41 protein-coding genes and 1 riboswitch are annotated in these 49,288 nt (G+C 54.0%); of the genes, 19 read left to right on the plus strand and 22 right to left on the minus strand.

What is annotated here, in order from left to right:
• The first annotated feature begins 353 nt into the window (after positions 1–353).
• From ON072_RS18085 to ON072_RS18095, 3 genes are all read left to right on the plus strand, one after another.
• The gene (locus ON072_RS18085; protein ID WP_025009696.1) at positions 354–788 is read left to right on the plus strand and encodes a GNAT family N-acetyltransferase; all 435 of its coding nucleotides are present in this window, start codon (positions 354–356) and stop codon (positions 786–788) included.
• Between the two features lie 54 nt (positions 789–842).
• Positions 843–1,331 (plus strand): LabA-like NYN domain-containing protein, encoded by a 489-nt coding sequence (locus ON072_RS18090; RefSeq protein ID WP_025009695.1) that lies wholly within the window; start codon positions 843–845, stop codon positions 1,329–1,331.
• A gap of 95 nt (positions 1,332–1,426) precedes the next feature.
• Positions 1,427–2,212, plus strand: a complete 786-nt coding sequence (locus ON072_RS18095; protein ID WP_107004781.1) for an alpha/beta fold hydrolase — start codon at positions 1,427–1,429, stop codon at positions 2,210–2,212.
• A gap of 97 nt (positions 2,213–2,309) precedes the next feature.
• Here ON072_RS18095 and ruvB read toward each other — a convergent pair whose 3' ends face one another.
• The 6 genes from ruvB to ON072_RS18125 form a co-directional block, all read right to left on the minus strand.
• Positions 2,310–3,314 carry a Holliday junction branch migration DNA helicase RuvB gene (gene ruvB, locus ON072_RS18100; protein WP_123116296.1) on the minus strand — a complete coding sequence of 335 codons (1,005 nt, stop codon included), beginning with the start codon at positions 3,312–3,314 and terminating at the stop codon, positions 2,310–2,312.
• A 35-nt stretch (positions 3,315–3,349) separates the two neighbouring features.
• Positions 3,350–3,967, minus strand: coding sequence for a Holliday junction branch migration protein RuvA (ruvA, locus tag ON072_RS18105; RefSeq protein WP_025009693.1), 618 nt, complete (start codon positions 3,965–3,967; stop codon positions 3,350–3,352).
• Complete coding sequence (gene ruvC, locus ON072_RS18110) at positions 3,964–4,485, minus strand: crossover junction endodeoxyribonuclease RuvC (protein WP_025009692.1); 522 nt, start codon at positions 4,483–4,485, stop codon at positions 3,964–3,966. Before ruvC ends, ruvA begins: the two co-directional genes overlap by 4 nt.
• 11 nt (positions 4,486–4,496) lie before the next feature.
• Positions 4,497–5,243: a YebC/PmpR family DNA-binding transcriptional regulator gene (locus tag ON072_RS18115; RefSeq protein ID WP_039032909.1), complete on the minus strand. Its 747-nt coding sequence runs from the start codon at positions 5,241–5,243 to the stop codon at positions 4,497–4,499.
• Between the two features lie 106 nt (positions 5,244–5,349).
• Complete coding sequence (gene aspS / locus ON072_RS18120; RefSeq protein WP_025889779.1) at positions 5,350–7,131, minus strand: aspartate--tRNA ligase; 1,782 nt, start codon at positions 7,129–7,131, stop codon at positions 5,350–5,352.
• A 188-nt stretch (positions 7,132–7,319) separates the two neighbouring features.
• Positions 7,320–10,136, minus strand: a complete 2,817-nt coding sequence (locus tag ON072_RS18125; RefSeq protein WP_223828952.1) for a diguanylate cyclase domain-containing protein — start codon at positions 10,134–10,136, stop codon at positions 7,320–7,322.
• 147 nt (positions 10,137–10,283) lie between these two features.
• Here ON072_RS18125 and cmoA point away from each other — a divergent pair, with 147 nt between their 5' ends.
• The 11 genes from cmoA (at position 10,284) to ON072_RS18180 (ending at position 21,001) form a co-directional block, all read left to right on the plus strand.
• Positions 10,284–11,015 (plus strand): carboxy-S-adenosyl-L-methionine synthase CmoA, encoded by a 732-nt coding sequence (gene cmoA, locus ON072_RS18130; protein ID WP_044734441.1) that lies wholly within the window; start codon positions 10,284–10,286, stop codon positions 11,013–11,015.
• Positions 11,012–11,980, plus strand: coding sequence for a tRNA 5-methoxyuridine(34)/uridine 5-oxyacetic acid(34) synthase CmoB (cmoB, locus tag ON072_RS18135; RefSeq protein WP_107004780.1), 969 nt, complete (start codon positions 11,012–11,014; stop codon positions 11,978–11,980). The genes cmoA and cmoB overlap by 4 nt, the downstream gene beginning before the upstream one ends.
• A 63-nt stretch (positions 11,981–12,043) precedes the next feature.
• On the plus strand, positions 12,044–12,808 hold the full coding sequence (locus tag ON072_RS18140; RefSeq protein ID WP_037436565.1) for an ATP-dependent zinc protease family protein: 765 nt from the start codon (positions 12,044–12,046) through the stop codon (positions 12,806–12,808).
• A gap of 8 nt (positions 12,809–12,816) precedes the next feature.
• Entirely contained in the window at positions 12,817–14,322 is a 1,506-nt protein-coding gene (locus ON072_RS18145; RefSeq protein WP_028779244.1) for an inactive transglutaminase family protein, read from the plus strand.
• 1 nt (position 14,323) lies between these two features.
• Positions 14,324–15,271: an alpha-L-glutamate ligase-like protein gene (locus ON072_RS18150; RefSeq protein WP_025009688.1), complete on the plus strand. Its 948-nt coding sequence runs from the start codon at positions 14,324–14,326 to the stop codon at positions 15,269–15,271.
• Complete coding sequence (locus tag ON072_RS18155) at positions 15,243–17,081, plus strand: M3 family metallopeptidase (RefSeq protein WP_107004778.1); 1,839 nt, start codon at positions 15,243–15,245, stop codon at positions 17,079–17,081. The genes ON072_RS18150 and ON072_RS18155 overlap by 29 nt, the downstream gene beginning before the upstream one ends.
• The gene (locus ON072_RS18160; protein ID WP_234519970.1) at positions 17,041–18,111 is read left to right on the plus strand and encodes a DUF3541 domain-containing protein; all 1,071 of its coding nucleotides are present in this window, start codon (positions 17,041–17,043) and stop codon (positions 18,109–18,111) included. Before ON072_RS18155 ends, ON072_RS18160 begins: the two co-directional genes overlap by 41 nt.
• A 58-nt stretch (positions 18,112–18,169) precedes the next feature.
• Positions 18,170–19,066 carry a LysR family transcriptional regulator gene (locus ON072_RS18165; RefSeq protein ID WP_107004776.1) on the plus strand — a complete coding sequence of 299 codons (897 nt, stop codon included), beginning with the start codon at positions 18,170–18,172 and terminating at the stop codon, positions 19,064–19,066.
• A gap of 415 nt (positions 19,067–19,481) precedes the next feature.
• Positions 19,482–20,090: a hypothetical protein gene (locus ON072_RS18170; protein ID WP_144128422.1), complete on the plus strand. Its 609-nt coding sequence runs from the start codon at positions 19,482–19,484 to the stop codon at positions 20,088–20,090.
• A 73-nt stretch (positions 20,091–20,163) separates the two neighbouring features.
• Entirely contained in the window at positions 20,164–20,616 is a 453-nt protein-coding gene (locus ON072_RS18175; protein WP_144128421.1) for a hypothetical protein, read from the plus strand.
• Between the two features lie 100 nt (positions 20,617–20,716).
• On the plus strand, positions 20,717–21,001 hold the full coding sequence (locus ON072_RS18180; RefSeq protein WP_144128420.1) for a hypothetical protein: 285 nt from the start codon (positions 20,717–20,719) through the stop codon (positions 20,999–21,001).
• Positions 21,002–21,130: 129 nt separating this feature from the next.
• Here the strand turns inward: ON072_RS18180 and ON072_RS18185 are convergent, their stop codons facing one another.
• The 8 genes from ON072_RS18185 to ON072_RS18220 all read right to left on the minus strand — a co-directional run bounded on the left by ON072_RS18185 (position 21,131) and on the right by ON072_RS18220 (position 31,017).
• On the minus strand, positions 21,131–22,498 hold the full coding sequence (locus ON072_RS18185; protein ID WP_144128419.1) for a putative metalloprotease CJM1_0395 family protein: 1,368 nt from the start codon (positions 22,496–22,498) through the stop codon (positions 21,131–21,133).
• Between the two features lie 3 nt (positions 22,499–22,501).
• On the minus strand, positions 22,502–22,756 hold the full coding sequence (locus ON072_RS18190) for a hypothetical protein (protein ID WP_025009680.1): 255 nt from the start codon (positions 22,754–22,756) through the stop codon (positions 22,502–22,504).
• Positions 22,757–22,880: 124 nt separating this feature from the next.
• Positions 22,881–24,038 (minus strand): 2-iminoacetate synthase ThiH, encoded by a 1,158-nt coding sequence (gene thiH, locus ON072_RS18195; protein ID WP_274626131.1) that lies wholly within the window; start codon positions 24,036–24,038, stop codon positions 22,881–22,883.
• A complete protein-coding gene (locus tag ON072_RS18200; RefSeq protein ID WP_144224464.1) occupies positions 24,031–24,810 on the minus strand; it encodes a thiazole synthase in 780 nt (259 codons plus the stop codon). The genes thiH and ON072_RS18200 overlap by 8 nt, the downstream gene beginning before the upstream one ends.
• A gap of 1 nt (position 24,811) precedes the next feature.
• On the minus strand, positions 24,812–25,012 hold the full coding sequence (gene thiS, locus ON072_RS18205; protein WP_071237576.1) for a sulfur carrier protein ThiS: 201 nt from the start codon (positions 25,010–25,012) through the stop codon (positions 24,812–24,814).
• The gene (locus ON072_RS18210) at positions 25,002–27,539 is read right to left on the minus strand and encodes a bifunctional hydroxymethylpyrimidine kinase/phosphomethylpyrimidine kinase (protein WP_261752494.1); all 2,538 of its coding nucleotides are present in this window, start codon (positions 27,537–27,539) and stop codon (positions 25,002–25,004) included. The genes thiS and ON072_RS18210 overlap by 11 nt, the downstream gene beginning before the upstream one ends.
• Position 27,540: 1 nt before the next feature.
• On the minus strand, positions 27,541–29,631 hold the full coding sequence (thiC, locus tag ON072_RS18215) for a phosphomethylpyrimidine synthase ThiC (protein ID WP_274626132.1): 2,091 nt from the start codon (positions 29,629–29,631) through the stop codon (positions 27,541–27,543).
• 228 nt (positions 29,632–29,859) lie between these two features.
• Positions 29,860–29,959, minus strand: a riboswitch (TPP riboswitch).
• A gap of 164 nt (positions 29,960–30,123) precedes the next feature.
• Entirely contained in the window at positions 30,124–31,017 is an 894-nt protein-coding gene (locus ON072_RS18220; RefSeq protein WP_208163731.1) for a hypothetical protein, read from the minus strand.
• Positions 31,018–31,621: 604 nt separating this feature from the next.
• On the opposite strand from ON072_RS18220, the gene trhA reads away from it, so the two are divergent.
• Positions 31,622–32,302 (plus strand): PAQR family membrane homeostasis protein TrhA, encoded by a 681-nt coding sequence (gene trhA, locus ON072_RS18225; protein WP_144216273.1) that lies wholly within the window; start codon positions 31,622–31,624, stop codon positions 32,300–32,302.
• Between the two features lie 74 nt (positions 32,303–32,376).
• On the opposite strand, the gene ON072_RS18230 is transcribed toward trhA, so the two are convergent.
• Genes ON072_RS18230 through ON072_RS18245 form a run of 4 tightly spaced genes read right to left on the minus strand, consistent with a single transcriptional unit; the run spans position 32,377 to position 38,709 of the window.
• On the minus strand, positions 32,377–32,976 hold the full coding sequence (locus ON072_RS18230) for a tRNA-uridine aminocarboxypropyltransferase (RefSeq protein WP_044734429.1): 600 nt from the start codon (positions 32,974–32,976) through the stop codon (positions 32,377–32,379).
• 30 nt (positions 32,977–33,006) lie between these two features.
• The gene (locus tag ON072_RS18235; protein ID WP_208163730.1) at positions 33,007–36,225 is read right to left on the minus strand and encodes an error-prone DNA polymerase; all 3,219 of its coding nucleotides are present in this window, start codon (positions 36,223–36,225) and stop codon (positions 33,007–33,009) included.
• Positions 36,225–37,934 (minus strand): Y-family DNA polymerase, encoded by a 1,710-nt coding sequence (locus ON072_RS18240; RefSeq protein ID WP_208163729.1) that lies wholly within the window; start codon positions 37,932–37,934, stop codon positions 36,225–36,227. Before ON072_RS18240 ends, ON072_RS18235 begins: the two co-directional genes overlap by 1 nt.
• A 1-nt stretch (position 37,935) precedes the next feature.
• Positions 37,936–38,709: an ImuA family protein gene (locus tag ON072_RS18245; protein WP_261752492.1), complete on the minus strand. Its 774-nt coding sequence runs from the start codon at positions 38,707–38,709 to the stop codon at positions 37,936–37,938.
• 506 nt (positions 38,710–39,215) lie between these two features.
• Between ON072_RS18245 and ON072_RS18250 the strand changes: the two genes are divergently transcribed.
• A complete protein-coding gene (locus ON072_RS18250; RefSeq protein ID WP_261752491.1) occupies positions 39,216–40,643 on the plus strand; it encodes a HAMP domain-containing sensor histidine kinase in 1,428 nt (475 codons plus the stop codon).
• On the opposite strand, the gene def is transcribed toward ON072_RS18250, so the two are convergent.
• Complete coding sequence (gene def, locus ON072_RS18255) at positions 40,640–41,134, minus strand: peptide deformylase (protein ID WP_044734425.1); 495 nt, start codon at positions 41,132–41,134, stop codon at positions 40,640–40,642. The two genes, ON072_RS18250 and def, sit on opposite strands and share 4 nt — an antisense overlap.
• A 176-nt stretch (positions 41,135–41,310) precedes the next feature.
• On the opposite strand from def, the gene ON072_RS18260 reads away from it, so the two are divergent.
• Entirely contained in the window at positions 41,311–41,673 is a 363-nt protein-coding gene (locus ON072_RS18260) for an MGMT family protein (RefSeq protein ID WP_129979719.1), read from the plus strand.
• A 19-nt stretch (positions 41,674–41,692) separates the two neighbouring features.
• Positions 41,693–42,421, plus strand: a complete 729-nt coding sequence (locus ON072_RS18265; protein ID WP_231473497.1) for a DUF3108 domain-containing protein — start codon at positions 41,693–41,695, stop codon at positions 42,419–42,421.
• Here the strand turns inward: ON072_RS18265 and ON072_RS18270 are convergent.
• Positions 42,365–43,165 (minus strand): class II glutamine amidotransferase, encoded by an 801-nt coding sequence (locus ON072_RS18270; RefSeq protein WP_025009668.1) that lies wholly within the window; start codon positions 43,163–43,165, stop codon positions 42,365–42,367. The two genes, ON072_RS18265 and ON072_RS18270, sit on opposite strands and share 57 nt — an antisense overlap.
• Before the next feature lie 252 nt (positions 43,166–43,417).
• Here ON072_RS18270 and fadE point away from each other — a divergent pair, with 252 nt between their 5' ends.
• On the plus strand, positions 43,418–45,868 hold the full coding sequence (fadE, locus tag ON072_RS18275) for an acyl-CoA dehydrogenase FadE (protein WP_234504648.1): 2,451 nt from the start codon (positions 43,418–43,420) through the stop codon (positions 45,866–45,868).
• A gap of 213 nt (positions 45,869–46,081) precedes the next feature.
• Here fadE and bluB read toward each other — a convergent pair whose 3' ends face one another.
• Together bluB and ON072_RS18285 are read right to left on the minus strand one after the other, a co-directional pair.
• The gene (gene bluB, locus ON072_RS18280) at positions 46,082–46,825 is read right to left on the minus strand and encodes a 5,6-dimethylbenzimidazole synthase (RefSeq protein WP_208134455.1); all 744 of its coding nucleotides are present in this window, start codon (positions 46,823–46,825) and stop codon (positions 46,082–46,084) included.
• A 201-nt stretch (positions 46,826–47,026) separates the two neighbouring features.
• Complete coding sequence (locus ON072_RS18285) at positions 47,027–49,030, minus strand: cation:proton antiporter (protein ID WP_051472606.1); 2,004 nt, start codon at positions 49,028–49,030, stop codon at positions 47,027–47,029.
• Positions 49,031–49,288: the final 258 nt, after the last annotated feature.

Genomic DNA, 49,288 nt, shown 5'->3' on the forward strand with positions numbered 1-49,288 from the left:
GCATGCCTTCAGTCAGATGCCTTGAACGCCAATTGCTGTGCAAGCCAGAGTGCCATGAGGACTTATTCGCACTTTCCTTATGCCGGTTAACTGTCAGAATAACGGTGTAAATTTTTGTCTAGTACCTGTTTCTGCCTGCGATACTGGTTCAGTTGCCAACAACTGACGGGACACAACCTAAGTTGACGGGATTAAAGTAATAAAAGTAAGGCTTTGAGCCATTTATCATTTTTTTAGCTTGCCCGGTTTGCTATTCTGCCCCCCATCATAGGGATTTGCCGAGCCCGCTAGCCAATTGGGGCGGCAAGCCTCCTAATCCCGTAACCAATTAAAATAATCCACAAGGAAGTTATATGATCCGTTCATTCGCCAAGGAAGACATGTATCCACTATTGGAAATCTGGTTGACCGCCTCCATCGATGCACACGATTTTATCGCCGCAGATTTTTGGCAATCCCAACTGGATAATATGCGCCGGGTCTATATTCCAGCAGCCGAGAACTATGTCTACCAGCATGGCGCCGAAGTGCTGGGGTTTTATTCTCTCTACGAGAACAGCCTGGCGGCTTTGTTTGTTAAACCTGCGATGCAGGGATTAGGAATTGGCAGTCGCTTACTCGAGCACGCCAGGCAGCAAAGAGAACAACTGACCTTAAGTGTTTACTGCGACAACCAGGCCAGTGTCGATTTTTACCAACGCAGGGGAGCTGTGATTATTGGCGAACAAACCTGCGCCGACACAGGCCACAGAGAATATAGCATGCAGCTGACAGGCCTCAGACCCTGAAAGTGGCTCAGATTGCCGATAAAGTTAGCGCCCTGAAGAGAAGGAACACCCGCTATGAGTGAGCAGCGAGGCAGAGTATTGATCCTGGTTGACGTGCAAAACGTCTACTACACCACCAGGCAAGCGCTCGGGCGCAATCTTGACTACAACCGGCTCTGGTCCAAAGTCACCCGTCAACGGCAGCTGGTTAAAGCCTTCGCCTACGCCATAGACAGGGGCGATAAGAAGCAACGGGAATTTCAAAATATCCTGCGGGCCATCGGCTTTGAGGTGAAACTCAAACCCTTTATCCAACGCGCCGATGGCTCGGCCAAAGGCGACTGGGATGTGGGAATTACCATAGATGCACTGGAATATGCAGATGTGGTGGACACCATAGTGCTGCTGTCCGGTGACGGCGATTTTGCCCTGTTGGCCGAAAAACTACGTCAAAAAGGTAAACGGGTTGAGGTTTACGCCGTTCCCGAATTAACTTCGTTGGCTCTGATCAATGCTGCCAGCGAATTCTTCCCCATAGAGGGAGAGTTATTGCTCGGGCAGTGAGCTGGGTTAAGGTCTGCAATCCAGTATCTGCTCTATTGCTTGGCCGGCGTGGTTTACACCGGTTAGCAAAGCCAAGTTCAAAAAGGAAAATAAACATGGAAAACAGTGGTTCAGATAAACGCCCTTATCTGATTTTGGTGCATGGTGCGCTGGCCAATGCCGAGATGTGGCAACCGCATCTTCCCCACCTTGAAAATGAGTTTGAGATAATCCCTGTCAACTTACGCCATTTCACAGGCCAAACGGACGGCGGTTTCGGCCTCAATACCCACGCCGATGACCTGTATACACAGATAAACAAATTACCGCAGAAGAAGGCTTTGTACCTCGCCGGTTGGTCTTATGGCAGCGATGTGATCCTCAATCTGCTGTTGAAGCATTCTGTTATGCCCACAGGGATATTTCTCTATGAACCCGGTTACCCTGGGGCACTCGAAGGTCAAGTGATGCAAAGCTGGGGGGACGATGCCAACAATATGTTTGCGCCGATATTTGAACGGGTCGCCAAAGGCGAGTTGGCTGCAGCTGTTGAAGCCCTGATAGATGGCTCGGGCGGTAAGCCCGGCTACTTTAGCCGCCAGGCCGAGGATATTCGCAAGCCCCAACTGGCGCTGGCTTATACTTTGCCGATGCAGCTCAATCAAACCGAGAGCCCTGCCATCACAAAAGATGCCTTGAAAGCCTTCAGGCTCCCCCAAACCTGTACCTTGATAATTGCCCACGGCAGCGATACCCGGGCACTGTTTCGCTTGGTCAGTGAGCAGACCTCAAACCTAGTTGAGAGTGCTCAACTAAGAGTGGTGAAAGACGCCACCCATATGTTGCCTTTGGAAGCGCCCGAGCGCCTGGCCGAGCTTATCAAGAAAAGTTTGCTGTCCTAGCCTCGGCGTTTTTCCAAAATCACAAAAAAAGCGGCAACCTTTCAGCTGCCGCTTTTTTGTTTTATTCCCATTCTGCCCTAGGACTTTGGCCGGTGCTTTATTCGGGCTTTATCATCTCAAAATGGCTGTAGGCCCTGGCAGTGGCTATCCTGCCCCTGGGAGTACGCTGGATAAAACCTTGCTGAATCAGAAATGGCTCCAGCACATCTTCTATGGTTTCCCGTTCTTCGCCTATAGCCGCCGCCAGGTTGTCGAGTCCCACTGGGCCCCCCATAAACTTGTCGATTATCGCCAGCAGCAACTTGCGGTCCATGTAATCGAAGCCTTCGCCGTCCACATCCAGCATATCCAGCGCTTGCTCGGCCACCAACTTGGTGATCCGGCCATCGTGTTTCACCTCGGCAAAGTCACGCACCCGTCTGAGCAGGCGGTTGGCGATCCGTGGGGTTCCGCGGGCTCGGCGGGCAATTTCCCTGGCGCCGTCAGAGTCCATCTGCAGTTCCAACATGTTGGCAGAGCGGGCAACTATGGTGCTGAGGTCATCGACATTGTAAAACTCAAGCCTCAGCGGGATCCCGAAACGAGCCCTTAACGGAGACGTCAGCGCACCGGCGCGGGTGGTGGCTCCCACCAGGGTAAATGGCGGCAAGTCCAGTTTGATGGAGCGGGCCGCCGGGCCCTCGCCTATCATGATATCCAGCTGATAGTCTTCCATTGCCGGATAGAGAATTTCTTCCACCACTGGGCTGAGACGGTGAATTTCATCAATAAACAGGACATCGCCCGGCTCGAGATTGGTCAGCAATGCCGCCAGATCGCCGGCTTTTTCCAGCACAGGCCCCGAGGTGGACTTGATATTCACCCCCATCTCATTGGCCACTATCATTGCCAAGGTGGTCTTGCCAAGCCCCGGCGGGCCGTAGATCAACATGTGATCCAAGGCTTCCTGGCGTTTTTTGGCGGCTTGAATAAACACCTTGAGCTGAGCACGAGCCTCATTCTGACCTGTGTACTCGTCCAGCAACTTGGGACGCATCGCCCGATCGATAAGCTCCTCCTGAGGAGAGCTCTGGGGTTGGATCAGTCTGTCGGCCTCTATCATGCCTTTACCTTCATTCCTCAGTTATCCGCTCCATGTTACAGCATGGATTTGAGTGCGGCCTTGATCAGGGTTTCTGAATCTATGCCTTCAACAAAGGCGCTGGAAACCGCTTTGCTGGCCTGGGCGGGTTTATAGCCCAAAGAGAGCAAGGCTGCAATGGCATCTTCTTCGGCGCTGTTTGGCGCTTCTACCGGGGTAAAGTTGGACTTGAGCACAAACTCACGCTCATTGCCGCTGGAGGCTTCCATCAGGCTCTTGAGCTTGTCGCGCATCTCAACCAATAAACGCTCGGCGGTCTTCTTGCCCACCCCCGGCAGTTTCACCAAGGTGGCGATATCGTCGCGCTCGACACAACTGACAAATTCCTGCGCCGTCAGCCCCGACAGTATGGTCAGCGCCAACTTGGGGCCGACCCCATTGGCCTTGATAAGTAACCTGAACAGCGCTCTTTCCTGCTTGGTAATAAAACCATACAGCAGCTGAGCATCTTCACGCACTACAAAGTGGGTATAGAGAGTGGTGCTCTGTTGCAGTTCCGGCAACTCATAAAAGCTGGTCAGCGGCATCTGCAGTTCATAGCCCACGCCATGCACATCCAACAACACTTCCGGAGCTTGCTTTTCCAGCAATATTCCCTGTAAACGCCCTATCATCTGTATCTTCCATAGCTGCGGGCCGTTGCCCGGCCGCCGAGGGCAACCAGACTCTGGCAAGTATGATAATGACACACGGCCACGGCGAGCGCATCTGCCGCATCCGCCTGCGGGGCGGCCGGCAGTTTGAGCAGCTGCTGGATCATGTGTTGTACCTGAGTTTTCTGGGCCCTGCCCGTCCCGACCACGGCGCTTTTGATCTGGGTCGCCGTGTATTCAGCCACCGGTAAATTCGCCACTGTGGCCGCCACTATGGCCGCGCCTCTGGCCTGCCCCAATTTCAGTGCCGAATCGGCATTTTTGGCCAGGAACACTTTCTCAATGGCAAACTGCTCCGGCTGATATTGGCGGATAATCTCCGACAGGCCGTCGAATATCTGTTTGAGACGGGAGGGAAGGTCCTCGCAGCTGGTGCGAATGCAACCGCTGCCGAGATAAATCTGGTGCCTTCCCTGACACTGGATCACGCCGTAGCCTGTGATCCGCGAGCCAGGGTCGACACCCAAAATAATCGCCATAGTCCGCCTTATCAGCCGAGGCGTTCCATCACATCATCGGCAATTTCCGCGTTGTGATAAACTTCCTGAACGTCGTCATGATCTTCCAGTGTGTCGATAAGACGCAGGAACTTGGCGGCGGTATCTTCATCCAGATCGGCCTTGGTCGATGGCACCATGGTTACTTCGGCATTCACCGCTTCAACCCCAATGGCATCCAGTGCATCTTTTACCGCACCGAAATCGGCAGGTGCAGTGTAAACATCCACAGAGCCGTCATCATTGCTGACCACATCTTCAGCACCGGCTTCCAGCGCGGCTTCCATGATGGCATCTTCATCAACGCCTTCTTCGTAGCTGATAACGCCCTGCTTGGTGAACAGATACGCCACTGAGCCATCTGTCCCCAGGTTGCCGCCGGACTTATTGAAGGCGTTACGTACGCCGGTCACAGTGCGGTTGCGGTTGTCTGTCATACACTCAACCATAACGGCGGTGCCGCCCGGGCCGTAACCTTCATAAACCACGGTTTCCAGCGCCTGGCCGTCGAGTTCACCGGCACCGCGCTTAACCGCACGATCGACTGTGTCACGGGTCATGTTGTTGGACAGCGCTTTGTCGATAGCGGCACGTAAACGGGGGTTAGAGTCCGGATCTGAGCCACCTTCGCGGGCTGATACTGTCAGCTCGCGGATAAGTTTGGTGAACAGTTTACCGCGCTTGGCATCCTGAGCTGCCTTGCGGTGTTTGATGTTGGCCCATTTACTATGACCTGCCATAGGTATATCTCCTCTCAATACCGGTTTAAATTCAAACCGGTAAAAAAACAGACCGAGGCTTATGCCCCGGTTTGATTCACACTTTTATGACTTCAAGCTCAGTCCTTCAGACTTCAGCTTTGTCGGCCGCCTTTTCAGCAACCTTGATACCCAACTCCACCAGTTGTTGTGGATTGGCCTCACCCGGTGCATTGGTCAACGGGCAGGCTGCGGTAGTGGTTTTCGGGAACGCCATCACGTCACGAATCGAGCTGGCGCCTGTCATCAGCATGACCAGACGGTCGAGACCGAAGGCCAAACCTGCGTGCGGTGGTGTGCCGTAGCGCAGTGCTTCCAGCAGGAAGCCGAATTTTTCTTTGGCTTCTTCATCTGTGATCCCGAGAATACGGAATACTGTGGCCTGCATCTCCTGGTTGTGGATACGCACAGAGCCGCCGCCGAGTTCGGTACCGTTGAGTACCATATCATAGGCGTCGGATACCGTCTCGGCCGGGTTGGCTTCCAGCTCAGCCGGAGTCACGCCCCTTGGCGCGGTAAACGGATGGTGCACTGCGTACAGGCGACCATCTGCCTTTTCAAACATAGGGAAGTCAACAACCCACAGCGGCGCCCACTCGCCCTTGAGCAGGTTAAAATCTTCACCCAGTTTCAGACGCAGCGCGCCCATGGCTTCGGCAACCACGTTGGCCTTGTCGGCACCAAACAGAATGATATCACCGCTTTGCGCGCCGGTGCGTTCCAGCAGCGCCTTGACGATATCTTCATTGAGGAACTTGAGCACAGGTGACTGAATGCCTTCCATGCCGGCAGCCAGGTCGTTGACCTTCATCCAGGCCAGACCGCGGGCACCGTAGATACCAACATACTTGGTGTAGTCGTCTATCTGCTTACGGGACAGCTCGGCGCCGCCCGGCACCCGGATAACCGCCACTCGGCCTTCAATATCGTTGGCCGGGCCGTTGAATACCGCAAACTCTACATCCTTGACCAGGTCGGCCACGTCCACCAGTTCCAGAGGGTTACGCAGATCCGGCTTGTCGGAACCGAAACGGCGCATGGCTTCGGCATAGGTCATGGTCGGAAATTCACCCAGATCCACGTTGAGCAATTCGAGGAACAGACCGCGCACCATCTCCTCAGTCTTTTGCATCACCTGCTCAGAGCTCATGAAAGAGGTTTCGATATCAATCTGGGTAAATTCAGGCTGACGGTCGGCGCGCAAGTCTTCGTCACGGAAGCATTTGACGATTTGGTAGTAACGGTCGAAACCGGACATCATCAACAGCTGTTTGAACAGCTGAGGCGACTGAGGCAAGGCGAAAAACTGCCCCTTGTAAGTGCGGCTTGGCACCAGATAGTCACGGGCGCCTTCCGGCGTGGCCTTGGTCAGAATAGGGGTTTCGATATCCAAAAAGCCGTTGCTGTCCATAAAACGACGCACGGCACTGGTGACCTTGGCGCGGAAAATCAGTCGCTGGGCCATTTCCGGACGACGCAGGTCCAGATAGCGATACTTGAGACGCTGCTCTTCGCTGTTGTTCTGGAAGTTATCCATACTCAGCGGCAGTGGGTCGGCGGCGTTGATTATGGTCAGTTCCTTACCCAGCACCTCGATTTCGCCGGTACGCATATGGGCGTTGACCTGGCTGTCGGGACGGGCTCTGACCACACCTTTAACCTGAACACAGAATTCACTGCGCAGTGTGCTGGCGACATCGAAAACCTCAGGCAAGTCCGGGTCATATACTACCTGGATCAGTCCTTCACGATCCCGGAGATCCAAAAACACCACACCACCCAAGTCGCGGCTACGGTTCACCCAACCCACCAGGGTCACTTCTTGTCCAACGTGGGACTTATTTACGTCCCCACAATAATGACTGCGCATCTGCTTTATATCCTTTATTCCGGCCTGCTGAGCTCTGGAACGATTCAACACGATAAGAGCGGCATTATAGAGAATATCTGCCACTTACCAAAGTACTTCACTTTCAGACGGTGAAGTATCAAACAGTTTACTCCCTTTGACCAGTGGCTGAACCAGGGTCAAGGCACGAGCGTTCAAAATAACAACAATCAGGCACTGCGATAACAACTGCCGCCACTCTCTTTGGCGCGATACATGAGTTGATCGGCCCGTTTGAGCAGTTCGATGGCGTTGTCGCCGTCCACCGGATACACGCTGATCCCGACACTGAGCGACAGCTGTACACTGATGTTTTGCCACTTGAGTGGCCCGGCAAGCGATTGGATCAAGTTATCCGCCACCTGGCAGACGGCATCGAAATCCTGAATTCGATTGAGTATCACCACAAACTCGTCACCGCCAAAGCGCACCAGAGTATCAGATTTACGGATCACGGCTGCCAGGCGCTGAGTGACCTGCACCAACATTCTGTCACCCACCTCGTGACCATAGGTGTCGTTTATGGCTTTGAAGCCATCGACATCCAAAAACAGCACCGCAAAACGCTCCTGCTCTCTGGCATGTTGCAAAAACGCCTGCTCCAGCCTGTCATCGAGCAGTGCCCTGTTGGGTAAGCCGGTGAGCGGATCGTGATTGGCAAGATGCTTCATCTTGAGCTCGGCCTCACGCCTTAAGCTCATTTCCCGGCTGAGGCGCCGATTGAGCTGCAACACCAGCAGTACAATAAACAGCGCAATCAAGAGTGCCAGCAGAAAATAGCCCAACCATTCCTTGTATTGTTGGCTCTTGTCGGTAATCACAGTGCCAACCCATTTTTCATGGATCCTTTGCCGTTGGCTGTCATCTATACCGCTTATTACCCGGTTAATCAAAGGCACCAAGGGTTTATAGCCGGGCGTGACGCCGATATGGCTCTTTTGATCGGCCATATCGGTTATCAGGTTCATCTTCAGCGCCGGATATTGCCCGGTAGAAAGGGCCGAGGCCAGCGATACCACTTTATCGATAAAGAGATCCGCCCTTCCCAGGTTGACGGCTTCCAACCCTTCACGCATGCCGGGCACCAACACTGGGCTTATGCCCTGGCTCTTGGCCATAAGCTCACCGGCCAACTGATAACCTTCAACAATCGCCACTCGCTGGCCATTGAGTTGTCCCAGGCTATAAAGATTCAGATGATCTACGGTGGAAACCATGGCCCAGGGCGATGGCCAATAACCGTCAGAAAAAGCCAGCGCAGCATGTTGCTCATCCCTCGCCGCCAGACTGGCGGCCATCACCACTTCGCCGCTGCCAAGCGCCTTGAGGAGATCGCGCCACTCATCAAAAGCCACGGGCAGCAGTTTAAGCCCCAACTGCTGCGCCACCCTCGCCATCACGTCGGCATTAATTCCGGCAAACTGCCCCTGCTCATCTTTGAATTCAAAGGGTGGCCAATCCTTGAGGTAACCCACTTTAAGCTCGGGCAAGCTTTCAAGATAGCCCAGCTCTGCCTGGGTCAATGGCAGCCGACTCTGATCCCTGCTGTAAACATGATCGTCACTATTGAGCATCCATTTGTTTTCCAGCGCCGCCAACTCGTCGCGGGTCAACAGGTTAAAGCCGGCGATCAGCCTTTGGGTCAGGCCATCGTCCTGGCGGCGGGTCAACACATAGATATCTGAGCTGAACTGCAAGGCTTTTGCTTGCTGGTAACCGGCCCAGAGTCCATGAGTCAACAGATAGTGCTGAGTCCAGGCCGAGGGCGAGACAAAGCCTGAGATATCGCCCCGGTCGGCGGCATTGACCATGGCATCGAGAGAGTCGAAATACTTGAGCTGTACCTTGGGCAAGGCCTGTTTCAGCTCTGTGATATAGGGTGATGATGGGAAAATCCCCAAGCGTTTGCCGTCCAATAGCGCCAGCGGACTCTCCATCTGGCCTTTGAGAAACAGACGGCTGCTTTGGGTGTGTAAGTGCCAGGCACGCTTGAGTCCAGAGCTGAGATCGTCACTTTCCGGATAGCCTATATGGGCATCGACAATCCCCTGCTTGACCTGCTCCAGAGTGCTGTTCATGCTACCGGCAACAAACTCCACCGGCACCCCGGTTTTGGCGGACCATTTGTGCCAGATATCCACATACAGGCCATGGGGTAAGCCATCCGGGCCAAGATCGGAAAACGGCTCCATATTCAGTGGCATGGCAACCGTGATCCCATGTTGATCGGCGCGATACCCCAGCCAACGCCTCTGGGTCTGAACGATAAACTCAGGAGTGATCTGGGCAAAGCCACTATCGATTTCGGCCACCAAGGCCTGCCTGCCTTTGGCGACAGCCGGCGCCACCGGTGAGTGCTTTATCAGCATCCGATTGGCGGTGGGATATTGCTGGGCAATACTGCGGGCCAATTGCCGGTCGCGAAGATACCCTTCCATGCCGGCAAACACCTTGATTTCTCCGCGGGATACCGCCTTGAGCAATGCGTCGCGACCTGGGTATAAGGCAAATGACAGGCCGGACTCCTGAGCCTTAAGATCCGATTCGTGGGACGAGCCTTTGACTATCCCTATCCGATACGGCAGCAGCTTCTCAAAACTGTCCTTGTGCCTGAGTTCAGAGTGCAGATAAAGGTATGTATCAATACGACTGATTGGCTTGGCAAATTCAAACTCGGCCTCGCGCTCCGGGGTCAGCGCCAACGCCAAGTGTACATCCGCCTTGCCTTCTTTGAGCTGCTTCAGGGAATCGTTCCAGTGCCGCGCCACTAGTGTGATGGGTCTTTGATTGACCCGGCTCCATTCCTGCCAGAGATCCACCAGGATCCCCTGCGGCTGGCCGGCATCATCAACAAATTGGTAGGGATAACTATCCTCCCCCATCACTATGACGAGTGGTTTGGCGGGGGACTGGACTTGAGTGGCCGCATCCAGCGGCAGACATACGAGCACACACAATAGACTCAAAAGAGAGGTCAGCGATTTCAAGTGCTTATTTCCTGGTAAGGCGATGTAATTATTTTGTTATTCCTGCACTATTAGACAAAAAATTTGCGTCAATTACCAGAGCGCACTTGCTGCTTTCACGCGGGATTCGGTAAAATACGTCATTGATTTTCCCGCACAAGATTTCAGATGAACACTTCTCAAGACACCATATATGCGACTGACTGCGGTCAGGTCTCAGACTTTGCTTTTGATGACAGGGTAGCCGGCGTATTCAGCGATATGATCCGCCGCTCTGTGCCGGGTTACGGCCAGATCATCAACACCATTGGCGACTTCGCCGAGCGCTTTGTGACACAAGACAGTAAAGTCTATGATTTAGGGTGTTCTCTTGGCGCGGCAACTTTAAGTATTCGTAGGCGTATTGAAGGCAAGGGCTGCGAGATTATCGCCGTCGACAACTCGCCGGCGATGACCGAGCGCTGCCAGGAGTATCTCAATGCTTATGTCAGCGATACCCAGGTGCAGCTTATTTGTGGTGATATCCGTGATATCGCCATCGAAGACGCCTCCTTGGTGGTGCTCAACTTTACTTTACAGTTTCTGCCGCCCGAGGATCGCGATACCCTGATCCAGAAAATATATGCTGGCTTAAGACCCGGTGGCGCCTTGGTGCTGTCGGAAAAAATCCGCTTCGGCGATGAGGTTATCCAGCAAGTACTGGATGAACATCATCTGGATTTCAAACGTGCCAATGGCTATAGCGAGTTGGAGATCAGCCAAAAGCGCAGCGCACTGGAAAACGTGATGAAACCTGATCAACTCAGCAATCACTACAACAGATTATCCCAGGCCGGTTTTGCCCATTACGGTGTCTGGTTCCAGTGCTTCAATTTCACATCCATGGTAGCTATCAAGTGATCAGTTTCAGTAATTTCTATCAACAGATTGCCGACTCCAATCTGCAGCATTGGTTGGAAACACTGCCGGCCAAACTCGGCGACTGGCAAAGAGAGCACAAGCACGGTGCCCTGCCCAAGTGGGAGAAAGTGCTCGCCAAGCTCAATTACCCCAGCCCCGACAGCCTGGATTTCAAAGACAGTGTCACCATAGGCTCCGGGGAGCAACTGGCAACGGGGCAGCGGGAAAAACTGGAAAACCTGCTGCAGTTGCTGCATCCCTGGCGCAAGGGGCCATTTCATATCCATGGCATTCATATCGATACCGAGTGGCGCTCCGATTGGAAGTGGGAGCGGGTCGCGCCCCATATCAGCCCGCTGGCAGGCAGAACCGTGCTGGACGTGGGTTGCGGCAGCGGCTATCACATGTGGCGCATGTATGGTGAAGGCGCCAAAATGGTGGTAGGTGTCGACCCCTCTTCACTGTTTTTATGTCAGTTTGAAGCGGTCAAACGCCTGGCCGGCGGGACTCCGCCGGTGCACCTGCTGCCTTTGGGTATAGAAGAACTGCCGCCACTGGACGCCTTCGATACTGTGTTCTCCATGGGAGTGCTGTACCACAGGCGCTCACCAATTGACCACTTGTTGCAATTGCGTGATCAATTGCGAACCGGAGGTGAACTCATTTTGGAGACTTTGGTCATAGAAGGTGATGAAAATGCCGTACTGCTGCCACGGGATAGATATGGAAAGATGAATAATGTATGGTTTATTCCGTCCGTTGCCGCGTTGCAACTCTGGCTTGAGAAGTGCGATTTTCGTGAGGTTCGCTGTGTCGACGTCGATGTCACTTCACTGGCCGAGCAACGCTCCACGCCTTGGATGCGCAACGAATCTCTGGTGGATTACCTCGATCCGACCGACATCAATTTGACAGTGGAAGGTTACCCCGCCCCCAAACGGGCAACCTTTATCGCGATTAAGTAAGTCGAGTTCACCGAACCCTATATAAAAGTGACGCAATCTGGAAAACAGAATACAGGAAGCACTATGTTGAAACAGACGATTTCAATCGCCGTCATGGCCTCCATGGCAACACTTGCCGGCGGCTGCGCCAGCACTCAGGAAGTGGCAAATGCCCCGGTGCCGGTCGACGCCCAGACCTTGCAGTCCAACCTCGCCTCTCAGGAAGCCAGCATAGTCAATGTGATTGCTCAGGCTCAGAATCAACAGCAACAGCATCTGGATGCCTTGAATACTCAGCTTCAGGGTTTGCAACAGCAGATGAAGAAACTGCAGCAGCCCCCCAAGGAAACCATCAAGGAAGTACAGGTGCCTGCGCCCTGCGAAGCTTCACCTATTGGCGACAAATATATTCTCGGTGAAGTCGAGAGCGTCTTTATCGATGAACTGAATGCCAGTTTCGATACCCGTATCGATACCGGTGCCGAATCCTCTTCACTCGATGCCCGCAACATTATTCTGTTTGAACGTGATGGCGCCCAGTGGGTTAGATTCGATGTGATGATCAATGGCGCGGATGCGCCGGGAAAAACTTTCGAATCCAAGGTGGTACGTTTTGTGCGTATCAAGCAAGACGCCGATGAAAAAGACGATCGCCGTCCGGTGATCCACGCCCACCTTAAAATAGGCAAATATGCCGCCGAAACCGATCTTAACCTTACCGACCGCAGTCACCTCGAATATCCTTTGCTGCTCGGCCGCAAGTTTATGAAAGACATAGCCGTTGTCGACGTAGGCCAAGCTTACCTGCACGGCAAAGCCAAAGACTTAGTGATTTCGAGCCATAAATAGGAGCGGTAATGCATTCACGGAAACCTTTCTACCTGGTGGTAGCTCTGCTGTTTATTGTTGGGCTCAGCGCCAGTATTTATCGTGGTATTGAACACAATGTGCCCTTCCTGCCCGGTGAGCAGGTACAAAGTTGGGCTGTCGATGCCAAAGTCAGCTTTCAGGGTACGGGTGGCCCGGCAGAAGTCTCTTTCTCCCTGCCACAGGATCCGGCATTTGAAGTCTTGATGGAAAATGCCACCTCCCCGGGTTATGGCCTGACTATCAGCAACAATGAACAGGGCCGCCGCGCGCTTTGGTCGATTCGTCAAGCCAATGGCCAACAGGACCTCTATTACAAAGTCACCCTGATCCCCACAGGCCGTGAAATACTCAAGGCTCAGGAAGAACCTCTGCCGCCTGCACCTTATATCTGGTCTGCAACCGAGAAAGCCGCCGCCGAGCAGGTGATGGACGAAGCCTGGGCTCGCAGTGCCGGTAACCTCTCTTTTGCCCGTGAGATCATGCGCGCCATTGCCGGCCGCGATCGCAGTCAGAACATAGAGCTGCTGCTGTCGGCCAACTCACCCACTAAGCTGTTTGTCCATATGCTCAATAGCCGCGGTATTCCAACTCAGGAAGTCAATGGTCTGTATCTGGAAGATCAGCGCCGTCGGCAGCAGCTTTCTCCCTTTGTCGAAGTCTATCAGGACGGTAAATGGCACTTGTTCGATCTGGTCAAAGGCACAGAGGGCCGTCCGGAAAACATGGTACTGTGGGAGCGCAGCGGTAAATCGGTATTGGACGTTCTGGGTGGCAGCAACTCCCAGGTCAACTTCTCCATGCTGAAAGACACACGTTCAGCCCTGGCGACCTCCATAGACATGATGGCCAAAAACAACGCCATCGACTTTTCCCTCTATCAACTGCCGCTGGAAGAACAGAGTCTGTTCAAGGGTATTTTGCTGATCCCCATCGGAGTGCTGATGGTGGTATTCCTTAGGGTTATCATAGGCATCAAGACTTCAGGTACCTTTATGCCTGTGCTTATCGCCCTGGCCTTTATCCAAACCACACTGCTGACCGGCCTGATAGGTTTCCTGCTGATTGTGGCCTTTGGCTTGATGATCCGCTCCTATCTATCGCATCTGAACCTGTTGCTGATTTCGCGAATATCGGCGGTGATCATAGTGGTGATAGGCATCATAGGCCTGTTTACCCTGCTGTCGTACAAGTTTGGGCTTAGTGAAGGCCTGACTATCACCTTCTTCCCGATGATCATTCTCGCCTGGACCATTGAACGTATGTCTATCCTCTGGGAAGAGGAAGGCGCCAAAGAGGTGATGGTGCAAGGTGGAGGTTCACTTCTGGTAGCCACTCTGGCTTATCTGGCTATGAGCGCCACTTGGGTACAGCACTGGGTGTTCAACTTCCTGGGTATTCATTTGGTGATCCTGGCGCTGGTGCTGCTGATGGGTCAGTACACGGGTTATCGACTGCTGGAGCTCAAGCGCTTCAAGCCACTGGCAGGAGAATAAGATGAATTTTGCCTGGCCATGGCAGCTACGCCGCGCTGGCGTGCTGAATATGAACAAGCGCAATATCGACTATATTGGCCGCTACAATCCGCGCAAGTTTTACAAGCGGGTGGACGACAAGCTCACCACCAAGCAACTTGCGCTTGCCAATGATATTGCCGTGCCCGATCTGATAGGTGTGGTGCGCGAGCAACACGGTATCAATAGCATTCCCGAACAAGTAAAAGATCGCAGCGGCTTTGTGATCAAACCCTCCAAAGGCTCGGGCGGCAAAGGGATCTTGGTGATCACCCATGTGGAGAATGGTCGCTTCTATAAGCCCAACGGCAATGAAGTCACCCCGAGCGAGGTCGATCGCCACGTTTCCAATATCCTCAGCGGCCTGTTCTCCCTCGGTGGCAAGCCGGATGTGGCCATTATTGAGGGCTTGATTGAGTTCGATCCCGTATTCGATGGCTTCAGCTACGAAGGGGTTCCGGATATCCGCCTGATAGTGTTCAAGGGTTTTCCTGTGATGGGAATGCTCAGGTTGTCCACCGCCGCTTCCGATGGCAAGGCCAACCTGCACCAGGGCGCGGTTGGTGTCGGCTTGGATATCGCCACCGGCCGCGGTCTGCATGCGGTGCAGTTTGACTGCCCGGTCGATTTGCATCCGGACACGGGGCGTAACCTGATTGAAATCGAGGTGCCCCACTGGGATACCTTGTTGCACACGGCCTCGAGCGCCTATGAGATGTGCGAACTGGGTTATCTGGGAACCGATATGGTACTGGATCAAAACAAGGGACCACTGCTGCTGGAGCTCAACGCCCGTCCAGGGCTTGCCATCCAGATAGCCAATGGCATGGGGATATTGCCAAGGCTGCAGCATGTGGAAAGAATGACGGGCAAACCCATGTCAGTGGAAGAACGGGTCGCTTATGCCAAGAAGCACTTTGCCAGCCGCTAACTCCGGCCTGAGTCCGTCTCGCCTCAAGTCCAGGCTGCCACTGTCGGTGTTGGCTTCGCTGCTGGCATCGACAATGGCGTCGGGCATTTCCCCTGCCCTGGCCGCGCCTGATGCCGTCCCCTTGCTGACGGCTCAATGTGTCGAATACAGCAGCAATTTTCAACCTGAATTTCAGGATCTGCAGTTGCTGGAGCGACAAACCCTCGGGCTGCACAATATCAATGACCGCCTCGGTTATTATCGGAGTTTCCCCCTGTCAGCGGCTCAGCATGAGCTGCTGTTGCAGTGTCAGTTGAAACTGGCCGACACCATGGATAGATTCCTGAGCGAACCGGCGCTGATAAGCCTGACATCCGAACTGAACCAGGATGATGAGCCACAGCTTCAAGCATTGGCCCAGAGGTTGGACTGGTTAATGCAACAACATCTGGGCATAGAGGAAAAAGCCCGTCTTCATGGCGCCCAGGCCAGCATTCGCCAGGGAATGCGCAGTGACGATCTCAAGCTGGAGTTGGGACAATGTGCCCTGCCCGGCATGCAACAGGCTCTTAACCCCGAAGAGGATTCAGCGGAGCAGGAAGCTGCTCAATCAGCCCAAAAGCCCGGCTTTTTTGCAGTCAATATCGCCTCTTACTTGATGCAACAGGCCGATAGTGATTGTCGCGCCAAGGTTTGGCGCACTTATCAGGGCCGCGCCAGATTACGCAATCAACTGCCGCTTTCATCCGTGTTTGCCCTGAGACAACAACAAGCCAAAGCGCATGGTTACCCGAGCTACAGTGATTTTATCCTCAGTTCTCAGTTGCTGAGCACGCCAAGCGATGTGGCCAAATTTCTCGATGCCAGCACCCAAAAACTGGATTACGCCCCTTGGGATCTGGGGCGCGAGTTACAGCAGGCCCAGTCAACCGAAATGGTCGCCCTCAAAGGCTCTGAAGTACTAAAAGCCCTGTTTGACCATCTCAAACCGCTGGGATTAACCACAGAGCAGATTAACGACGACTGGCTCAGGGTGTATCACCATGGTCGGCTGCTGGGTGAACTGCTTATCAGCGAAGGCAAACACAACCGCCACAAAATGCTGCGCCGCGCCGTTGTCGGCCAACAAACCGGCCAGAGCGAGCTGGTGCTTAAGCCTCAGCAAGTGAAGCTCAAGGACTATCAGACCGCAGTTTCTTCCCTGAGCGCCGCCATAGCCCAACTCAGTGGCGGCGGTCGTTACTATCTCAATAACAGTCTGGAGTTGCCTCAGGATGGCGCCGGAGTGGGCAAAGCCTGGCTTGAGCGCTATCTGAGCGGCGCCTTTGCATTTTCACTCAAGCCGGCTCCCGGCTCGCGCGAACAACTGGCCGAAGAATACCAGCAGCAGCTCAAGGTGTTTCGTGCCAAAGTGGCCCTCGCCAGCTTTGAAGCCTTTGGCAACAGCCAATACCCACAGCTGCACAAGGCGTTTGAAGCCAGTTTTAATGGCTCTTGGCCCGAAGTCAGTGACTATAGCTACAGCTTTGGCGCCATCAGCGATCAGGGGCCGCTCTATTATCTCGGGCTCTGGCAACAACAGCTTGCCAAAGCCATAGATGTTCACACCCGGGGCTGCAACCCGGCGCAACTATTTGATCTCTTGCTGGTCAACGAATCAGCCCAACCTATGGTCGCCCGTTTGCAAAGCCTGTTTGGCGCTGCCGATGCGGCCACACTCATCCGGAGGATACGCGATGCCAATACTCAAGAGAACCGGTCAACTGACACTTGCCCTCTGCCTGGGAGTGATGAGCAGTACGCTGGCCGCCAAGAGCCAGCCCAGCGCTGACGAGGTTTATCAACGCATTCAGCAGAATCTGGAGCAGCATCTCTACCAGCTGCCACCCAGGGTGCAGGGTCATTACGGGATCCGTCTCTATCGGATGACAGGTGACGAGCAGTACGCCAACGCCGCCTTGGTGGATCTGTTTGCGGTTACTGAAGCGCAAAGCTTTTATGCCTGCCAACTGGACGACCCTGAATTTGTCAAAAGTGAATCACTCAAGGCAATATCCCAACTGGGCAATGGCCCCCGGGCCAAGGCACGCAAAAAAGCGCTCAAACCCTTCCCCGAATTTCTGTTTTATACCGATGTGCTGCTGCGCTACGCCAGTCGCATAGATGAATTGGGATTTACCGGGCCCTGCCACGACAAGTTGCTCAAAGGGCTCAAGAGTACAGATCTGGAGCACGGCCTGACCGACGAAGCCATGATTGAAGCCTGGGCGGCGCAGCTGATCAATTATGTTTACTGGGCCAAGCAGCTTGGCGTTGGTGATTACCTGGAAGACTACAAAGCCGCCTTTAAACGTGTCTACCCGGATGCCGAGGATGGCAAGCTCAGTAAGGCACAATATCGCAATAAGCTCTATGGCCTGACTCACTTTATCTTCGCCGCCAGTGAATACTATCAGCACCCGGTAGATGCCAAGGAGTTCGCCTGGATCCTCGACTACTTCGAAGCCAACCGCGAGCGGATCCTCAGTGATGCCACCAACGATATTATTGCCGAAGTAGGAATAAGCTATCTGCTCGCCGGCAAGGGCAAAGCTCATCCCATGGTGAAAGCCACTCAGGCGCACATCATCAAGTCCTTCGATCCTGAGGTAGACTTTATTCGCTCCCCCAAAGGCAACCCGGCGCTGGCTCTGGGGGAACACCGTAATGTGCTGGCGATGATGCTGCTCAAATGGCCGGAAAAACTGCATAAAGGCCCCTATTTGAGTGAGCTCAAGGCGACCCGGAAATACCTGCCGATGCAGGTGACGCCACTCGAGTCTGTCAAACAGGCGACCGAGTCGACGAAAAAGGCTAAATAGTTTGAAAAACTGGCAGTTTCCACCCATGATAGGCCGAAATCTGACGAGTTTTTAGAAAATGAACAGACCCAAGTCCACATTGGAACAGTGGCGGATCCTGCAGGCCGTCGTCGACTTCGGTGGTTACGCCCAGGCTGCCGAGCAGCTCAACAAGAGCCAGTCATCCCTCAACCATGCTGTTGCCAAGCTGCAGCATCAGTTGGGGATCCAACTCCTCGAAGTGCGCGGCCGCAAGGCCTATCTGACCGAATGCGGCGAAGTACTGCTTCGTCGCTCTCGTCACGTCACTCAGGCTGTGGGGGAATTGGAGCAGCTCGCCAGCAATCTGGAACAAGGCTGGGAGCCGAGTCTGAGCATCGCCAGGGAACTGGTCTACCCCATGGAAACCCTGACCGAGGCGCTGGCCGCCTTTCTGCCCCAAAGCCGCGGAACCCGGGTCACAGTGCGGGACACAGTGATCAGCGGTACCCAGGAGATGATCAAAAACCATCAGGTGGATATTGCGATTTGCGGTACCCCGCCCATGGGTTATATCTCTGAGCCCCTTTGCGACTTGGACTTCTACCTGCTCTGCCACCCTTCCCATCCGCTGGCGGCCCAAGTGGAAATTGAAGATGACAGAGTGCTGGCCCAACATCTGCAAATTGTGATCAAAGATACCGGCATCAATAGTCAGCAGGAAATCGGCTGGCTCAAGGCCGAGCAGCGCTGGACCGTCAGCAACTTCCACGAAGCCAAGGTGATCCTGGCCAAAGGCATAGGTTTTTGCTGGATCCCGGCGCATCTGGTCAAGCAGGAGCTGGAAAATGGGCAATTGGTACGGCTCAGTCTCAAAGGTTCCAGCAGCCGCAAGATACTGCTCAGTCTGGTAGTGCCACAGAGAGACAAACAGGGCCCGGCCTGTAAGCTGCTGGAATCACTGATCCTGGCTCAGCATAAATCTGGCTCAGTATAAATCTGAGCTCATTATAAATAGTAAGAAACGGAGCAACTTCATCTTTATCCTGTGTCCGTAAGGCATGACGTCACGAATATCAGTTAGAGAGTGACTCGAACAGCTCCGGGAGAGCACTATAGTGCTTGTTTTTCACACAGTATTATTGAGGTTTTGACAAAAGCCCCTGAAATTTGAAGATAATCTGGCGCATTATTTCTGTAACATTACAGAAAATATCATTAAAGTCATATAGATATAAAACACTGTTGGCAGATAATAGGTTTGGAGACCGCGCATGTACGTATAGCTGCAAGGGATATTCTGGCTTATTATATCTAAATAATACAAAGAGATAGCGATGCGCGTTTACAGTCCTCCGAGGACTAAAACGCGCATGCGCACTATACAGCTGTTATATGCTCAGAGGGAAACTGTGAATCAAGATATATTAAACATTGCGTTTGAGGAAAGCATCGATAGTAAAGCTATTGATCAGTTAAAGCAGTCCCTAGAACATCTTGGTCAAGATGTGGCTTTTCACGAAACTCCTAAAAAAGGCCCTCAAGCTTCCATCCTACTGCTTGGCATCTCATCCGTTGCAATCCTTTTTGGCGGAGCTTTTGTCAAAAAGCTAGGCGACAAGGCAGCTGAGGATACCTATCCACATATTAAGAATGCTTTATCCAAGTTATATCTAAAATACTTCGGGGAAGACCCAGAGTATAAAGTCAGTATATTGACGACGTCCGAGAATAAGGAACCAGACACAAAGTATTCCTTAATATTGGCGCTGTACTGTGTAGGAAAAGATAATCAGCGGGCTAAGTTTTTATACGAAACCAGCTGGTCAAAAGAACAATTCGAAATGGCTACGGACATTTACATTCGCGCAATGACCGAATTCGTGACCAACAACCAGAGTGAAGTAAGAGAGTTGATTGACGCCAGTGGTAGCAGAATGGAGCCTCATTTAATTGCTTGGTCCCCTTCAGTTGGGAAGTTGGTTAGAATTAGCGCATTACCTAGCCATGTGCGCAAATAACAAGGCCAGCCAGAGGGACACCCAAACCGCTGCGCACTTTGTCTGCCCCTGCTGGCGGCGTTAGGCTTCCAGTATGTTCGAGTATGATGATCTAGAAAAAATTGATTTTGAAGACATGAGTCTTGGGCGCTACCGAGGCCTTTATACAACCACGTATAACCGGTTTGCATTTAGAGTACCTGATTCCGAGGAGAGCATTCGAATCTGTAGATCTCCAAAGCTTGGTCGCGATAATGGTTTAAATTTTTGGTTAGCTGCCGAACTTCAAGATGACTGGAGCGATCGAGAAGAATACTTTAAGCCATATATTATTGAGGCTGATTTTACAAAGATATCAGAAGATAAATTTAACTCAATGGTACGCAGCCAGTGTAGTGAGCTTATAGCTCAGCCAAGTTTACCGCTTAACACAGGAGAGTTCGTTGGAGCCTATGCAATGTATACCCTTGATAGGGAGTTAATAGTTGACTTGTATGCCGAATACACAGACGAATATATACATTTCATTTGGGAGTCCACAGCCTAACAAGGCCATGCACGTGACCTTCGGTACTTGTCACGCTTTTTCCAAAAAATGTGCCAAATACCTCGGCTCGTGATGGCGGCGTTATGTGTAGGAAAGAGATATGATCGAAAAGCCTAAAGTAACTACGCTTACAGAAGCCAAGGTAATACACAAGCTTCATTGTGGCGAATGCAACTGGAAGCAAGAGATAGCTGCAAACACCGATGCAGAAATTAAGTGTTGCCCTTGGTGTGGATGGAGTGATTTAGACATAAGCACAGTTGCTAATGAAGGTGGCTTTCAAGAAATTGAATGCGAAAAGCACGGTAAAGTAACAGTAATTTTGCCAAGTTCAAATATTGAACCACTAGATTTTATGGATAATTTATTTTGCCCATTCTGCTGAGAATATGGACACCCAGCGTTAATGACGCGGAAGTAAACCTCCGACTATGCTTTGTTTAAGCATTTAACAAGGAGGTTATTATGCCGCGCTCTCGCCGAACTCAAATTAGCCTTGAAGATATGTGAAGCACTAACGACTCTCATCCCGAATACGCTGCGCCTGTTGCTGCTCAGCGGCTATCACGTCGGCAACTGAACCCGACTCAAGCTGCAACTCGGCCTTGGGTGGACTGAAAGTCTGTTCATTCAAGGCATTTGACTGCTGTGCTATGGCGCCCATCAGACGAGACAGGCCTATGGGAAAGTTTGCAGAGTTGCCAGCCTTGGGTTCAAAGGAAGGCGCGGACTTTTCAGCGACCGAATCTGCGGCTCCCAACAGGTTTTGACTCAGCTCAGGCTTTGGTGCGGCGGCAAGTCTCTGGGTTCCGGCCTCTTCTCTTGCCTGGTTATATTTACGCATCGCCTCGGCGGCGACCCGGATATCGGCCATGGAGGGATCGACAGGTGCCATCGCCGCCGCATAGACCTGTTTCATTTTCGCCATGGTCGCCAGCGGATCGCCGTTCACTACAGAGACATCTATCTGAACTTCACCTTCCACCGCGTAACGCTTGCCATCGGGTCCTTTCTCGAATTCAAATGCCGGTTGTCCGGCATGGATCCCGCCTACCGCGGCATGAGCCTGTTCATGGGATCGCACCTGGGTATCACGCTTCATCAGGGAGTCGATTTCCCGCTCAAGCGCCTGTTGCTCACGACTCTCACGGTTCTGCTGCTGTTTCTGTTGCGCCTCATCCGGCTTGGGTTCGGCTGCGCTTGTCGTATTCGACTCCCCGGTTGACTGACGAGCCGCCCCTTCGTCCCCTTCTTTTACTTCGCTGCCAGCCTGGCTCGATGAGCGACTCGAAGAGCTGCCGGAAGTGTTGTCAAAATCCTGCTCTGCCCCACCCATAGAGTTGGCGGAAGTATTTGCGCCATTAAAAGCGGGAACCTCAGGCACCTCTCCCGCTAAAGTCACTGGTATCGCAGGTCCGCCGACAATGTCAGCCCCTTGGCCGAAAAAGGCGGATGCTTGAGCCGATATCCCCGCGAGCGGCATCGATGCTTGAACCTCTCCATGCCAATGGCCGGAGCTGGACAAGGCTGCCGCACCCAGGGCTCCTTTAGTCAAACTGACCAGTGCTTCCCGCGGCGGCTTTACGGTTTGTGGCTCTGAATGTTGTGCAGCTGAACCTTGGAGCGGGCTTGAATTGACTGAGCTTGGATTAACTGAACTTGTATTGACTGGGCTTTGATTTCCCGAGCTCAGGTTTATTGGGCTTGGCTTAACGCCACTTACCTGAGAGGGATTTTGACTGGCGGAGATTTTACCGGCAGGGTTGGCGCTGAGAGGCGATTGGTTTATGGAGCTGCCACTGCTTAAGTTGGCAATTGACGAGCTTGGCCGCCGGGACACGGCTGTTGCCGTCAGCCCCGCGCCGGCCAGCGCGCCAACCATATATTACACCTCGATATCTATGATACTGCCCAAGGTGTCGGATGCGCGTTCAATCACCTCTACTGAAGCTTGCCCCTGGGCCTTGGATTCCAATGCCGATACCAGTGCCGAGGTTTTGTCTGCCTCCTCAACCGGGCGGGTCGAATCGGCCTGCTGCGCAGGTGCCGGACGGGCGATATCCACTGTTGCCTGAGTCAGGCCGGACTGGGCGCTTTGCAGCCCTTGAACTCCCGCCGAAAAAGCCGATGGAATTTGCATGATTGCCCCTTGTCTGTATTGGACTGTGGATTTTCGTTCTGTGGCTAAAATCAGTTACTACCATTTCAGCCACAGCTTTGAACAATTATTAGCCAATTTAATACAAATGTACAGCCCGAAAGGTTTATGTCCCTTGATGGGTTACCGCAAAAGAGGCGCCTGCGAGCCAACTCGCGTCCCAATCTTTCCACACAGGTTGCATGCCTTGTGCTCGAATGGCGCTGACCACCTCAGGGACTGTGCGCTCATCACTTATCTGGAACTGATCCAGCTGCAACTTGGGATTGCTGTAACCACCTGGCTCTGTTGAGCTGGCGGCACTCACATGGGTGATCCCAAGGGGCAATAGATTGTCCCTGAGTGAGGCGCTCTCCCGGGTAGAGAGACTCAACTCCAGCGCCGGGCTGAACAAGCGCATGGCGCAGATAAGCTGCACCAATCCGGCATCATCCAGAGTCACAGCCGGCGTTACTCCGCCAACGCAGGGCCTGAGCCTTGGCAGCGACACGCTGAAGCGACTACGCCAGTACTTTTGCTGTAAATAGTCCAGGTGCAACCCCATCAATGCCGAGTCCAGGCGCCAATCATCCAGCCCGAGCAAAACGCCCAGGCCTATCTTGTCAACCCCGGCCCTGGCGGCTCTGTCCGGTGTATTGAGCCTGAAACCAAAGTCCTTTTTATTGCCTCTGAGATGATGGCGGTCATAGGTGGCGGGCTGATAGGTCTCCTGATATACCATCACGGCATCCAGCCCCTCATCAACCAGGCGCCGATAACCCGCTTCGGCGAGGGGCTGCACTTCAATCGCCAGGTAGCTAAAGTCCTGCTTGAGTCTCAAAAGCGCCTGGGCAAAATAATCCAGACCTACCTTGGTTTCATGTTCGCCGGAAACCAGCAACACAGAATCAAAGCCGCGCTGCTTGAGAATGGCAATTTCAGCATCCAGTTCGGCCTGGCTTAGGGTCTTGCGGCGAATTTTATTGCTCATGCTGAAACCGCAGTAGTCGCAATCATTGGCGCATAGATTGGAAACATAGAGCGGCGCATAGAGACCTATGTTGGCGCCAAACTTCTTGCGGGTGAGCGAAGCAGAGAGCTGCGCCATAGGCTCGAGAAATTCCCGGGCCGCCGGTGACAAAAGAATGGGCAAGGCCGAGGGATTGTGCGCTATCGTCTCGGGCCGCGCCAGACAGCGCTCAACATCGGCGGCGCTGACACTGGCAATAGCAAGGCGCAGTAGATCTCTGTCGATAGCGGTAAAACGCTCAAGAAAATCAGCCATGGTTTTCTCCCAAATTGAGAAACCCGGTCAGCGGACTGGTGTTTTGGGCCCGATTGCTGATGGCCCCGAGTCCGGCAAGATAGGCCGCTCGCCCGGCGCGCACCGCATCCTTGAAGCAGCCCGCCATGGTCACGGGATCCAAGCTGGAGGCGATGGCAGTATTAACCAGCACGGCATCGGCGCCCAACTCCATCGCCCGCATCGCCTGAGACGGCGCGCCGATCCCGGCATCCACCACCACAGGCACCTTGGCCTGCTCTATGATGATCTTCAAAAAGGGTTCTGTGGCCAGCCCCTGATTGGAACCTATGGGACTGCCAAGCGGCATCACGGCGGCGCAGCCTACCTCTTCGAGGCGCAAGCACAGCACGGGATCGGCATGTACATAAGGCAGTACAGTAAAACCTTCGGTGCACAAGACCCGGGCCGCTTCCAGTGTTTCTACCGGATCAGGCAACAGATAACGGGGATCCGGGTGGATCTCCAGCTTCAATAGTTGGGTGCCCAGCATCTCCCGTGCCAGCTCGGCGGCAAAAATTGCCTCCCTGGCATTGCGGGCCCCGGCTGTATTGGGCAGCAGCTGCACGCCGCGCTCTTTGAGCGGTGCCAGCAATTCATCACTACCCTGGTTAAAATCGAGCCGCTTCATCGCCACAGTAACCAACTCGGCGCCACTGGCCACGAGCGAGCGTTGCATCAGCTCTGCCGAAGCAAACTTGCCGGTGCCGCCAAACAACCTGGATTGAAATTCAAACTCGCCAATTTGCAACATATCAACCTCCGGCAACGGCGGAAAACAGCTCGAGGCTGTCTCCGTTTCGGCATTCAAGCACTGGCCACTGAGATCTGGGCACTACGGCGCCATTACGCACCAGCGCCACGCTGCCAGGCGCTATTTCACACCACTCGAGCAGCTGTAACAGCGTCATAGCTTCAGGCAACTCTTTGACTTGATTGTTTATCTTAATTTGCATCGCAATTCTCCTCACGGCTAAGCTCAGAACGCCCTTTCATAAATTGAGCTTCGGTTTGATTTCCAGCCTGAGATTGGGTTTGACAGCAAAGACATGCCGGGTCGGCGCAAAGCGCAGCCTCACGCACGCTTAAAGTGCGGCAATCCAAGCTGATGAGCCGCCCCAGGGTGCTGCGCTCTCCAAGCAGAGTATTGATAGCTGCCAGCGACTGCATCGCCGCCAGGGTTTGCACCGCAGGACCCAACACCCCCATGTCGCGGCAGCGCCCCGAGCCTGTGCTATCCCGCGGGAACAGGCATTCGTAACAGCCCGCCTCGGGGTTAAGCCAAGGGGCGGTATGACACAATAGGCCGGAATCGGCGCTGATCGCCGCCGCAATCAACTCTTTGCCCAGCTTCACACAGGCTTGATTAAGGTTATGACGGCAAAGGAAATTGTCGCTGGCATCCAATACCAGTGACGCCTCGCGAATAAGCTCCGCGCTCTTGGGGCCAAATAGCTTGGGCTCAATCTCAATCAGGCAGTTTGGATAATCGCGCCCCAGCTTTTCCTTGGCCACGTCGACCTTCAAACGGCCAATATCCTGCTCGTTGTAGAGCAGTTGCCTCGGCAGATTACCCAGCTCGACAATATCGGGATCGATAAGAATGAGACGCCCTACTCCGGCGGCGGCCAAAGAGTGCGCCAAATGATGACCAAGGCCTCCGAGCCCCACTATGACGACCGTCTTGGCCCGTAAGGCAAGCTGCCCCGCTTCTGAGACTCTGGGCAGCAGCAACTGGCTGCCGTAACGGATAAAGTCGCGATCGCTCAGCCCGGCATAGTCCTGAACTCCGGTACAGTCCTGAACCCCGACATCGTCCTGAAGCCCGGCATTTTGTTGAGCATAGCTAATCCCGTTTGCAATCGGGGCTGCTCGCCCTAACCAGCTTTGTGTCAGGCGCCTGAAGGCCGTTACCGGTTCGGCGGCCTCGGTAATGGCCCGCACCACGGCGACATTGGCCACTCCGGTATGCTTGACGGCATCAAGGTTATGCTCGTCAATGCCGCCTATGGCGACCGTCGGCAGCAAGGAGCCGAAGGTTTCGCTATAGGCGCCAAGGCGCGCCAGTCCCTGGGGCAGAGATGGCATCACTTTGGTCTTGGTGGCAAAGATATGCCCGAGGGCCAGATAACTGGGCCTGCGGCGCAATGCAAGCAGCGCCTCGAAATAACCGTGACTGGATAACCCCAGCGCCAGACCGGCCCCTTGGATGGCCTCAAGGGATGCCTGGCTGAGATCCTCCTGGCCCAAATGCACACCAAAGGCGCGGTGGGCAATGGCCAGTTGCCAGTGATCATTGATAAAGACCCGCGCCTGATATTGGTGCCCGAGCGCGATAGCGCGAATGATCGCCTGCTCGGCGCTCGAACCGGGCAGCACTTCCTCCTTGAGACGCAATTGAATAGTGCGGCAGCCTGCCTTGAGTAAGGCTTCCAGCAATTCGGCATCGGCCACGACCGGATAGATACCCAGATTATGGGGCAGCGTTTTAAAGCTTTCAGCACTAACGCCTTTAGCACTAACACCATCAGCAGAGGTTGGCGCTGCAAGCCAAGGGGCGCCGAGCACCTGGGCTGGGTTGCCCCAGGGATAATCCTCCAGCGGCCAGATGACAGGCATAAACCCGGCGGCCAGACAAGCCCCGGGCCGACCTAAGGGGCCGGGACCACGGCCTACCTGATAGCTCTGCGCCAAGGCGCCATTGATATAGGCCTTGGCCAGGATTAGGGCATCGGGCAAGATCCAGTCGTGGGCCAGAAATGCCGCTATGGCACTGGATAACGTGCAGCCGCTGCCATGGTTATTACTGGATGCTTGCCTTGGGCTCGCCAACACAAACCCCTGCCGTTGATGCAACCCGGAGCTGTGAGGCAAGTCTTTAAAAAGCAGTAAGTCTTCTGCCAGGCCGCGCGCGATCCCCGCCTCGAAATCCCCGCCCTTGGCCAAGAGATGGCAAGGCAGTTCGTTTGCCAGGCAAGTTGCCGCATCTTGCCAGGAAGGAAAGTCATGAATATCGCTGCGACTCAGCAACGCCAGATCGTGAATATTCGGGGTCAGCACAGTGGAAAGCGCCGCCAGCGGCCGGTAATCCAGCCGCGCTGCGCCCATTGCAGTGCTCTTTGAGAGTGCATCGCCGCAACTGGCGACCATGACGGGGTCGACCACCAAAGGAACATCAGGCAGGTGCCGAGCCAACCAGTCACAAAGCAGCTGCAGCTGCACTTGATTGGCGAGCAAGCCGATTTTTATCGCCTTGGGAGGCAAGTCACCGAGCAGAGCATTGAGCTGCGCCAGCAACATCTCCTCGCTCACCGCCTCGGTTAGCGTCACCGCCACACTGCTCTGGGCGGTCAAAGTGGTGATGATAGAGCAGCCATGACAGCCAAGATTGCTCAAGGTGGCCAGATCGGCCTGGATACCGGCGCCGCCGCCACTGTCTGAGCCGGCAATGCTCCAGACTATCGGCCTTTTATCAGCCGACATTTCAGGCTTCCTCTTCATAGCGTGTAGCCTCTGGCTCGGGATTGGACTTGGGTTTGGGATTGGACTCGGACAAGGACTTTTCACTTGCCGTAGCCGGATGATACAGGGCGCTGCCACCGGCCTTGAACTGCGCCGACATCCGCGCCATCCCGGCCTCGGCATCCAGTACTTCCAGCGGCTGTGCCGTCAGTTCTTCAGCCTGCACAGGCTCGGTTTGGCGCTCTGCCGCGTCTGTCCCTGACACCTCCCCTGAAGCCCCCTGAGATGCAGCCAGAGACGCTGCATAGTCGCGTACATCCTGGGTGATTTTCATCGAGCAGAACTTGGGGCCGCACATGGAGCAAAAATGCGCCACCTTGGCAGACTCCTGAGGCAGGGATTCATCATGGAACGCCCGGGCGGTATCAGGATCCAGCCCCAGGTTGTATTGATCTTCCCAGCGAAACTCGAATCTGGCCTTGGACAACGCATTGTCGCGCAGCTGGGCACCTGGGTGTCCCTTGGCGACATCGGCGGCATGCGCCGCAATTTTGTATGCAATAAGCCCTTGTTTAACGTCTTCTTTGTTGGGTAAGCCCAGATGCTCCTTGGGGGTCACATAACAAAGCATGGCGCAGCCGTACCAGGCTATCATCGCCGCGCCTATGCCAGAGGTGAAATGATCATAGCCGGGCGCAATATCCGTGGTCTGGGGCCCCAAGGTGTAGAAAGGCGCCTCATCACAGTACTCAAGCTGCTTGTCCATATTCTCCTTGATCAGCTGCATAGGGATATGGCCCGGCCCTTCGATAATGGTCTGCACATCGTATTCCCAGGCGATTTTCACCAGCTCACCCAAGGTTTCCAGCTCGGCAAACTGAGCCTCGTCGTTAGCATCGGCAATCGAGCCGGGGCGCATGCCGTCACCGAGTGACAGTGACACATCATAGGCGGCGCAAAGCTCACAGATGTCGCGGAAATGGCTGTAGAGGAAGTTTTCCTTATGATGGCTCAGGCACCACTTGGCCATAATGGAGCCGCCACGAGATACCATGCCGGTCACCCGATTGGCCGTCATGGGCACATAGCGCAGCAATACCCCGGCATGAATGGTGAAGTAATCCACTCCTTGTTCGGCCTGCTCTATCAGGGTGTCGCGAAACACTTCCCAGCTGAGATCTTCGGCAATGCCGCTGACCTTTTCCAGCGCCTGATAGATGGGCACGGTACCTATGGGCACAGGCGAGTTGCGTACTATCCATTCACGGGTTTCGTGGATATAACGGCCGGTGGACAGATCCATTACCGTATCGGCGCCCCAACGGGTGGCCCACACCAGTTTTTCCACCTCTTCCTCGATGGAAGAGGTCACCGCCGAATTACCGATATTGGCGTTGACCTTCACCAAAAAGTTGCGGCCGATAATCATCGGCTCAGCTTCCGGATGGTTGATGTTGGCAGGAATGATGGCGCGGCCACGGGCCACTTCGCTGCGGACAAACTCAGGGGTTATCGGCGTGGCAACTATAGCGCCAAAGGCTTCTCCTTTGGCTTTGCGGGCCAGTTGCGGATCTTTGGCAAGCGCTTCGTTGGCCCGGGCCATATTTTCACGAATGGCGATATATTCCATTTCAGGAGTGATAATGCCGGCACGGGCGTAATGCAATTGGGTCACTCGCTTACCCGGCTTGGCCCGGCGCGGTTTGGGCAAAGCGTCGAATCTCAGATGATCCAGCCCTTCATCCGCCAGCCGCTGCTGGGTAAAACTGGAGCTGACCGAAGTCAGCTCTTGCGTATCATCACGCTCTAAGATCCAGCCCTGGCGCAGTTTATCAAGGCCCTGGCGCACATTGATAGCCGCGTTGGGATCTGAATAAGGGCCGGCACAATCATAAACACGTACGGCGGGATTAGGTTCAAATTGCTCACTGCCATCTTGGGTTGGTATTCGGGTGTCTGTCTGCCTGATTTGGCGCATGGCTACCTGAATATCGGCCCGGGTGCCCTGAACAAACAGCTTCTGTGAATTGGGATGCTGCAAGGGTTTAAGGTTATCGATAAAGGCCTGGGCGGCCTCACGGGTTTGACGACGATTGGATTGACGATTTGACATAAGCAAGCTCACTCTTTTGGAAAATGAAATTGCTTGTCAGGAGAGTTGAATAATAAGCGGCGCAAGCTGACTGGTTAAACTCCTTGATTTGGAGTCCTCCTCCGGCGGTGTTGGCAGACTGACCTCGTGGTTTCAGGTCAGTTCAATGTCCGCTTGAGAAGCCAGATATCGCCTCGGCTCTTTAAAGCCTTTGGCATAGATTTTTGCTCGCAGTGGCTGCGGTAATGCTGCAGCTGAATGCTTGTTTCCTTCGCAGGTGCTAGCCTGATCAGGTTCAACGGATCCCGAATAAACGGTCTCAGCCCAGAGGGCACTCCGACAAGATTGCTGCCGAGTATAAGCACAAGCCGAAGCGGGAAACAAGCCCAATGACAAAATGTGCCGCAGGATTGAATCCATTAAAATCACAACTTAATCATTTGAATTAAATGGAAATACCAAAAACAATTGAACAATCAATTTATTTCAAATCAAATAAATTGATTGCAAAACTCACTTACCAAGCCGCTTTAAACGGCTGGCCACCGCCTCCTTGAGCGCTTTTTCCATCTCTGTCTGACCGCACTTAAATGGGAAACCCAAGTTTTCGGCATAGGGATTGAGCGGAGTCGGCACCTTGACGACCCGATAGCAGGTATCACCATCCTTGACGATACGGTTAGGGTCGAGCGGCAGATCCAGACTGGCCACTTTATTGAAATCATCGGCGTCATTGACCCAAAGCACTTCCATCTCCCCATCCATTTCACTGAGGCTCTTGCGTCCCGTGGCCTTATCCGCATATTGCTGTGATAACTGCAGCAGCGCCTGCTGTTGAGAGTGTTGCAATACTTTTCGGGCAGACTTTAATGCGCTTGAACTGAAGTCCAGCTGAGCTTGCTCTGCCGGCTGCGGTCTAAAGTCATTTGCTCGCTCTGGCGCAGGTACGGCTGCATTTTTTGTGTCTTCAATGAATCTACCAGTAGGTTTAACGCTTTGCTCCCGAGTCTTGGGGATCCTTTGCTCTTTCTGGTTTTGAACAGCCACTTGTTCAGTCTCTTGCTCTGACTCTTCGGCGGCCTGTTTTTGTTGCTCAGTGTTTTGTTGCTCGGTTTTTTGTTGCTCAGCTTTTTGAACCTCTATCGCTTCCTTGGGCTGGGTTATTGCTTCATCCTTCAAGGCTTCCGGCACTGGCGTTAACGGTTTTGGGCTGGGCTGACTGAAATACAGATAGGATTGCAGCGCCTTGGGTTTGGCAGGCTCAGTCACCACTCTTTGCCATTCTGCTTGCTGCCAAAACCAGGATAGCCCCAGCAATAGTACTAAGTGCGCGGCTCCCGCCACAGTCCAACTGCTGAAGGCGTTGCCCTTTGCCTCACCATCCCCCTGCTCTGCTTTTTTAGCCATGCCAACTTGCACCAGGCATTGGGGTTGAAACCCAAGCTGTTGACTAAAAGGCGATTGTGTAAAGAAAGGGTCAATCGAATGTGATTGATAATGGCTTGGTTGGCAGGAACAGGGATTAATGATTTCATCCAGACCAAGCTCAAAGGCAGCATCCCTACCCGGGATGCTGATGCTCAAGCTTGCCATTGCCGCCGAGCTTTCGTCTCGGCTGGCAATAAACTTTTCTGGAAGAGAAGGCATAAGCCGCTGATTTATCCGTCGCTGAATGTAAACTCAGTGTTAGAGGAAAACCCTCGGCAAAAAGTTCATTCCCTTGTTTGAAAAGCAATTTACGCTACAAACTCAAATCGACGGCTTCAAGCAAAACAGGTAAAACCCTTGTCGAATAAGACTGACGGAATCCTCTGAACAAAATAACTGTAAAAAGCGACTTGGAAGCCGGGTAACGAGTTGTTAAGGTGCAACATTAGACGTTTGCAAAAATGCAGACGATACGTCTCAAGGAATAAATCCATCTCAGCGAACACTTGTACACTTTTATCTAGCCATGGCGCTACAGCGCTGTTAGACTCACTTTCAATGAGGTCGAACCAGAGAGTCAATCATGCCCAACAGCAAAGCCCCAGCAGCCGAAGCCCAGTTCAATGGCCAGTTTTCCGCTGGATACAGTCTGAATGAAGAGATAGCCAATGCCGTCAGCCATGGTTTGGGGGTGATTGCCGGCATTCTGGGATTGGTGCTGATGTTGCTCAAGGGCTGGCATTCGCTGGACGCCATTCAGTTAACAGGTGTAACCATCTATGGCGGCAGTATTATCCTGCTGTTCCTCTGCTCGACCCTGTATCACAGCATTCCTCACCCTGTGTGGAAACGGCGCCTCAAGATGCTGGATCACTGCGCCATCTATCTGTTAATCGCCGGAACCTATACCCCGCTGATGTTAATTACTTTGGCCAATGCCCAGGAAGAATGGGTGCTGATAGCCATCTGGTCGTTGGCATTGGGGGGAATAGTGTTCAAGAGCTGCTTTATTCACAGATTCAAGGCGCTGAGCCTGGTGCTGTATCTGGCCATGGGCTGGCTCTGCGTCGCCGTGTTGCCTGAGCTTATCGATAACCTGTCAACTGCCGGGTTCAACTTGCTGTTGGCCGGGGGGCTGAGCTACAGCTTGGGGGTGATCTTCTACGCTACCAAGGCGATCCCTTTCAATCATGCCATCTGGCATCTGTTTGTGTTGGGCGGCGCCGTTTGCCATTTCCTGTGTGTTTATCTGACGGTGATCTAACGCAGGCGGATAGACTTAACTCAGCGCCGCCGTAGAGAGACGGCTTCCGGCTTGCTGTGCTAACTCTAGTGCAGCTAGGCCGGAGCTCTTATCTCAGCCTGCCATTGATTAAACTCACTGAGTAACCGCCTGGCGGCGATACTATAGTCTCCCCCCAAGTCTTGCCAAACAGCCGCAATACATTCCAAGGTACATAACCCGCCCTGGCGCTGATTGCGCCGCAAGCGAAACGCCGAGTCCTGCTCTGTTTGCAGCTCGACTCTGGCAAGCGACTGTAGATAGGGGCTTTGGCGATACATCTTGCCGGCCTCCTGCCAGGTTGCATCGAGTATGACCAGCGAATTTAGCGGCTTCCCTAATTTCAGAGCAGCTTTCTGAGCGGCTTCCTGAGCAGCGTCTTGAAGCAATGTTGCGTCCTGAGCCGGGCTTTGGTTTGGGCTTTGGCTTAAGTTTGGGCTTTCATTTACAGCTTGAGTTCTAGAAGTATTTTCTTCGGTTTGCGGATAGAGTAAGGCTGTTCGCCCCAAAGACAAGTGCTCCATTAACCAAGCATCCGGGGCTTTACGCGCCCACAGTACCCGCTTACAGAGAGTCGGATAAGCATTAAGCGCCAGGGTGGCTGTGTTACTGGCTCGATTCAGCTCTCTTTCATGGGTCAGCAGGATTATTTTCACAGGCAGTTGCAGCTTAAAATGGGTTATCGGCTAATGGAAATCCCGCGAGTTTACCACCAGCGCGTGCATACTGCCCGAGATATCCTCCAGCCGACCGGCCAGCAGATGCAATACGCCGGACGAAAATTCCACGACCCCGCTCACCTTGAGGATCCTGGCGCTCAAATAAGCCTGTCTCTGGGCTCTGGCCGTATCACTCCATACCACCAGATTAACATTGCCGGTTTCATCTTCGAGGGTGATGAAGGTGACTCCACTGGCGGTGCCAGGCCTTTGCCTGCCGACCACCAGCCCCGCCACAGTCACATTCTGCCCATGACGACACTGCCATAAAGAGGCGGCGCTGTGACACTTGCCGAGTAACCCCTGCTCTCTGAGCAGTGCCAGAGGATGGCGCCCCAGAGTTAGCCCGGTACAGGCGTAGTCAGCCAGCAAGGCATCGACTTCGGTGACCTCAGGCAAGGCGGTTTCAGGGCGAAAATCGGCCTCGTCCGGCTGCTCAAACAGAGGCAAACTCTGCTGACGGGCGGCCAACTGCCACCTGATCTGATGGCGATCGCCGCCCAGGGTAGCAAAGGCATTGGCGCTGGCCAGCGCCTCCTGCTCACGCCTTGGCAGTGCCAGAGCCGCCAACTGCGACAAGTGAGTAAAGCCCTCGTTCCGACCCGCTACTATCTTGGCGGCGCTGTGCTCGGATAATCCCTTGACCAACCTGAACCCGAGGCGCAGTGCCAAGGAGCCATCGGTTTGTCGCTCCAGTGTGCTGTGCCACTGACTGAGGTTGATGCAAACCGGCAACACCAGGCCGCCATGATGACGAAGATCCTGAATAAGCTGTGACGGGCTGTAAAAACCCATGGGTTGACTGTTGAGCAAGGCGCAGCAAAACGCCACTGGGTAATAGTGTTTGAGAAAGGCCGAAACATAGGCCAGGAGCGCAAAGCTGGCCGAATGAGACTCGGGAAAACCATATTCGCCGAAGCCGCGGATCTGGTTGAATATCTGCCTGGCAAAGGTGTCACTATAGCCTCGGGCCGTCATCCCCTGAAGCAGCTTGTGTTCAAATTGCTCCAGCTCGCCACTGCGTTTCCAACTGGCCATGGCGCGGCGCAATTGATCGGCTTCCCCGCCACTGAAACCTGCGGCGACCATGGCCAATTGGATCACCTGCTCCTGAAAAATGGGCACCCCCATAGTGCGTGACAACACGCCTTCCACCTCGGCCGAAGGAAAAGTAACCGGCTCGATTTTATCGCGGCGGCGCAGAAAGGGATGCACCATGTCTCCTTGAATTGGACCCGGGCGCACTATGGCTATCTGTATTACTAGATCGTAATAACAGGCGGGTTTGAGCCTTGGCAGCATGCTGGTCTGGGCGCGCGATTCCACCTGAAACACCCCCATGCTGTCGCCCTGCTGCAACATACGATAGACAGCCGGATCTTCCCAGCGAATATCCGACATGGCAAAGGGACGAATGTGACGGGAGATCAACTCGAAACATTTGCGGATCGCGGTCAGCATTCCCAACGCCAATACATCGACCTTTAACAGCCCCAGACTCTCGAGATCATCCTTGTCCCATTGGATCACAGTGCGCTTGGCCATGGCGGCATTCTCTACCGGCACCAGCTCGGCCAATGGCCCGGCCGAAATCACAAAGCCGCCGACATGTTGCGACAAGTGCCTTGGAAAACCCATCAGGGTCTCCACCAGCGGCAACAACCACTGCCCCAAACCTTGTTGTGGCAACAGCTTGCCTTGTTGCAACTGCTGCTGCCAAGGCACTTGCGGATCGCGGCGATCGACAGCGCCTATCAGCTCATCCAGCCGTTGCTCGCTGAGCCCCAGGGCCTTACCAACATCTTTCATGGCACTCTTGAAACGATAAGTGATCACACTGGCGGCCAGGGCTGCACGCTCGCGGCCATATTTTTGGTAGATATACTGGATCACCTCTTCGCGGCGTTCATGTTCAAAATCGACATCGATATCCGGCGGCTCATGGCGCTCCTTGGAAATAAAACGCTCAAACAGCATGTTGACCTTGGTAGGATCCACCGCGGTGATCCCGAGGCAATAACAGACCACAGAGTTGGCGGCCGAGCCTCGTCCCTGATGCAGTATCCCTTGCCTGGCTGCAAAACAGACCAGATCATAGATGGTCAGGAAAAAGTATTCGTAATTGAGCTCGGCAATCAGCTTGAGCTCGCGCCGATACTGAGTCTGCACTTCAGGTGCTATCGCCTCGCCAAAACGCCTGCGGGCGCCCTTTTCCACCTCCTGCGCCAGATATTCACTGGCGCTTAGGCCGCTTGGCACCAACTCGGCCGGGTACTCATACTTGAGTTCATCCAAGTTGAAATGGCACCGGGACGCCAGCTCACAACTCCTTGCCAACCAGGCTTGAGGGTGACGCCGGGCCATAGCGGTTATCGGCTTAAGCGCCATTTCGGCATTGCCCGATAACAGCTCACCGGCCATGGGCACGGCGCGGCCATGGCGGATACAGCTGAGCACATCGTGCAGCCTTTGTCGCTCGGCAAGATGCATCTGCACATTACCGGCGGCGACACAGGGAAGGGAAAAACGATTCGACAGCGCCTCACAGGCCTCGAGATACCAAGCCTCTCCGGGTTGCAATTGCCGCTCCATCAAGAGATAAAGCGGCAGTGAAAACACGGCTTTGACCCGTGTCGCCAGGGCATTCAATTGTGCCAGACTGCGCTGCTGCAGCTGCGTCAACCAAGGAGTTTGCTGACTTAGGCTTTGGTTGCTTAATCCCTTGTTTGTAGAGTTCTGATTATCGACATTCTGCTGACCAAGGCTTTGGTGCTCAGTGCTTTGCAAGTCGGCTTGCGCCAGCAACTCGCTCACTGATGGCGGCCGCCACAGGCAAAAGCAGCCGCGGTCAATGGTCGCAAAATCATCCAGGGTTAACCGATACTTGCCCTTATCGGCCCGGCGCCGCCCCCGGGTTATCAGAGTGCTGATAAGACCATAGCCCCGGCGATTTTTTGCCAGCAGTACCAGGCAACCTTCCGGCAGGTGGAATTCGGCGCCGACAATCAGCTTGATACCGCTTTGTTTGGCGGCCTCATGCGCCTTGACCACACCCGCCAGAGAGCATTCGTCGGTAATGGCGATGGCCTCATAGCCCAGTTTGGCGGCCTGCTGCACCAACTCATCCGGGTGGGAAGCCCCGCGCAAAAAGCTGTAATTGGAAATAGCATGCAATTCGGCGTACATCAGCTGAACCAAGCATGAAGAAAGAGCCCATTAGCGGTGCGAAACAGCCAACACAGACCGCCGTTCTCCTTATGATGGGCAAGAAAATAATCCCGGCAGGGGAAAGGCCCTGAATGCCAGGGGCTCTGTAACCTTTCCGGCCCCCTAAGCAGCTCTACGGCTTCAGGAGCAATGGCTTGCGGCTCTTGCAGCAGCCAAAGAGGCCGCAGCGCCAGCGACGGCTGAACGGGCGGCCTTGCCGGTGGCGGCCAACGAGTCAGTGGAGCCGCAGTACTGGCCAGTTCTGGCATGGGATCGGCCGCCAACACCAAAGAGCGCACCTTATGGCTACCTAACCTGGCCTGTAATCTGGCGAGTAATTGATTGGCATCCTGCTGCAGCCCTTCTCTGGACTCGGTCAACTCTCGACTACCCAGCTGCTGCGACACAAACTGCCTGGCTCGCAGCTCAATATCGACGACCGGGCTCGGCAGTTGCAATCCTTCCAGCTGTAAGCGGCAGAGCTGAGATAGTCCCTGCAGTTGATATTCCCCGAAGGGATAGTTGAGTGTCAGTTGCAGCGCCGGCGTCTCTGGCTCGCGAAACTTCAGCCACAGCTCCAACTGTTGCACCGCCAACTGCCTGATCCGCAAATAGGTTGCCAATTCCCCCAGCAGCTTTTGCAATGGAAACAGCAATCCCTGAACCCACTCAACATCATGCAGCAAGGTCAACCTGGCCTGAAACTGTTCGGGTAACTCATATCCCTTGCGGCAACAAGGCAAACGCCCCTGGATTTGTGCCAGCAGCTGCAGCAAACCTTGACCAAAGCGTCGCCCCAACTCGGCAAGGGGTAAGGCATCAAGCATGGCTAGAGTCGTCAGCCCAAGCGCGCCGAGTCGTTGCCGCTCCTCTTGGGTTAATGGCAGCAAATCCAGTGGTAAATCTGGCGGTAAGTCGTGATGCACCTTGAGGCGCCCGGCTTTTTCATCTGTGGGCGTGCTCATGAAGGCAGCTGATACCGCGCTGATGCTGGCGTGAGTATGCCGCGCCAATATCGCCGCATCCAGCGGTCTGTGTGCCAGCACCAATGAGCATTCCAGACCATAGGCGGCGACTTTGTTGAGATAAGCCTCAACAATGGCGCTCAAACTGCCAAACAGTTTGACCATGGACCCCACTTCCAGCAGCAGGGTATCTGTAGGCCAGCGCGCATCGGCCGCATTTTGGGCAGCTTGTTCAGTAAGCCCGGATAACAACGGCGGCCAGATTCTGGCGCTGAAATCATAGCTCCACTGACATAACCAATCCCGCAACGCTTCGCTGTCCACCTCCTGCAGCGGCCAGAGTTGCAACTCCCCCAACAGCGACTGGGCGCTGCCGACACTCATCCCCGCTGTAACGCCTTTTGCTTGAGCGTCGGGACAGGCCGAATGTATGACCAGCTTCCGGCTGTCATACAAGGCCATGGGGACTTGGGGATCAAAAGGCTCTGACGCCGCAGCGGTTGGCACTGCTTTTGGTTGATTTTGGGTTTGGGGCTGAGTTTGAGCGCGTGTTTGAACCTGAGCTGTACCACTACATGTCATACTTCCAGTCATAGTGTCGCTCATAGTGTCGCTCATAGTGTCGCTCATAGTGCCCGTCATATTGTCGAGCATAGTCAGGCGATAACGCTGATATTGCAGCAATAGCTGCGGAAACCAGACTCCCATCCATACCTGGGTCATCTCAGATAGCCTCTTGACTATGAGCTGTATGGCTTTGAGTGGTTTGAGGATTGACCGTTTGCGGATTAGCGCTGTGAAAAAGCCCCGCGGGCTTGTTTGACTCTTGCCGTGCCGTCCAGGGATTAGGCGCGCATTCATTGGATGCAACCGTCGTTGACTGCGCCATCCCCCAAGGACCATGAAGCACGTTACCATAAAACACAGTGCTATGAAGACCAGTGCCATGTAAACCAGAGTCGTGAAGAACAGGGCCATTGGCCTTGCGGCCGGAATGATTTGGCTCAATTGAGTCTATTGAGTTACTTAAACTATGATTGGGAGCCGCCTTGCCGCTTCTCAGGGTTACCACGCCCGGCTCGACATGGGGCAGTTCAAGCGCCAGTGCCGGCAAGCCACGCAGATGCAATTCAGGGACGGGCCAACCACCGCGACGCTTCAAAATTTGCAACTTGGCGGTATTAACGCCAGCCGCGCTGATAGCCAGCTTTAGGGTGACAGGATGATTGCTGTCGGCCTGAGCCATAGGCAACTGGCAAATTCCCAGCGCCTTGCCCTGCTCTGCGGCAAGTTGCAACCTTCTGGCCTCAGTCAGTGTTAGCTTGTCCAGCCAAGCCAGCACCAGGGGACAGGCGCCACTGCTCAGCCCTTGCTCCATGGCCCAGAGCACCTCTTTACGCTGGGTTAACTCCAGCCACAAAATACGCTCGGCGGCAATACCGTGCTGGGCAAAGCTCTGTGCCAGCGGCTGCAATGGCGGCGCTATCAGCATTATCATGGCATCTCTGGACTCATCCCCTCTAAATTGATTTCTTTTGGACTGATTTTTTTCGGAATGATTTCTTTCTGAATGTGAGCCACACTGAGCCGGCAGTAAATAACGCATCAAAGGCAGCAACAAGCTGAGTTCCCCGTGCCCAGGAGACTGACTGAAAAGCTCACAAATGCCTTGCCTTGGCCACCCTGCATCACTGAGCTGCGCATCCAATGCTTCAAAACCACTTGGATACCCCAATATTTTGCCCTGACTGCCCGGCCCCAACCAGAGATCCCGGCGCTCCAGCAGGCCGTTCAAGGCCTGAGATTTTGCTGGATCAGATTTTACAGAGTGAGTTTTGGCTGAAAGAGACATGAAAAACACCGATACTGTATTTTTATACAGTATAGCGGGTTTTAGCCAACTGACAAGTCGTGCTGGCGCCAAAGCCTTAACCCGAGATAGAATAAATGAGAATGATTATCGAAACATATTCTCGACTTCAGTGAATAATTCAGGAGCTTGCCTTGCTGCCCTTTTCCGGCCTGTTTTCCCAACTCCAATGGCGACTGTTTGGCTATTTTGGTGTGTCATTACTGCTTATCCTGCTGCTCGCCAGTGGTATTGAAGCCATGTTGCTAAACCGCTTGTTACTGCTGCCCCAGCAGACCCAAAGCCAGTTACAGCAACTGGCCGATGAGGCCAACGACTATATCGTCAGGGGCGATATAGCCGGACTGGCGGATTGGGAGGGGCGTCAGGCATTTGTACTCTATGTGCTGGATAGCAAGCAGCAGGCGGTGAGTCAGCGGGAAATGCACCCGCACTTTGTTTACAAACTCAATTTCCTCAAGCAGTTGCAGCAGCCTATGGGGGACAGGGTGCAAAAACCTTTGATAGGTCTGCCATTACGCAATAGCCTGGAGCCGGACAATCCCCTGCTCTTGGTGGTGCAACTCAACGCCTCTTTACACCCGGCGCAGCAACTGGATAAAAGCCTCTGGCTTATCCGTATCCTGGTAGGACTACTGGTGCTTTTGTTGTTCAGTCGTCTGCTGAGCCGCCATCTGATCCAGCCGCTGAGTTTACTGCGCAGTGCCACCCGTCAGCTGGCACAGGGCCAACTCGATACCCGGATTGCCGGCCATTTTTCACTAAAGCAGCCGGAATTTTTCCAGTTGGCGACCGACTTTGACCATATGGCCGAGCAGCTGCAAAAGAGCATTCAAACCCAGCAGCGGTTACTGAGGGATGTCTCCCACGAACTGCGCACTCCCCTTGCCCGGCAGGAGCTGGCCTTACACCTGTTGGAAAATCGCTTGGGGGAGGAACATCAACAACCGCTTGCCAGGCTAAGACGCCAGGGCGAAGAGATGGCGCAATTGATCAACACCATTTTAGACTTCAGCCGTCTGAGCAACGGCTTCATCAAGCTGACGGCAGCGCCTTTTACTCTGACTGAATTACGCCGCTCACTGCTGCAGGATCTGGAGTTTGAGTCTGGCCCCAAGCAAAGCATAGTCTGGGCACAGGCCCCCATTGATGAGCAAACTTTGCATACCGATATGGCCTACTTGAAGCGGGCGCTGGAAAATGTCTGCCGCAATGCCCTCAAATATGCCGGTGAAACCTGCCGGGTGGAAATCCAGGTATCTCAGTTGGGTGACGATAAATTGGGTGATAGCAGACTGCAGCTGAGTGTCAGCGATGATGGACCCGGGATCCCCAAAGAGCAACTGGAAGCCTTGTTCAACCCTTTCACCCGTTTGGATGAAGCGCGTCACAGCTCTCAGGGAGGTTATGGGCTGGGATTGGCGATTGTGCGCCAGTGTATGCAGCTCCTGGGCGGCTCGGCCCAAGCGGTCAACCGGCCTCAGGGCGGTTTGAGCATATTGCTTGAGCTACCGCTGCAATTGCCAAACTGCAGCGAAGCCCAACTTAAGTCTATTGCTTAGGCGGTAAACTTACGCACCTTCTTCAGTGCCATCTCCTGTTTAAGGCGGGAGAGATGCTCGATAAATACCTTGCCGTGCAGATGATCGATTTCATGTTGCAGCACTATGGCCAGGAAATCATCACTGTGGATCGTCTGGGCTTGGCCCTGGCGATCCAGATAGCTGACAGTGACCGACTCGAAGCGTTTTACCTTGGAGCGATAACCGGGAATGGACAAACAGCCCTCTTCACCGATAAATTCGCCGCTGGACTCAGTGATCTGCGGATTGATCAGCACCAGAGGTTGATTGCGCTCTTCTGAGATATCAATGACGACTATCGCGTGTTCACTACCTACCTGGGTCGCAGCCAAGCCGATACCATCGTCTGTGTGATACATGGTTTGCAACAGATCATCGATGAAAGGCTGCACGGCTTCTATTTCGGTGACAGGCTTGGCTTTACGCTTGAGCCTGGGATCGGGAACCGTCAAAATATCCATAATTGCCATAGGGTTATATTCTCAATTTACTCGACTTGGCGTTCAATGGGCGCCATTATGGCGAAAAAGCATCAAAAGGCAAACCTTGCGTGTGCAGCACAGAGCCGCCATGGCACTTTTGCCAAATGAGTAACCTCCGCTATGGAATGGTATTATAATTTGCGCCAATAGCATCAGGAGCCAAGATGACCCCGGAAACGAGCGCCCCGCCACTGAGTCCAATGCAGAAGATTTGGCACATAGTTGCATTGATCCCCGAAGGTCGGGTGGCAAGCTATGGCAAAATTGCCGACTATGCTGGCCTGCCCGGACGGGCACGCTATGTTTCCCGGGCACTGAAACTGGCGCCGGACAGCCTGGCGCTGCCCTGGCACAGGGTTATCAACAGTCAGGGGAAAATCTCCTTTGCCAAGGATACCCATCCGTTTCAACTACAGATGAGCCTGCTGCGCAGCGAAGGCGTACAAGTGAACCAAGGCAGAATTGCCCTGTCTGAATATGAGTGGCGGCCGGACATGGCCACTCTGGTCTTGTCCATGCCGTTTTAACCACAGGAGACTGCCTTTGATCCGTTCGCTTCTACTCTTGATACTGTTACTGCCCTTGCCGTTATGGGCGCAGACCAGCCCCCTGGCACCCCACACCGCCGAATATCAGGTCAATTATGGCGAAATCAATCTCGGTGGCGCCCGTTTTATGCTGTTGCCGCCAGAGGGCGACTTCTATCAATACAAGTTGGACAGCGATCTCAGCCTCTTGGTGCTGAGCGATAAACGCCATATCCGCAGTGAATTTACCTATCAGGATGGTCAGTTGACGCCGCTGCGCTTCAGCCATCAGCGAACCGGCACTGGCCCCAACTTCAATGAGCAGATAGCCTTTGCCAAGGAACAGGGCAAAATTTTCAGTCGCTACAAGGATGAAAAGAGCAAATTGGACTATTCAGGCACTCTCTACGATGCCCTGATGGTGCAGCTGCAGTTTCGGCTGGATCTCGCCGCCGGCAAGGAGCCTCTGGCCTATGAGCTGGTCAAGGACAACGAGATAGATGACTATCGTTTCAAGATAGTCGGCAAGGAGCGGATGACACTGGACAGTGGCGTCTATAACACGGTGAAACTGGAAGTGGTTCGAGACAGCACCAAGCGGCAGACCTTTGTTTGGATGGCGCCGGATCTCGGCTGGCTGCCGGTGCGCCTGACCCACTTTGAGTCAGGCAGCAAGCAGCTCGATATCAAGTTAGCCAAGCTGAGCCTGGGCTCGGAAGTCAATAACCAGCTCGCCAAGACGGAATAATTTCCAATCCCCCGGCGCCAACAGCTGCCAGTTTTCATTGCCGGTCAGCGGCCGGGTGGCTATGACAGTGACCACATCCTTGGGGGTGGTCTGGGTGTCAAAATCAATCACCACATCCGTGTCTATCAGCTGCGCCCGGCCAAAGGGCGCCCGGCGGGTGATATAGCAGAGGTTATTGCTGCAATAACTCATCAGATAACGGCCGTCGCTGAGGATCATATTAAACACCCCAAGAGTGCGGATCTCCTCGGCAAGCTGGGCCACATACTCAAACACGGGCAAAATATCGTCCGGCTCGGATTCGCCGAAACGCTCGACCAGGCGGCTCATTATCCAGCAAAAGGCCTGTTCACTGTCTGTGTCTCCCACGGCCTGAAAGCGGCCGCTTTGAAACTTCTGTTCATAGTCAGACAACTGGCCGTTGTGGGCATAGGTCCAGTAGCGGCCCCAAAGCTCGCGGGTAAAGGGGTGGGTATTTTCCAGCGAGACTTCACCGCGGTTGGCCTGCCGAATATGGCTGACCACCACTTCACTCTTGATCGGGTATGACTTGATAAGGCTTGCCACATGGGACTGGCTGCTGGGGCTGGCATCCTTGAAGGTGCGGCTGCCCTTGCCTTCATAAAAGGTGATCCCCCAACCATCCACATGGGGCCCGGTCACCCCGCCTCGCTCCGCCAGCCCGGTAAAGCTGAAGACAATATCCGTTGGCACATTGGCACTCATCGCCAGCAGCTCACACATCTTGTTTTTCCTGTCACTGAATCTGTTATTTCATTATCTGCGGCATTGTAGCCAAGCCGTGTCGGCAGGGGAATTATTGCTTGCAATAAAAAATTTAAACAATTGTTTGAAAAATGCTTGTATTCGATTTCGCTTAGGTTTAATTTTATTGCGACACAGGTCTGACCACATACTATAATTGTGATCTTGATCGCTCTCAAGCGAGGCGTTCTACACTGAATAAAGTGGTCGTTTTATTAAGGAGAACAAACAGTGACTACCCTACTATGGATCCTGGCATTGCTCTTGGTTTTAGGAGCAGCAGCGTACCTCAGAGTATCCCTGCTGACCGCAACCATAGCCGCCGCAGTGGTCATGGCAGCAGGCAGCCTGCTGGATGTAACTGGACTGATTAGCTGGATAATTTTCCTGGTTATTGCCCTGCCGCTGAACCTGAGTGCCTTCAGGCAGAGTGTGATAACCCGGCCATTACTTAAACTCTATCGCGGCATCATGCCGGAGATGTCTTCCACCGAAAAAGAGGCGATTGAAGCCGGTACTACCTGGTGGGAAGCCGATCTCTTCGCCGGTAATCCCAACTGGAAGAAGCTGCACAACTATCCGGTTGCCCGTCTGAGCGCCGAAGAACATGCCTTCCTGGAAGGACCTGTGGAGGAAGTCTGCCGCATGGTTAACCAGCATATGGTTTCCCATCAATTGGCGGACTTGCCTGCCGAAGTATGGCAATTCCTCAAGGACAAAGGCTTCTTTGCGATGATCATCAAGAAGAAGTACGGTGGTCTGGAATTCTCTGCCTACGCCCAATCCCGGGTACTGCAAAAGCTGGCCGGTGTCAGCAGTGAACTGGCCTCGACCGTAGGTGTGCCCAACTCACTTGGCCCGGGCGAGCTGCTGCAGCACTATGGTACCCCGGAGCAGCAGGATCACTACCTGCCCCGCCTGGCCAAAGGTTTGGAAGTTCCCTGCTTTGCCCTGACCAGTCCTGAGGCCGGTTCAGATGCCGGCGCCATTCCGGATTTCGGTGTGGTCTGCAAAGGCCAATGGCAAGGCGAAGAAGTACTGGGGATGAAACTGACCTGGAACAAGCGCTATATCACCCTGGCACCTGTCGCCACAGTTTTGGGGTTGGCATTCAAGCTTAAAGATCCCGAGCATCTGCTTGGCGATAAGGAAGAGCTGGGCATTACCTGCGCCTTGATCCCGACCGATGTTGAAGGTGTGGAAACCGGCCGTCGCCACTTCCCGCTCAACTGTATGTTCCAAAATGGTCCTACCCGAGGCAAAGAGGTGTTTGTTCCTCTGAGCTTTATCATAGGTGGCCCGAAAATGGCGGGACAAGGCTGGCGCATGCTAGTGGAATGCCTGTCGGTTGGCCGCGGCATCACCCTGCCCTCCAACTCAGCCGGTGGTGTTAAAACCGCGGCTTTGGCAACCGGTGCCTATGCCCGCATTCGTCGTCAATTTAAGCTGCCAATAGGTAAGCTGGAAGGCATTGAAGAGCCAATGGCGCGCATCGGTGGTAATGCCTATCTGATGGATGCTGTAACCTCCTTGACCACCACAGGTATTGATCTGGGTGAAAAGCCTTCCGTCATCTCGGCGATAGTCAAATATCACCTGACCGACAGAATGCAGAAATGCGTTATCGACGCCATGGATATTCACGGTGGTAAAGGGGTATGTCTTGGCCCCAACAACTATCTGGGACGCGGATATCAAGCGGCACCTATTGCCATCACGGTTGAAGGGGCCAACATTCTGACCCGCTCAATGATCATCTATGGTCAAGGCGCCATTCGCTGCCATCCATATGTGCTGGCAGAGATGGAGTCGGCCTTTGATAGCGACGTAAACCGTGGCCTGAATAACTTTGATGCGGCGCTGTTTGGCCATATCGGCTTTACCACAAGTAACTTTATCCGCAGTCTGTGGATGGGCCTCACTGGCAGTCGCTTCTCCAATGCGCCTTTTGCCGACAAGACCAAGCGTTACTATCAACATATGAACCGCTTCAGTGCCAACCTGGCCTTGCTGTCGGATCTGGCGATGGCGACCTTGGGGGGTAACCTCAAACGTAAAGAGCGGATCTCTGCCCGCCTGGGTGACTTGCTCAGCCAGTTGTATCTGGCATCGGCAACCCTCAAGCGTTATCAGGATGAAGGCCGTCAGAGTGAAGATCTGCCACTGGTACAGTGGGCGGTTGAAGACGCGCTCTACAAGCTGCAGTCTTCTCTGGATGATCTGCTGGATAACTTCCCTGCTGGCCTCGGCGGCGTGCTGCGCCTGGTGTTGTTCCCCTTCGGTCGACCACTGAAGCGCCCAAGTGATGTGTTGGACCACAAGGTAGCCAAGATAATGCAGACCCCTTGTGCCAGCCGTGACCGTCTGGGTAAGGGACAATTCTGGGAAGCTTGCGACAACAATGCCGTAGGTATTCAGGAACAGACCTTCAAAGACATACTGGCAGCAGAGCCCTTGTATGACAAAGTCTGTAAGGCTGCCGGCAAACGTCTGCCCTTTATGTGGCTGGATAAAGTGGCCGCAGAAGGCAAGGCGCTGGGTGTTCTGAGCGATGATGAAGTAGCCCTGCTGGAGCGCGCTGAAATCGGCCGAATGAAATCCATCAACGTGGATGACTTTGACCCCGCCGAACTCAAGGCCCAGAGCCAGGAGCAGGACAGCCGCGAAGAACAAGCTGCTTAAACCTGTCGAGTAACAAGCATGAAAAAGGAGACTCTGAGTCTCCTTTTCTTTTATGGCGGGGCAGACTTGATCACTTTTATGTGTCTATCTTCTCTGTACTTATCTTCTTGTAGCTATCTCCACCTATTTTTCACCGACCTTCCCGCTCTGCCATTTCATCCTTGCCCTGGGCTCATATCTGCGCGTAGCTCAACAGTTTCTATAGAATAGATGTCATTTTCCGCTTTGGCGCTCTCTTTGACGCAAGAATTCGGCCAGCAGTTCATCGGTTTGTTGCTGCTGCGCAGCCTGCCAGCCATCTTCATGGACCGCCAACTCAAGTGGTCGCCGGGGCAACCAGCCTTTACGCTCAAGCTCAGGGGTATCGTTGAAAGCGCTCACCCGCCCCAGACACAAATAAGCGATAATTCTTATCTCCTCAGGTATCCCCAAGGTCTCACGCAACACTTCATCATCAAGAATACTGACCCAGCCCACACCCAGGCCTTCGGCTCTGGCGGCGAGCCACAGATTTTGCACCGCGCAAACTGCACTGTAGTTGTCCATTTCCGGCTTGATGGTGCGGCCAAGTACCACAGGCCCGGTGCGGCTGGGATCGCAGGTCACACAGATCCCCAAAGGCGCCTCAAGAATACCTTCAAGCTTTAACCGCTGATAATGAAGCCGTCTTTCGCCACTGAACTGTGCCGTCGAACGGGCATTGGCGGCATCAAACCCCTGTTTAATGGCGCGGCGCTTGGCTTCACTGCGCACCAGAATAAAGTCCCAAGGCTGCATAAAGCCAACGCTGGGCGCATGGTGCGCCGCATCCAGGATCCTCTGTAAGCTCTCTTCGGGAACCGGCTTTGACAAAAATTGGCTGCGTACATCGCGGCGGGCAAATATCGCCTTGTACAAGGCTTCTCTCTCCTGCAAAGAAAACGCTTCTGCTTCGGAGGAAACAGCAAAATCGGACATGGTTCACCTCTTTGATGGCTGATCTTTAACGCCTGCGGTGCCCGGACTATAGCAGGCATGTTACAGGAAGCGCCAATCCGGCATCTCAAGATTTGATGCTGCATTAATCTTCTATAGCCAAACCTTGTGATACAAAAATACCGGGCCGTTTTAATGACCCGGTATTTTCCGTTTGCTTTCGGCGCTGTGGCTCAAATTTGATCAGGCGGTAACTTTCCCCTTGTCTTCCCCATTACCTTTCCCGCTCTCTTTTCCACCGGCTTCGCCCTCTTTATCACAGCTCACTTTGTCTTGAACATCAGCCTCAGTTAGCGCGGTTTGCTGCTCTTTCGCTTCCTGCTCCTTGGCCTTTTGCTCGGCTTCAGCCCTTGCCTGCTTGAGGGTTTCCTCCGCTTCCTTGAGCGCCGATGCCTCCGCCAGCGCCTCTTTGGGGATCAGGCTGATAAGCTCTATTCCTCTTGGCAAATCTGTAGTGTTGCCGGTCAACATAGTGACCTTACCATTTTTCAGGTACATCAGCGGCACCACAGTTTCACCATAGCGGCGGCAAAAGTCTTTGTAGCCAAAGCTTTCTGTCAGGTTAGTGCTCTTCAGCACCCCCCCCTTGGACATCAAACTGGCCAGCTTGGCGTAGGAGACAGTTTCACCGAATAGGCACATACGCTTCAAATAGGACTCAGACAATTGATGGCGGGCACTGGTACCATTGCTTTCCGTGTTACTGAGACCATAAACCTTCTTCTGTCCGAGAATATCCTGGAAATGGAAATAGACCACAGGGTTAAGCTGGCGATAGGGAGACAGGATCAACACCTTGCCGATGCCGGTCAAATCCAGATAGGTGTCGGCATGCTCCGAGGCCGGGTTGCCAAAGTAAACCGGAATATTATCCATCCGCGCCAAACGAATGTTATCCCAGTTACTGTCGGCAAGGATCACCTTGATATCCTTGCTCTTGAGCACCTTGGCCAGCTCCCGGGAAAACTTGGAAGCGCCAAAGATCAGCAGGCCGCGGGCAGAGCCTGCCTGCACCCCAAGAATACTGGCCCAGCGTCTGGCGGTGAGCGACTGGATCACAACTGTGCCTATGATGATTAAAAACACCAGTGGCACTATGGTCTCGGCGCCGGGCACTTCCATCTTTTCCAGCTTGATGGCAAACAGTGATGACACGGCCGCCGCCACTATCCCCCGCGGCGCCACCCAGCTCAAAAACCACTTTTCAGCGCTGCTGAGCGAAGTGCCTATACCCGAGAGCCAAATGCTCAGCGGCCTGGCCACCAAAAGCACCACTGCCAGTACCCCAAGGCCGCCCAGACCAAGGTCCAGCATGGCCGACGAATCCAGCCTGGCCGCCAGCAAAATAAACAGCGCCGAGATAAGCAGTACCGTGAGCGTCTCTTTGAACTCGAGGATATCGGCAATATCCACGCCGCGCATATTGGCGAGCCAAATCCCCATTACTGTCACTGTCAACAGGCCGGACTCTTCCTGCAATAGGTTTGAACCGACAAAGACCCCGAGCATTATGGTCAGTACAGCCGTGTTGGTTAGATAGTGGGGCAAAAGATTGCTTCTCAGCACCCGCCCGACAAGATAACCGGCCAAGGCACCAAGCCCAAGGCCAATACCCAGCATAGAGCCGAGTGCCAGCAGTACATGCGCTGTCTGCCCAGCACTGACAGTAATGTACTCAAACACCAACACCGCCAGCATGGCGCCTATGGGATCTATCACTATCCCCTCCCAGCGCAGAATGCTCGCCAGCTGAGACTTGGGCTTAACGGTTCTGAGCATGGGCACTATCACAGTCGGCCCGGTAACCACTACCAAGGCCCCAAACAACAGTGCCAGCGGCCAATCAAAACTCAGCAGGAAATGCGCCGCCGAGGCGATGCAGCCCCAGGTGATCAGCGCGCCCACAGACACCAAATGCGTCACCATTCGGCCGTGGTCCTTGATCTCCTTGAAGTTGAGCGTCAACGCCCCTTCAAACAAAATGACAGCAACCCCGAGGGAGATGATGGGAAACAGCAAGTCGCCGAAAATCGCATCGGGGTCCAGTAAACCCAGCCCGGGACCCAGCAACAAACCACAAAGCAGCAGCGGCAATATCGCCGGCAGACGCATCCGCCAGCCAATCCACTGACACGCCAGAGATAAGACTCCTATCAACGCCAGCATGGCGGTGATTTTTTCAACCATAAGTAGAATCCTTTTTTGTTTCTTTCGGGCGATCCGAAACAGCTTTACAGCATGAGCAACGCCAGAGTCAATCGCTGTTTCTGTATGAGCATATATGAGTTAAAGAGGATGGGATCAGAAATTTTTGTGGCAATGTGCCAGATTCGGCTTGAAACCAGATAAAACAAAAAGCCCGGTCATTGCTGACTGGGCTTTCTGCTTGTTTGGCGGAGCGGACGGGACTCGAACCCGCGACCCCCGGCGTGACAGGCCGGTATT

The sequence above is a fragment of the Shewanella sp. K8 genome, assembly GCF_028823715.1.
Taxonomy (GTDB): domain Bacteria; phylum Pseudomonadota; class Gammaproteobacteria; order Enterobacterales; family Shewanellaceae; genus Shewanella; species Shewanella algae.

Excerpts from the sequence above, each read along its gene's own strand:
- ON072_RS18085 (WP_025009696.1), top strand. The coding sequence starts at position 354 with ATGATCCGTTCATTCGCCAAGGAAGACATGTATCCACTATTGGAAATC.
- ON072_RS18090 (WP_025009695.1), top strand. The coding sequence starts at position 843 with ATGAGTGAGCAGCGAGGCAGAGTATTGATCCTGGTTGACGTGCAAAAC.
- ON072_RS18095 (WP_107004781.1), top strand. The coding sequence starts at position 1,427 with ATGGAAAACAGTGGTTCAGATAAACGCCCTTATCTGATTTTGGTGCAT.
- ruvB (WP_123116296.1), bottom strand. The coding sequence starts at position 3,314 with ATGATAGAGGCCGACAGACTGATCCAACCCCAGAGCTCTCCTCAGGAG.
- ruvA (WP_025009693.1), bottom strand. The coding sequence starts at position 3,967 with ATGATAGGGCGTTTACAGGGAATATTGCTGGAAAAGCAAGCTCCGGAA.
- ruvC (WP_025009692.1), bottom strand. The coding sequence starts at position 4,485 with ATGGCGATTATTTTGGGTGTCGACCCTGGCTCGCGGATCACAGGCTAC.
- ON072_RS18115 (WP_039032909.1), bottom strand. The coding sequence starts at position 5,243 with ATGGCAGGTCATAGTAAATGGGCCAACATCAAACACCGCAAGGCAGCT.
- aspS (WP_025889779.1), bottom strand. The coding sequence starts at position 7,131 with ATGCGCAGTCATTATTGTGGGGACGTAAATAAGTCCCACGTTGGACAA.
- cmoA (WP_044734441.1), top strand. The coding sequence starts at position 10,284 with ATGAACACTTCTCAAGACACCATATATGCGACTGACTGCGGTCAGGTC.
- ON072_RS18140 (WP_037436565.1), top strand. The coding sequence starts at position 12,044 with ATGTTGAAACAGACGATTTCAATCGCCGTCATGGCCTCCATGGCAACA.
- ON072_RS18145 (WP_028779244.1), top strand. The coding sequence starts at position 12,817 with ATGCATTCACGGAAACCTTTCTACCTGGTGGTAGCTCTGCTGTTTATT.
- ON072_RS18150 (WP_025009688.1), top strand. The coding sequence starts at position 14,324 with ATGAATTTTGCCTGGCCATGGCAGCTACGCCGCGCTGGCGTGCTGAAT.
- ON072_RS18155 (WP_107004778.1), top strand. The coding sequence starts at position 15,243 with ATGCCAAGAAGCACTTTGCCAGCCGCTAACTCCGGCCTGAGTCCGTCT.
- ON072_RS18160 (WP_234519970.1), top strand. The coding sequence starts at position 17,041 with ATGAGCAGTACGCTGGCCGCCAAGAGCCAGCCCAGCGCTGACGAGGTT.
- ON072_RS18165 (WP_107004776.1), top strand. The coding sequence starts at position 18,170 with ATGAACAGACCCAAGTCCACATTGGAACAGTGGCGGATCCTGCAGGCC.
- ON072_RS18175 (WP_144128421.1), top strand. The coding sequence starts at position 20,164 with ATGTTCGAGTATGATGATCTAGAAAAAATTGATTTTGAAGACATGAGT.
- ON072_RS18180 (WP_144128420.1), top strand. The coding sequence starts at position 20,717 with ATGATCGAAAAGCCTAAAGTAACTACGCTTACAGAAGCCAAGGTAATA.
- ON072_RS18185 (WP_144128419.1), bottom strand. The coding sequence starts at position 22,498 with ATGGTTGGCGCGCTGGCCGGCGCGGGGCTGACGGCAACAGCCGTGTCC.
- ON072_RS18190 (WP_025009680.1), bottom strand. The coding sequence starts at position 22,756 with ATGCAAATTCCATCGGCTTTTTCGGCGGGAGTTCAAGGGCTGCAAAGC.
- thiH (WP_274626131.1), bottom strand. The coding sequence starts at position 24,038 with ATGGCTGATTTTCTTGAGCGTTTTACCGCTATCGACAGAGATCTACTG.
- ON072_RS18200 (WP_144224464.1), bottom strand. The coding sequence starts at position 24,810 with ATGTTGCAAATTGGCGAGTTTGAATTTCAATCCAGGTTGTTTGGCGGC.
- thiS (WP_071237576.1), bottom strand. The coding sequence starts at position 25,012 with ATGCAAATTAAGATAAACAATCAAGTCAAAGAGTTGCCTGAAGCTATG.
- ON072_RS18210 (WP_261752494.1), bottom strand. The coding sequence starts at position 27,539 with ATGTCGGCTGATAAAAGGCCGATAGTCTGGAGCATTGCCGGCTCAGAC.
- thiC (WP_274626132.1), bottom strand. The coding sequence starts at position 29,631 with ATGTCAAATCGTCAATCCAATCGTCGTCAAACCCGTGAGGCCGCCCAG.
- ON072_RS18220 (WP_208163731.1), bottom strand. The coding sequence starts at position 31,017 with ATGGCTAAAAAAGCAGAGCAGGGGGATGGTGAGGCAAAGGGCAACGCC.
- trhA (WP_144216273.1), top strand. The coding sequence starts at position 31,622 with ATGCCCAACAGCAAAGCCCCAGCAGCCGAAGCCCAGTTCAATGGCCAG.
- ON072_RS18235 (WP_208163730.1), bottom strand. The coding sequence starts at position 36,225 with ATGTACGCCGAATTGCATGCTATTTCCAATTACAGCTTTTTGCGCGGG.
- ON072_RS18240 (WP_208163729.1), bottom strand. The coding sequence starts at position 37,934 with ATGACCCAGGTATGGATGGGAGTCTGGTTTCCGCAGCTATTGCTGCAA.
- ON072_RS18245 (WP_261752492.1), bottom strand. The coding sequence starts at position 38,709 with ATGATAATGCTGATAGCGCCGCCATTGCAGCCGCTGGCACAGAGCTTT.
- def (WP_044734425.1), bottom strand. The coding sequence starts at position 41,134 with ATGGCAATTATGGATATTTTGACGGTTCCCGATCCCAGGCTCAAGCGT.
- ON072_RS18260 (WP_129979719.1), top strand. The coding sequence starts at position 41,311 with ATGACCCCGGAAACGAGCGCCCCGCCACTGAGTCCAATGCAGAAGATT.
- ON072_RS18270 (WP_025009668.1), bottom strand. The coding sequence starts at position 43,165 with ATGTGTGAGCTGCTGGCGATGAGTGCCAATGTGCCAACGGATATTGTC.
- bluB (WP_208134455.1), bottom strand. The coding sequence starts at position 46,825 with ATGTCCGATTTTGCTGTTTCCTCCGAAGCAGAAGCGTTTTCTTTGCAG.
- ON072_RS18285 (WP_051472606.1), bottom strand. The coding sequence starts at position 49,030 with ATGGTTGAAAAAATCACCGCCATGCTGGCGTTGATAGGAGTCTTATCT.